Raw genomic sequence first — 54,632 nt, 5'->3', positions numbered from 1 at the left:
GGCTTCAACGACAAATCATTTAATCAGTCCCAAAAAACCAACTTCAACCATGTCTCAACCAAAACTAATTGAAAAGACGGTACCTCGTGCCCTTTATCATTGTCACCAGTCTCTTTGCCCTGTGGGGTTTTGCCAATGATATTACCAATCCCCTGGTCGCGGCCTTCCGCACCATCATGGAGATATCCAATGCCAAAGCCGCGCTGATACAAATGGCCTTTTACGGCGGATACGCCACCATGGCCATTCCGGCCGCTTTATTTGTGCGAAAATACAGCTATAAAAAAGCCATCATCCTGGGACTGGTACTCTATGCCACAGGGGCCCTCCTTTTTATCCCGGCGGCCCAGTTCGAAATGTTTGGCTTTTTTCTGGCATCGCTCTACATTTTAACCTTCGGACTGGCCTTTCTGGAAACCACGGCCAACCCCTACATTCTGTCGATGGGCGCGGAGGAGACCTCCACCCGAAGACTCAATCTGGCCCAGGCCTTCAATCCCCTGGGCTCCATATTTGGCATGTTTATAGCCTCCCAGGTCATTCTGGCCTCCTTACAATCCGACCTACGCAACAGTAGTGGTGATTTAATTTTCGAAACCCTGAGTCTGGCCGAAAAGTCGGTCATCCGCACCCACGACCTGGCCGTTATCCGCAACCCCTACGTCGTCCTGGGCCTTGTCGTTATCGGAATGATTGTTCTCTTTCTGGTAGCCAAAATGCCCAACACCCGCAGCGAAAACCCGCAATCGTCGGTAAAATCCTCCTTTCAGCGACTTTACAAAAATGTGGTTTACCGACAAGGCGTCATTGCTCAGATATTTTATGTGGGTGTGCAAATTATGTGCTGGACCTTCATCATTCACTATGCCGAGAACCTGGGGCTATCGAAAGCGGAAGCACAGCGTTACAATATGGTGGCCATGGGGCTTTTCATCCTGTTCCGTTTTGTCAGCACCTTTTTGATGCGCTTTTTCAACGCCCGAAAATTGTTGATGGCCTTTGCCATGGGGGGTATGATGACCATCGCCGGGACCATTTTTATCCAGGGGATGGGTGGCTTGTACGCTTTGGTCGCCACATCGGCCTTCATGTCGCTGATGTTCCCGACCATTTACGGCATTTCACTCGAAGGGATTGGCGAAGACACCACGCTTGGGGCAGCCGGTCTGGTAATGGCCATTGTGGGCGGAGCGCTTATGCCACCTCTGCAGGGTATGATCATTGATTTGGAATCGGTGTTGGGCTTACCAGCGGTGAATTTTTCATTCATCCTACCCTTCATCTGTTTTGTGGTCATTGCCCGTTTTGGTCTGGTGACGGCCCATTTACAAAAGCAATCATCCCGTTAGTATGAAAAATGAACAAAAGGCATCCGCTCTGGCGGAAAGCGTTCCCAAACGAAGGCTAAGCAATGGCCAACAGATACCAGCCATTGGTTTGGGGACTTTTGGCTCGGACAATTACGATGCGCAGGAAATTGCCGAAGCGGTGGATTTTGCCATCCGTCAGGGTTACCGGCACATCGACTGTGCTTCGGTTTATATGAATGAAGCAGAGATTGGTCGTGTCCTGGCCCAATTGATTAAAGAGGGTGTTGTGCGTCGCGACGAACTCTGGATAACCTCCAAAGTTTGGAATGATGCCCATGGCGCAGGCGAAGTGGTCGCTGCCTGTGAAAAATCCCTGAAGGATTTGCAGTTGGATTATCTGGATTTGTACCTGGTTCACTGGCCCTTTCCCAACTACCATGCCCCGGGCTGCGATGGCGATGCCCGCAATCCGGCTTCCCGCCCCTACAGGCACGAAGCCTACATGTCGGTATGGCGTCAAATGGAACAGTTGGTGGCCAGGGGCTGGGTGAAAGCCATTGGCACCTCCAATATGACCATCCCAAAAATGGAACTATTGCTTCAAGATGCCCATATAAAGCCGGTGGTCAATGAAATGGAATTGCATCCCCATTTCCAACAACCAGCGTTGTTGGATTACATGGTTGAGAATGACATTCAGCCGATCGGATATTCACCCATTGGTTCTCCCAAACGACCCGAACGCGACCGCAGCGAGAGTGACACCGTGGACATTGAAGATCCCGTCATCGTCAAAATAGCCAAAAGGTTAAACATCCATCCGGCTGAAGTCTGCATCAAGTGGGGCATTCAAAGAGGCCAGGTGGTGCTTCCTTTCTCGGTATCACCCGCCAAAATCACCAGCAATCTGAAAGCCACCACCGGCGCACCCATCACTTCGGAAGAAATGCAGCAAATCGCGGACATCGATAAAAACTGCCGACTCATTAAGGGACAGGTCTTTTTATGGGAGAGTGCCAAAGGCTGGAGGATTTGTGGGATTTAGATGGAACCATTACCCAATAAGTCCCCATCATCCCAGAATAAAACGAAAGAAACTGAAATAATGGAAACAAAAATGAAAGCCGCCTATTTACCGGGCAACAGCACTGTTGAATTCAGAGAAGTAGATGTTCCGCAGCCCGGTCCGGGTGAGGTTCTGATAAAAATGAAAGCCTCCACCATTTGTGGCAGCGATATTCGGGCCATTTACAGAGAGCATCTGGGAAAAGGCCCCGAAGCCTACCAGAATAAAATTGCCGGTCACGAGCCCTGCGGACAGATTGTCGCCTGCGGCGCCAACACCAAGCGCTTCAAAGAAGGCGACAGGGTGGTCATTTACCACATCTCAGGCTGCGGCGTTTGCAACGATTGTCGCAGAGGCTATATGATTTCATGTTCCAGTCCCACCCGCCAGGCCTATGGCTGGCAGCGGGATGGCGGCATGGCGCCCTACCTGGTGGCCGAAGAAAAAGACTGCGTATGGCTCCCGGACGAATTGACTTATACCGATGGCGCACAAATCGCCTGTGGCTTTGGAACAGTCTATGAAGGGTTGGAGAAAATTGGTATTTCCGGCAACGATGCGGTGCTGGTGGTGGGTCTTGGACCGGTTGGACTGGCCACGCTTATGCTTGCCAGAGCCTTGGGCGCCCAGCATCTGGTTGGGGTGGATACCATCCAGGAAAGATGTGATTTGGCTTTAGAATTAGGTCTGGCCAACCACACCTTCGTTTCGGGTACCGACACCCTGGAGCAGGTGATGGCCACCACCTACCAAAAAAAGGGCTTTGAAAAGACCGTGGATTGCTCAGGTCATACCCTGGGCCGTCAACTATGTATCAGAGCCACCCGAAAATGGGGCAAGATGGTCATGATTGGCGAAGGAGGTACCGTGGAATTCAATCCCAGTGCCGACATCATTCACGACCAAATCACCATCTATGGCTCCTGGGTGACCAATGTCTGGCGCATGGAAGAACTCGTAGAAAGACTCGTCAGATGGGGCATTCATCCAGAGGATCTGGTGACCCATCGCTTCTCTCTCGACGAAGCCGATAAAGCTACCAGCTAATGAATGAAGGCAAATGTGGCAAAGTAGCCATCGTGTTTGATGAAGAAGGCTAATAAAAACCATCCCATTCACCGTGATAATTTGATATACTTAATATAAAAAACCATTGACATGAAAGTATCCAAAACAATCCTGCTGTCCCTTATTTGTGTATTCTTGATTAAAAACATCTTACCTGCTCAGGTCGTTATTTCATCCGATGAAGTACCCGAGGTAAAAGTGGACACTTCCAGGGAACCCATGGCAGAAGGAGTCTTTGAACCCACTTGGGAGTCTTTAAGGCAATATAAAGTGCCCGAGTGGTATAAAAATGCCAAATTTGGGATATGGGCGCACTGGGGCCCTCAGAGTCAGCCCGAAGCGGGCGACTGGTACGCGCGACACATGTATTCTGAAGGGCACTGGCAATATAATTACCACTTAGAAAAGTACGGTCATCCCTCAGAATTTGGGTTTAAGGATGTGATCAACGACTGGAAAGCCGACCAGTGGGATCCTGAAAAATTGGTGGCCTTATACAAAAAGGCGGGTGCTCAGTACTTCTTTGCCATGGCCAATCACCATGATAACTTCGACTTATGGGACAGTAAATACCAGGCATGGAACGCCGTTAATCTGGGACCCAAAAAAGACTTAATAGCCGGTTGGGCAGCAGCGGCCCGAAAGTTTGATCTCCCTTTGGGCCTGAGCATACACTCGGCCCATGCCTGGACTTGGTATGAGCCCTCTCGCGGAGCCGACAGTAAGGGGGAAAAAGAAGGCATCCCCTACGACGGTCATTTAACACTCGAGGATGGTGTTGGCACCTGGTGGGAAGGGTATGACCCCCAGGAACTTTATGCCCAAAGCCATCCCCACAGTGAAGGATGGGAAGATCTGGGAACCATCCATAGTCAGTGGAACTGGTGGAAGGGAGCCAGTTTACCTGATCAGGCTTATAGTGATAATTTTTACAACCGAGCCATGGATATGATCAACAAGTATCAACCAGACCTGGTCTACTTTGACGATACTGCCTGCCCCTTTGGCCAGTCAGTGATGCCGGACTACAATTCACGGCCAACTTCTACAACCGAAATGCCATATGGCACGACGGGCAGCTGAACGCCGTTGTTTTTGGTAAAATCTTGTCAGAAGACCAACGCAAAGCCATTGTTTGGGACATAGAAAAAGGCATCCCCAACGAGATCCTGCCTTATACGTGGCAATGCTGCACCTGTCTGGGCGGCTGGCACTACGACCGGGGATTGTATAACCGGGATGGCTATAAAAAAAGTCAACTGGTTGTTCAATTGCTGATGGACATCGTGAGCAAAAACGGCAATCTATTATTAAGTGTTCCCTTGCGAGGAAACGGTTCCATCGATGACAAAGCCGAAAAAATCGTAGAGGAAATAGGTGAATGGATGTCCGTTAATAGTGAAAGTGTTTTTGACACCCGCCCCTGGAAAGTCTTTGGTGAAGGTCCGTCGGTTAAAGGTTCTGCCATGAAAGGCCAGGGATTTAACGAGCCCGGCAGTGGCCATTACACCAATGAGGACATCCGCTTCACCACCAAAGGCGACGTTTTGTATGCCATCGTAATGGATTCCAAGGGAACCACCACTGTAAACATCGCCTCCCTTGCAAAGGATTCTCCATTATTAAATGGACGGAAAATCAAACAAATCTCTCAATTGGGGGCTACCAAAACCCCGACCTGGAAACAAAAAAAGGAAGGTTTGTCTGTTGATTTTGAAGGAGAAGGCGTGGTTGTGTTAAAGATTGAAGGCGCGTTGTAAGGTCAATCGGAAAAATCGGGTTGTCAGGAAAATTATTTCTTGACAACCTTTTTCACCAGACGTGCTTCGTTACTAAGGATTTCAATAAAGTAAATGCCAGCGGGCAGCTCCCGCATATCAACAATAAGGTGTTGGGCTTCCTGCTTAACCTCCAAAACCCGGGTTGATCCACTTATATCCATAACATTGATCTCAACTTCAGCTGCTGGTCCATGGCCCAGCTCCAACATCAACTTATTTTTCACCGGATTTGGGAAAAACTTCCAATCCATCTCAACCATCTTTTCGGTTTTTGTGCCTACAAGTGCATGGTTCTTAACTGCCTCGACTTCACTCTGACTCAAAGCCCTGCTGTATATGCGAAGTTCATCAACAGCCCCTTTAAACATGGGATCGGGCCATTGCGATTTACCCAAATAATTCTGGTCCGTTAATCCCAAATCCGATGGAAAGAGCGTCATATTAGGGTTACGTCCGACTTCTTCACCATTAAGATACATCACCCCCACATTGCCTGTCCTGGTCACGGTTAAATGGCTCCATTTTCCCATCTCCAGCACATGAGAAGTGTTAATTTGCTCCTCAGCGCCTCCGGCCTTAATGGCAAAGCGAAAAGAATTATTATTCCCTTCAGCACTGGCCGTCAGAAACATATTGAAATCCGTCCCTCTTCCAAAATCCCACACACGGCTCCAGCTCTCCAGTGCATCGGGTTTCACCCAAATAGCAATGGTAAAATCATCTAAAGAACTGATAAATCCTGTGGGTAGCTGAATGTAAGAAGTGGAGTAGCCCATTAATGAAATACAGCTGTTGGCCATTCCATTGGTCCATCCTCCCAGGTTCATTAGAGCATCTTTACCGGCCCAGATATCATGAACAACGTTTCCCTCATCTTCATCCATGGGCCAATACCCATGGGCACCGGCAAATGGCAACACAAAAATCTGATAATCGACTGTATATACTTCTCCCTCGTAAGCATAACTAACCGAAATTTCCGAAGAAGCTTCCACGTTGTCCAATCCTTTCGTTGCGTCCTTACTCCCGTCGCTCCAGGTCCAGGTCCCACCTTCCACCCCGGGTTTTAACACGGGTATAAGTTCAAGGGATTGTCCGGCTAAAACAACCACTTGACTACCGTTTTGAATGGGCCCATTATTAACCGTATAACCTGGCCCAACGTTTCCGACCTTAATATGAAAGTTTATTTGGACCTCTACACCTGCCTGATTTGTTCCAACAACTGAAATAATCTGGTCTGTATTATCCACTTCCACAAAAATGGCAGGCGATGTTTCTCCTGTACTCCATTCATAAGTTGATTGCCGGGACGACGACTCCACCCGCAATTCAAATTGAGAAAACTGGGGAACGGTTATGGTGCTATCATTGACTATTTCACCGTCCACTTTTATAAAAGTAGTATAGGCATCTGGCCACGCGTCTCCATCCACAGCCACACTAAACAACTGAGTACTGGTTATCCCCCGGGAATTGGTATAGTAAACCCTGTAAAGGCCACTACTGTCAGCAGTGATTTCCAAATCTTTGCCGGTAACCCCTGTGTTCCATTCCCAAATTCCGGTATCGACTTCTCCATCAGGCAAAACAGGAATAAATTTCAAAGCACTTCCGGGAACTACATTCATCAATTCACCCCGCTCCACCGTTTCACCCTGATAATTGATGGTTGAATGTATGGTGGTGGGAGCCATGTCCGTAGTGACAGCCGGGCGGGTACTGGTGAGGGTGGAATAGCCCAGATGATCGTATCCCCCGCTTGTTCCACCACTGCCTCCGGCGTCAGCTACCACCAAATTACTCATATCTTCAGAAAAAGGCATGACAATACCCTTTATTCCAGAGTAGTGACCAATAACCCTGTCCCAATAAGGGCGAAACTGACCTCTGGCGTGTTCATTGTTCCAGGTTTGTATCCAAGCCAGGTGAGCCGCGGTTCCTACACTGCGGTACCTATACTCAGCCCATGGCAGCTCATCCACCCCAGAATTGTAGGCGGCGACATATTCCAATCCGGCCACGAGGCGATTGTCCATATGGGCAAACAGATCGTCCCCCTGGTTCCAGCCTGTTTGTGATATATCCACGGCCAGTCCCATGGACATGGTTGAATGTCCCTGATCGCGACCTGATTCCTGACATTGGCCCAAAAAGCCAAATGGTCCCCTTTCATCCGCATAAAGGATGGGTACCAGATTACCCAAAAACTCGTTCAAGCCATCATTTTCAACAGGCGATTCACGATTTTCAGTGAACGTTCCCACTTTATCGTATTTGTAAAAAGAGACGCCCTGGTTGTAAACAAATACATCGTCACACAAAACACCAATACTCATCACAGTCAATGCATTACACAAACCCCAATTGGCCCAGTAATGACCCGGGAATCCCCTCCCCCAAGTATCATGACGTCTTTTCAAAAAGTCAATGGCCGTGGGATAAAACACTCGCATCATAAATTCCTGAAACTTTTTAAAATCTGAACGCTCCCAACCTTCATAGTCGCGCATCAGCTCGGCCGCATTGGCAAATTCGTAACCGTATATCCCACTTGCCAATGACATATTGGTATTTCCATGAATCCCTGTACAGGTGGATGCCCAGGCATTTAAAATATATACAGCTCTGTCGGCATGGGCCTGTTCGCCACTTATTTTCCAGCGTAGAGCATTCTGGTAAGCTGCCGCTGCTCCCCGGGCGGCATTCATGTAATTTTCATCACCGGCAATACCCCGCTTTATTGTTTCGGTGGGCCAGGTGCCTACATTCGACTGCGACCATTCGTTGGCCTTAAGATTTTCGTAGCCTTGAACAACAGCCGGATGCCCCTCTGCCAATTGGGACTTTATTCGTTCAAAATCTTCTTCCTTATGCAACAATCCGGGGTGGATAAACCCTTGAGAATACAATTCAGGATTTATAAACAAATAGCATACCAGCAGGAATAGTAAAGACTTATTCATAATGTTTTCATTAATGCCCATAAAAAGCTGTAAGGCTTTATAACAATACTCTTACTTCACATTTTTGTTTCATTTTTATGCTTCAACAACTGCCTAATCGAAAATCAATAATTTCTTATTAAAGGGCATTTTAAAGCATTGAACCCATCCCAATCGATACATTTCTCATGAAAAACACCTTGCTCAGACACCCTTCCATTATTGGACAAAGCCCTTTCGATACCAGGCAGGTGGAATATTGGTTATTTGTTTGAATATCCGGGAAAAATGGAAGCGGTCGGCAAAACCACACTTCACGGCAATCTGGTCAATGGTAAAATCAGAGTGGTGCAAAAGGATGCAGGCCTCTTCGATGCGCTTCTTCTTGATGTATCTCTGGGGAGATAAACCCGTTTCGGCGGTAAAGAGACGAGTAAAGGCATTGGTGGCCATGCTGGTTGTTTGGGCCAGAACCTGGTTGTTTAAATCTCTGTTCAGATTTCTCTCTATGTGACTCAACACGTTGAGAATCCGGTGATCCTTTGAAATCAGATCCCACTTTGATTTGGGAATGTCCGCCAACAGTTCGGCAATGAGCGCTTGTACATCCAGAGAAGAATAAAAACTGAAACGCCGGAAATCCTTTTGTAAATGATCGACAATGGTCTTCACCCGCCGCTCTATCGATTGGTTTAATTCAGATACAAATACTCCGGGTGGAATATGGTCGTAGGGCATGCCCAGATTGAAATGGATAAACAGATGGGGAATGCTACCGTTTTCGATGATCTCCTGCTCGTTCATTCCATCGTCAATACGCCCACCCTCCAGCTCGTATTCCTTATCCGGAGCCAGCTTTCCTGTCAGACTGCTTTGAAAGGAGGTGTTCGGTGCAATCAGCACAATACTGTCCGGGTTCAGTTCGTAAACCCTGCCATTGTGCCTGATACTGGCACCGGCTATCTTATTGTAGTAAATGCGCCAATAGGGAAAAGCCAACTCTTTAAACTCCCATTTTTTGAGCCACCAATATCTACAACAGAGAATTTGCAGATTATACCGCGGAAAGAGTTGCAAGACATCCGAAGGATCACCTGCATCCGGCTTTTTATAGAAAACATGCTCCATCAACCTAAATGTTTAAAACAGATATAGAATAATCAAATTTAAACATTTTTTAGCACAATAATAAAACCCAGCTTTGCATGATACAAAAGTTTAAAAAATTAAAATCATATAGCTATGGCCAACAGGTTAATTGGTAGTTTACCCAAAATCGGAATCCGTCCCGTTATAGACGGTCGGGAACGCGGTGTGCGCGAATCTTTGGAGGAGCAGGTAATGGCTCTGGCCCATAAAGCAGCTAAGTTAATTGAAGACGAGGTCCGTTTTGCCAGTGGCGAACAAGTAGAGTGCGTCATTGCAGACACCACCATTGGCGGAGTGGCCGAAGCGGCCATGTGTTCCGAGAAGTTCAGAAAAGAAGGTGTCGGGGTTTCCTTGACCGTCACCTCCTGTTGGTGCTATGGTACCGAGGTAATGGATACGGATCCGCTCATTCCTAAAGCCGTATGGGGTTTCAATGGCACGGAGCGACCGGGTGCGGTATATCTGGCAGCTGCTTTGGCCGGATACACGCAGCGAGGCCTGCCAACCTTTGGCATTTATGGACGGGAAGTCCAGGATGCCGACGATCTAAGCATCCCCCTTGATGTACAGGAAAAGATTTTGCGCTTTGTAAAATCGGCCCTCGTCGTCGCACAAATACAAGGCAAATCCTATTTATCCATTGGATACAGCTCCATGGGTATTGCCGGATCTATGATCAACCCGCAATTTTTCAACGACTATCTGGGCATGCGGACAGAGTTTGTGGATTCCACCGAAATTCTTCGTCGGATAGATGAAGAAATCTATGACCAGGATGAGTTCATGAAGGCCTTGGAGTGGACCCGCCTGAATTGCAAGGAAGGAAAAGATTACAACAAGGCCCATAACCAGAGGGATGCTGACCGAAAGCAACATGAATGGGAAACCGTTATCAAAATGACCCTCATCATCCGGGACCTGATGATTGGCAATCAAAAGCTGATCGACAAAGGGCACCGGGAAGAAGGTCTGGGACGCAACGCGATTGTCTCTGGCTTTCAGGGACAGCGGCAGTGGACCGACTATCAGCCCAATGCGGACTTTTCGGAGGCCATTCTAAATTCTTCCTTCGACTGGAATGGCATTCGCCAGGCCTTTGTGGTAGCTACCGAAAACGATGGCCTCAACGGCGTTTCCATGCTTTTTGGGCACTTACTGACCAATACCTCACAAATATTTTCGGATGTGCGGACGTATTGGAGTCCCGATGCCGTCAAGCGGGTGACCGGAAAAACCTTAAGTGGAAAAGCCGCCAACGGCATTATTCACCTCATCAATTCAGGCTCAACCACGTTGGACGCCACGGCCCAACAAAGAAATGCAGAGGGAAAACCGGTCATGAAGCCCTACTGGGAGATCACCGAGGAGGAAATGAAACGCTGTCTGGAGCATACCTCCTGGCCCCAGGCCGACCGGGAATATTTCAGAGGGGGCGGTTATTCTTCTCAATTTAAGACCTCCGGAGAAATGCCGGTAACCATGAGCCGACTCAATCTGGTTGAAGGCCTGGGCCCGGTATTGCAGATTGCAGAAGGCTGGACAGTAGATGTGCCGGAAGATATCCATGCGGTATTGGACCAGCGCACCAATCCCACCTGGCCAACCACCTGGTTTGTGCCCAGAACCTCAGGTTCAGGCGCCTTTAAGGACGTCTATGAGGTCATGGCCAAATGGGGCGCCAATCATGGCGCCATCAGTTATGGACATATTGGTGCCGACTTGATCACCCTTGCTTCCATGCTAAGAATTCCGGTTTCCATGCACAATGTGGATACAGATAAGGTTTTCCGACCCAGCGCCTGGGCTTCTTTTGGAGAGGACAAGGAAGGATCGGATTACAGGGCTTGTGCCACTTATGGACCCTTGTACCGCTTTAAGTAGTCGTTAATACGGTCCCGAAAAATGGGGATAGACTGTCATTCTCAATTTTGAAACAGTCATTTACGAAAGCTATTCCGAAGCAGATAAGTGTTTGTCACCGGAATTTCACTTCGTTCTAATTCCTTGGATTCAAAATATTTGAAAGTCTTGTCGTAATAGCAGGACAGTTAGAATTCAGCATAAAATGAACAAAAAAGACAACATCGCCATTGTATTTGATTGCGGGGCCACCAACATCCGGGTCATCGCCATGGATGCCCATGGTCAAATACGCGCTTCGAAGTCGCTACCCAACGCTACCGAGGAGGATCCGAATCATACCGGAGGCAGAATATGGAATGTGGAAAATTTGTGGCAGAAATTTACTGAGGCCAGCAAACAAGTCGTGGCCCAAATAAATGATGAAGATATTGTAGGGGTTACGGTTACTACTTTTGGCGTGGATGGCACTTTTGTGGATGAAGCCGGGAAACAGCTTTATCCGGTCATATCCTGGCAATGTCCCCGTTTGGAATCCATAATGACCAACATCCACCGCTATATGGCGGTGGAGGAATTGTACAGAATCAGTGGCGTTTTTCCGTATGCTTTTAACACCATCGCAAAGATGGTCTGGTTTAAGGAAAACCATCCGGAAGTCATTGAAAAAGCCAGCCAGTTTTTGTTCATGCCATCCTTATTTTTAAAACAGCTGGGAGCAGAACCTACCAATGACAGCACCATGCTGGGCACTTCCATGATGGCCGATCTGAAAAACCGAGGTATTTCGGAGGATATTTTAAAGGCCTTTGACTTACCAAAAGCGCTTTTCGGGAATATCGGTGAACCGGGGGATTGTGTAGGTTCAGTAAGTGCCACAGGAGCTGAGGCAACAGGCATCCCGGAAGGCGTCCCTCTTTTTCTGACCGGCCACGACACCCAATTTGCCATTTTTGGCTCGGGTGCCGACTTAAATCAGCCGGTTTTGAGCTCAGGCACCTGGGAAATACTGATGGCCCGCAGTGCGCATTTCAGCTCCTCATCCGAAGAACTGAAGGCCGGCTTAACCACCGAGGCCGATGCCCGGCCCGGTCGCTACACCATCGGTCAAAACTGGCTGGGGTCGGGCGTATTGGAATGGTTTTCGCGCCACTTTTATCCCGGACTGAAAGGGGATGAATTGTACCAAACCATGATTGAAGAGGCGGAAGCGGTGCTGCCGCATCAACACGGCTTAATCATCGATCCCGGCTTCTTGACCGACGGCGGCCAATCAGGCGGCGTCATCAAAGGCTTAACCCTGCAAACCTCCCGTGCTGAAATATACCGGGCGCTGCTCGAAGGCTGGCATTCAGATTGCGGGAAAGTCTGGAAATACTCCAAAGCGCCGGTGGATTTAATACCGACCGGATCATCTGCGTAGGTGGTGGATCCAAAAACAGGATCTGGAACCAAATAAGAGCCGACGTCTGCCAGGTACCGGTCCAGTTAATTCAACAAAATGAAACCACTGTCTTAGGTGCTGCCCTCTTCGTCTTTTCAGGTGCCGGTGTTTTTAAAAATCCTGAAGCAGCCAGAACAAATATTGACTATTCGCCCATTTTAATTGAACCCAATAAGGATAGCGCCAGCTTCTACCAGGAACAATACAGGAAATTTTTGGAATTAAAGAAGCGAAATTAGAGGTAATAGTTCGTTAAACTTTTTTATTTGACCCCTCAGCACAAAGAAAGATAACCTATCCCCACCAGCCAAATCATTTCCATTTTCCGGTAATTAAAATGGGATTAACCTTAGTTTCTAAATTACTAACTGCGAATCTTCGATCGGTTTTTGGCAACCCGCTACAGCAAGGAATAGAATTAGAACAGCAATTATGGAGTATTTCATAGGATTAAGGTTTTATTTCGACAATGGGTACAAACAACTATCTATTTCACATCTATAATTTCAAATTTATAATTCTTGAAATTGGCCGACATCAGTCCATATAGTACGGATTGATTGGGAAGCGCTACCTTGGTAATATATGTATCGCCAACTTCAGCATTTTTAAACAGGGCATCTAATTACGTATATTGAACCAATAGGTCGATTATCCTAAATTTCATACGCAACATTTTACGATTTGTTGCCAAATCATTTCAATTTTCATGGTAACAGTTCAGAACCTTCAGTAGAATAAACGACCGTCTGATCAGTAAACGCTATCTGCCTCTTGATTATCCATCCTGTCTGATGTTTAATAGCACGCCCATAATTGGAATCAATCATGCTGGTGGGCCATGGCTAAGAAAGTCATGGCGCTAAATTTGCCAGAAATTATTCGCTCAATCGACAATCGAAACCCTCTCGGCTAACTGCAAAAAATAGTCTTTCGACCATATATCCAACTCTTTAGGAATTTTTACAAAACGAAGAACATCTTGTTTTACTTCCTTTATATTGGTTGTGTTAATTTTTTCTTTCAGAAACTCCCTAAATGTTTCTCTGGTGATAAAGTCCTTGGAAAATCCTTCACTTTGAACCGCGCGCTCTGTAAAATGCGCAAAATTTAAGGGGATGTTATTTCTAAGGTACCACTCAAAATCGTACCAGTCACGCCCTTTAATTCTGTTATTCCATTTTCTGAATAATAAAGCATGCATCTTTCCGGCAAACAGGTCTGGTAAGGTATAGCACCGAACCATAAAAGAGTAGGGTAGCATTAATAATTTATGTTCGGTAGAAAACAAACCTGGAGGTGTGGTATCTACCTCGAGCTTGATTTTAATAGATGGTTCCGTTTGAAATTTAAGATTTATAACATCAGTGTTGTCTTTTAAAAAAGCCGATTCTACATTGGTGAAGTTCCTTTTAGTTCTTTTTGAAATTTCCACTTCCCTTCCCAGTCCTTGAAATTCACGAACAATATCCTCAAAATAATCTTCCAATGACAAGGAACTTTTTTTATCGATCAGGGAAAAATCCAGATCTTCAGAAAAACGGTTCAAACCATGAAAAATCCTCAGGCAGGTGCCTCCGTAAAAAGCAGCCTTCTGAAAAAAGCCTCCACGACTAAGACCGGACAAACACACTTGTTGCATGATTTCTACCATGCATTATGCCTGTCCTGCAGGTTTGTAATCTGATTGTCGTATTTCGACAACATTTGATGAATAATATCAGCCATTTCTTAAAACGTTTTCAATAAACAACAGCTCTCTTCCTTTTCTTCCGAATTCTGCACATTGGCGGAATATTTCAGTATCCCAACTTGGCCTTTCGTCTAAGTCTATGCGCATATCCTCGACAAGATAATTGTATGCTGCCCGCCTTGATTGCAGCCGCAGCCCCGAAGTAGTTATTAACAGATCGCAGATGGCTTTTTCAGGGCTGGCAATTAAAAAGGCATAGCTGTTTTCGTGTATAAGTTGCTGTATGCCCACTGAAAAATATTTAGGCGGAACACTTTCATACTCAAATAACCCCAAACTATTTTGAAAGTTTCTGGCTCTTTTTGTAGTAGCCGAAACCATTACTGTCACCCTTTCCGGAATAAGGGCATGGAAGCGCAATGCACTTTGCATTGAAACGTAAGATGGTCCGTAAATTCTATTAGCAATAAGTTCGGATGAAAGCAATACACCTGAAACGTTCGGATCTACAACATACAGCCCCCTTTTTAGGCGAATGAGCTGCCCATCGCTCTCCAAGCGACTAATGCGGTCGTTGGGAGAACTGTACGCGGCCATTGCTTCTTGCAATACGGAAGATTCAATGGGGATATTGCCATATTTGCTCAAGTCATACATATCACAACCCAAATGTAGCTAATTACGCACAGAAAATCAAGTAAATTACGACTTAATGTGCAAATACAGCTATATCATATTATTTTTTCTACAACAAAATGCGTGAATGTTGTTTCATTAACTGAATACCTCCCCCACTATCGCGAAGAATTTATGGGCTCACCTGCCCCGGGAGGGGCCAGAAAAACATTAAAAATTCAGCTGTTGTCATTGAACATTAACCCCACCCGCCAAATCACTTCCATTTTCCGGGAATTATGATGGGATTATCAAAAAATAACTATCTTCGCATCGTTTTGGTGGATTTTTCCTTTTAGGAAAAACCTTAAAATGGGAATCCGGTGCTTCAGTAAAGTGAAAATTCCGGAGCTGTACCCGCAGCTGTAAGTCCTTTTTTCCGTGTAAACGGAAATGTTTTGAGAAAACTCTTGCCACTGTCCCTCAGTTAAGGGATGGGAAGGCCTCAAGACAGGACAAGCCAGAAGACCTGCCAAAAGGTAAATTATTAATTCAAACTTCGGGAGAAAAGTTCTGAATCACTGTAATGAAATGGCTCTTTTGAGTTTATTTCATCGGTTTATCCTATTTCTCAGAGGTGAAAAATCATTATTATGAAAGCATTTGCGTCCTGGAGTGGAGGTAAAGACTGCATGCTTGCAGTATATCGGTACCTTCAAACCATAGACCATGAGATGGCGTATCTGGTAAACATGTGCGATGCCGACGGTGAGCATTCTCGTTCACATGGTATAAACAAAAGCTTCATTCGAAGTCAGGCACAGGCCATGAACATTCCAATAGTACAGCAAGCTACTGATTTTACGGGATATGAAAGCTGTTTTAAAGCGGTAATAGCTGACCTAAAAAAAGAAGGTGTTACAGCCGGTGTATTTGGGGATATTTATCTTGTAGAACACCGAAAATGGATCGAGCGGGTTTGTAAAGAACTGGATATGGACCCCATTTTTCCGCTCTGGGAAAACGATACGAAAGCGCTTTTGAAGGAATTTATTGAGGAAGGATTTAAAGCCTTTACCGTAGCTATTAATACGCACAAGCTCGATAAAAACTGGATCGGCCGGGAATTAGACAGGTCCTTTTTTAATGACATAACGACCGTGGAAGACATCGACCTTGTGCCGAAAATGGAGAGTATCATACTTTTGTTTATGATGGTCCTCTTTTTTCCAATCCGGTAAAATATGAGAAGGGACAACCTTACGAGAAGGACCATCACATTTTCATACCATTAAATGAATAAATGATGTAAGACCAAAAATTCAGTATGTTGGTTGATACTGGCAAATTGAACAACTAAATTATAATATTGTGATGAATTTTGGTGTTCCGATCTTTTTCAAGATCGGAATGAAAAGGGAATCCGGTGGTTCAGTAAAATGAAAATTCCGGAGCTGTACCCGCAGCTGTAAGTCCATTTTCCTGTTCAAACGGGAATGTTTTGAGAAACTCTTGCCACTGTTCCGATGCCTCGGGATGGGAAGGCCTCAAAACAGGATAAGCCAGAAGACCTGCCAGATTCATTTTTATCATAGCTTTCGGGATAAAAGCGGTGTGATTTTTCTATAAAAAATAAATCACAATCCACTGTTCCATGTTGCGGCCCGGGATGTAACCCGGAACTACCGAAGGTTTATGGTTTTTTATTGTTAAACTATAAACTTTTAAAAAATGAAGAAACTATTTCTAATGGGCATGCTATGCCTTATAGTGAACCTTGTGTTTTCACAAGAACAGGATTCTGTCAGGCAGTACAATCTGGATGAGGTGGTGGTGTCTTCCACCCGCGCCAATACACAACTTAAAAACATACCCCAAAAGGTGGAAATCATAGATAAGGGCATGTTGCAGTCCCTGCCTTTAAGTAACATGGCCGATGTCCTTAAAACCTCAGCAAACCTTGATATCATCCAATATCCGGGATTGTCTTCAACCATTGGCATGAGGGGATTTTCGCCCAGTGCGCACGCCCGAAGTTACACGCTTTTGCTCTTGAATGGAAACCCATTGGGCACCACCAACATCAGCTGTTTGGATAAAGATCTTGTGGAAAGGGTTGAGATTATAAAGGGCCCCTATTCCACATTATACGGTTCTGATGCCATGGGAGGGGTAATCAACATCATTACCAAAAGTCCTGTTGCCAAAAATACCGGTAGCGCAGAAGTGGGCTTTGGTAGTTATGGGAACTTAAAATTGAGCGGCAGCGTTAACGGGATTTTGAGTACAAAATCGCTGTTTCGCATAGGATTTACCCGAAATGAACAAAGGCTCGATTATAGGATTGGGAACAGCAACATGTTGAAAATGTCAGAGAAGGGGAAGTCGATGCTAGACAAGGCCTCCTTTGGAGATGTAATGAAAAATTCCACCTGGCAGTACAACCAGGTGAATGGTCAATATGTGTTCAATATCAGCGACCGGTGGGCAACCGGTTTTGATTTGATCTATTTCAATGCCAACGACATAAAAACGCCCGGCAATTATTGGGGAAGCTATGGGCAAAGCAAAAAGGACATTGACAGAATTAACCTGTATGGAACTTTGAGGAGAAAGACCGATAACAGTAATTTCTATTTCAGTCCGTATTTTACCCAAGAAGCCAACGCCAACTACACAGACAATTCTGATTCAAGCTTTGTCTCCTTTAACAGCAACCTACGGGAGTACGGTTTTAAGATGCACGACAATTTTTCACTGGGCCATTTTAAAATTGTAGCAGGTGCAGATCTGGATGTTTACCGTTACGAGTCGGACCGGTTTAAAGGCAAGGCCACCCCAACAAATCCTTATTCCCCAAATCACCAAAACACCAAGGCTGCCATGTTTTCGCAAGTGACCTACAGCAATGGAGGTTTAGATGTGAATGGCGGACTGAGATACAACGACATCTCCTATAATATCGAGAAGAACGATTCTCTTCAGGGAACCGGTGGTTCTGAAACCTATCATAATTTAAATCCTTCGTTGGGCGTCCAATATAAACTTCCAGGTAACGTGAAACTGCACAGTAGTTATGGTACCGGTTTTTCTGTGCCCGATGCTTTTAGAGTCGCAGGCTTTTATGCCGTCTCAGAATACCTGGCTGCATGGGATTATTGGTGGGTCAAAAATTACATGGGGAATCCCGACTTAAAACCCGAATCCTCATCAACCATCGATTTAGGCGTAAGCTATTCAACGCCCAATAAATTCCTGTTTCTTGATTTAACCTATTTTGCCACCCAACACAGTGACAAGATTATTGAAACAACGCTTGACTCAGTCGTTGTGAATCAGAACAAGGTGGCTTATGATGTTACCTCCTATAAAAACGCCAACAATTCGGCCATGAATGGGATGGAACTGGTTTCTTCAACCAATCTGGGGGCTTTGTTCGGCAATGAATTTAAGTTGGAGATTTATGGGAATCTGACTTATATTTTTAATAATACGGTTGATGAAACCTTTGTTTCAAGTGGAGGGAAGGACAGTATAGTAACCCGCGACTTGCTGTATGCAAGAAAAAGCAATGCCAATTTCGGTGTGGTGTATGATAATTATAAAGGCCTTATAACGCGCTTGCACGCCAGATATATTGGTTCCAGATTAGAAAAAGACAACTTTTCAAAGTTACGTCCCGGCCTGACTGCCGAGCATTATTATACAAATGGGGGTTATACGGCAAAAGATAAAATTCTACAACACCCCGAATATTTGGTATTTGATTACTCAGTAGCCTATTCGGTTAACAATTATCGGTTTGGTATAACTGTTTCAAACATCTTTAACGAAAACTACACTGAAAAAGATGGCTACAATATGCCCGGGCGTATGTTAATGGCCTCTTACAGTTACTCTTTCTAAATTTTTAAATGCTGATACCATGAAAATTAAAACTATTATTCTCTTTCTTTTTCCCTTGCTCGCTTTTGTCGCTTTTAGCGCCCATGTGCCTTTTCTGAAGCCGAATCAATTTGTTGTTCTGCACAATCGATTTCAGGTTGAGTCCTCTTTCACCGAAGATCCTTTTCAGGCAGATTTTGCCATGCATGCTCCTGTTTATTACCTGATTGATCCCCATGGGGATCAATCAACAATTGCACCTGCTGCAAAAACCAGTGCGGCTGTTTATTTGGAACCCCTTATTGCCGATTCGGGAACCTACCGGATACATGCCGCACCCCGAAAGGGTCCCCAATACCGGGGGGTGGAAACCGAGGATGGGAAAAAATACTTCTCGGACGATACCTTAAGGGTGGCAGGAAAGAAGATAACCCTGCAGTATTTCAGCAGCGCCGACACCTATGTCTGTAAAGGTAAGCCCGACTATACGCCAACACCTTTGAACCATGGTGTGGAAATTATTCCTTTGTCCCCACCCAATGCCCTTAAAGTAGGTGAACCTGTTAACTTCAGGGTTTTGCGTGACGGACAAGCGGTTGCCCATGCGCGAATGGTGGTGGCCTACGACAATGAGCACTATGTCCTGGATAACCCCGTCGATTTATACGACGTGGAGAACCAAAGAAGAAATAATGTCTTCGCCGATGGTGACGGTCTCTGCACTTTTATTCCTGAAAAGCCGGGATTGGTTCTTTTGTTTGTTACCATACATGAAAACATCGGCAGCAACCGTTGGGAAAGTCATAACAACTCACTCACCCTGGAAATCAGGGGTCGTTAACCAGTTAAATAACAGCACTAAAAAGATAAGAAATATGAGAATCTACACACGTACCGGAGATAAGGGATTGACCAAAATTTTCGGAAATATGTCCTGCAAAAAGGACGACATAAGAATTGAAAGCAATGGCCAATTAGATGAAGCCAATTCCTTTATCGGCTTGCTGCGTTCTAAACTGGACGAAAATCATGCATGGCAGAAGGGTTTATTTAAAATTCAAACCGACATCATGGACATGATGTCGCACATTGCCACACACTCCTCCAAAAGGGAAGAAAACAAGGTTGCACGGCCAGTGGATGGAGAAGGGTTTTGCGAGCATTGGATCGATAAGATCTTGAATGAAATGCCTGAACCCCATGATTGGTTCATTCTTCCCGGAGGCAATGAAGTCTCGGCCCTATGCCATGTGGTGCGCACCACACTAAGGACGGCGGAGCGGAGATTGTTCACCTTGCACAGGGAGGATCCTGTGGAGGAGTTTATTCTGAAATACATCAATCGCTTATCCGACCTGTTCTTTGCCTTGTCACGCTATGAATTGCATACAGCCCAACTGACCGAGGAAAAGCTGCGGCCGTTCCGACGGGAAAGACGATAGGTTTTAAGGCCCAAAAGCCCCGGCTTTTGGGCCTTATGCTTTTATTTCCACAAGGCAAAAAATAGCAAATCAAATGCGATGCCATAGTCTTGATTGGCAATAATTGTTGCGCAATTGAAGAGTTAATCCTATTTTGCAGCTTGAATGTGAATCTCATGGAAAGGAAGTTTTCATATCACTTTGATGAAGAAAAATGCGTATTGTTTAAAACGTATTTTGGGCCAATTACCATTGAGTACATTAATTCGTCATTATGAGGAAGGTTATATGACGCCGGAACAAGTAAATTTGCTCCTTCGCTATTTACCGGTTGACATAACCTATGTGGATGAGAACGACCGGGTCATTTTTTACAACCGGGGTGAAGACCGCGTATTTCCAAGAAGCAAAGGGGTTATTGGTCGGGAAGTTAAATTTTGCCATCCACCCAAGAGTGTTCACATGGTATTGCGCATAGTTGAAGAATTTAAAGCGGGCACCAAGGATGTGGCAGAGTTCTGGATTAATTTTAAAGGGCGGATGATTCACATTCGCTATTTTGCCATCCGTGATAAAGAGAAAAACTACCGGGGTGTTATTGAAATGTCGCAGGACGTCACAGACATTCAAAAACTGGAAGGCCAAAAGCGCCTGCTCGACTGGGACTAACAAAGAAATCAAAGCGGATTGGGATGACAGAATTTAAACCAATGCTCCTCAGGCTTGTAAGCCCTCAAGGAGCATTGGTTTTTTTATATGCTTAAGAAGCCGAATAACTGCAACTTGTTGTTTGGAATTAATCTAAACTACCAAACCCATAGTTTTAATAGTGAAAAAATGTATTAAAGAGTCTATTATCTTTTTATTTTTGCTGGTAATAAAAGACTAAAACATCCTTTATTCCGTGAAAAACTCAGTCGTTCAATCCTTGCATCCCGCTTATTTTTCCATGGTTATGGCCACAGGTATAGTAGCCATTGCAGCATGGTTTTTGGAGTTTAAAGGCATCAGCCTAATACTTCATTACCTCAACATGGCCTTCTACCTGGCCTTACTGGCCATGCTTGTAGCGCGCATTTTTTTTCACGGCAAGGCCATAATAGCCGACCTTTTGGATTACCAACGGGGCCCGGGTTACTTTACTTTTATAGCGGGAACAGCTATAGTTGGCAACCAACTTGTCATTATTGAAAACGCCTTGTTTTATGCAAAAATCCTGCTTTGGGTAGCTTTGGCGGCATGGGTCCTGATAACCTATAGTTTTTTCGTCGTTATCACCATTAAAGAAAATAAGCCCACATTGGACAAAGGCATCAATGGAGCCTGGCTGGTCATCATCGTTTCCACACAGGCCGTTAGTACGCTTATGTCCACCCTTGCGCCCGACCAACCCTTTGGGGAGTTTTCCATATTTGTGGCCATGGCCTTTTATATGGTAGGCGCCATAATGTACATTTATATCATGTCGCTGATTATTTATCGCTTATCCTTTTTTTCACTGAAACCGGATGAATTGGGAGCTCCTTATTGGATTAACATGGGGGCTGCTGCAATAACCACACTGGCAGGCTCACGATTGATTTTAAATATTGATATCGACACACCAATGGGCGACTTCATTCCCTTTCTAAAAGGCTTTACCTTTTTTTACTGGTCGGCCAGCACATGGTGGATCCCCCTGATGCTGATTCTGGGCAGTTGGCGTCACCTTTTTAAAAAAGTACCGCTACCCATTTCCCCGCAGGTTATAACGTGGGATACTGGGGCATGGTCTTCCCCCTGGGAATGTACACGGTTTGTACTTTTTTACTTTCAGAAGCATTAAACCTGCCCTTTCTAAAAATAATACCCATCTATTTCATTTATATCCCTTTTGTCATTTGGATGGCAGTTATGACTGGTTTTACCCGTCATCAGATTCAAAAAATAAAAACCAAATAAGAAAAAAATCGGCCTATGTTAAAGCATCTCCATTCGCTCAACCGAAAAGCAGCTGTAAACGGACTGATAGCTACAGCTCTAACAATTGCTCTGGTCTTCATCGGGTCCCGCAATCTTCAAAACTTTGACCCTGCCTTAATAGGCTATCTGGCCGGAACCGTATTTGCCGTATTTGGGGTAACCTACCGCTATAGCGTATGGATTCAACGTCCGGCTACCCAACTCTACTGGAAGCGCAGTCTGCAATTTCTGTTCAGTAAAAGCTTTATTACTTACAGTCTTCTGGGCCTGAAACTGGTGTTCCAGAATCTGCTTATTCAGAAATTCATCTTTAAACGAGGTACCACTCGTTGGATAGGCCATATGCTTTTTGCCATGGGCTGTTTGCTGGGTTTTGCCATTACCTTGCCCCTGACCTTCGGCTGGATACATTTTGAATTTAAGCCGGGCGATACAATGAACTATTATGCGCATTTTTTCGGCTTTGAGATGGGCGGCTTTGAACTGGGCTCGTTAATGGCTTTCATGGCCTTTCACGGACTTGTTTTTGCCGCCATTATGGTGACGGCTGGTGTTGTTATGATCATTCGCAGGCGATTGACAGATGGCGGACTCATTGCCACCCAGACGTTTGAATTCGACTGGATTCCCCTATTCTTGCTTTTAGGCATAGCTTTAACCGGCATCGGCATAGCATTCGACTACACCTACCTTCAAGGTCGAACCTATCAATTCATGGCCATTTTTCATGCCATGACCGTTATCCTGTTCCTCCTCTACCTGCCCTATGGGAAATTCTTTCATATATTTCAGCGGCTGGCACAGCTGGGCGCCATTTTGTATCGGACCGAGGGACAAAAAAGAGGAATGGCCATCTGCCCACATACAAAGGAACCCTTTGCTTCCCAATTACACATCGACGACCTTAAACAGGTAAGCAGAGATATGGGTTTTGATTTCACCCTTGAAGACGGAAGCAACTACCTTGATTTGAGTCCGGAAGGTAAGCGTTCAACGCTTGCCAAAGCACACATGAAAGTGCGTGAAGAAGGTGGTGGCTTCTTCGGTTAGTCTGTTTGTTATTTAATCTGCAAAAACTTTTCAATCATGACAAAACTTCCGGTTTCTAAAGAAGATTTGATAAAAAAATATGGTCCTCACAAACAATACACGCCTAAAGAGGGCTTTTTTGGGGCACATGAACCCGACAAGCTGGTAAAAACCCATTGCTGCTTCTGTGGTATGCAATGTGGCATCCAACTCAAGGTTAAGAATAACTCCGTGGTAGGGTTTGAACCCTGGATGGAATTTCCGTTTAACGAGGGCCGTCTCTGCCCAAAAGGAGTGGAGCGCTACCTGCAAAACAACCACCCTGACCGCCTGCTTCAACCCTTACAGAGGCTGAAGGTAAAGGCTTTGAGCCGGTCGAATGGGACACAGCCATGGAGCGGACGGTTGCAGAAATTAAACGCATCCAGAAAGAATATGGCCATGATGCCATGGCCATGCTCTCAGGCGTTTCTCTAACCAATGAGAAGAGTTACATGGTGGGTAAGTTTGCTCGCCTGGCATTGAAAACGGCCAATCTTGATTACAACGGCAGACTTTGCATGGTGAGTGCCGGAGCAGGCAATAAAAAAGCCTTCGGACTCGATCGAAGTTCGAACAGCTGGGAAGATTTAAAGCATGCAGAGGTCATACTAATTGCTGGGGCCAATGTCAGTGAGACTTTCCCCACGCTTATTCATTATATTTGGGAAGCGCGTGACCACGGGGCCAAATTGATTGTGGTCGATCCCAGAGTAACCCCCATTGCCCGCACGGCAGATATCTTTTTACCGGTGCGGCCGGGAACCGACTCTGCCTTGTTTGGAGCAATGCTTAAGGTGCTGGCCGACAATGACTGGCTGGACCATGAATTCATCGAAAAACACACTTCGGGGTTTGAGGATACCTTGGATGCGGTTAAGGATTATACCCTTGAATGGGCTGAAGAAATTACCGGCGTACCGGCCCACCGCATTTTGGAAGCCGCCACCCTTTGGGGCAAGGCAGCCACGAGCTTTTTAATGCATGCCAGGGGCATTGAACACCATACCAAGGGAGTGGACAATGTACTGGGATGCATCAATCTGGTACTGGCCACTGGCCGAATTGGCAAACCCTATTGCGGTTACGGGACCATTACCGGGCAGGGTAACGGACAGGGCGGTCGTGAGCATGGTCATAAGTGCGACCAACTGCCTGGCAACCGCGATATTACCAACCCGGAACACCGGCAGTACATCGCTAAAGTCTGGGGCGTAGAAGAAAAAGAAATCCCGGGAAAGGGACTCTCGGCCTTTGAGATCATTGATGCCATCCACCGGGATGAAATTAAAGGATTGATATCCATCTGCTTTAACCCCCTCGTATCATTACCCAATAGCAATTACGTACGGGCGGCATTGGAAAAACTCGAATACTTTGTGGCCATCGATTTCTTTTTAAGCGAAACAGCTCACCATGCAGACATTGTAATGGCTGGATCACTGCACGAGGAGGAAGAGGGAACTGTTACTACCGCAGAAGGGCGTGTCGTTCGAATCCGGGCGGCGGTCACCCCTCCGGGAAAAGCACGAAAAGACAGTGATATCATTATGGAGTTGGCCAAACGACTCGGAGCTGAGGATAAATTCACCTACGCTGACAGCGAAGCGGTATTTAACGAATTACGCGTGGCATCCAAAGGCGGAACGGCCGACTATTATGGTATTACCTACAAAAAAATAGAGGACAATATGGGTATTTTCTGGCCCTGTCCCACCGAAGATCACCCAGGAACTCCCCGTTTATGGGAAGACTTCCAATTTAAAACGCCCGATGGGAAAGCCCATTTTAATCCGGTTCCTTACCGCGAATCAGCAGAAGTCCCTGACGAACAATTTCCTGTGCGGTTAACGACCGGCCGCGTAGTTTCACAATATCTAAGTGGCACACAAACCAGGCGCATTGGTAAGCTGGTCGATCAAAGTCCCTATCCCCAGCTCGAAATTCACCCCGAATTGGCGGCCAAATATGGTATTACTACCGGCGATCTAGTGAGGGTACATACCCGCAGGCCGAGGCTGAATTCCCGGCTTTGGTTGTGGAAACCATTCGTCCCGACACCGTATTCATACCCTATCACTGGGGCGGAAAAATGGCGGCTAACCAGCTCACCAACGGTGCGCTCGACCCCATTTCCAAAATTCCCGAATTTAAAGCCGCCACTTGTCAGCTGATTCCTACGGGTAAAAAGGCGACCGAAGAATACCTGCAAAAAGCATATCAGAGTTATTAACCGGAAACAAAAGTGATTATGCCAGATAATACAAGCGGAGAACCAATGGAGTTCTTCATAGACATGCAACGTTGCATCGGTTGCAATGCCTGTGAAATGGCGTGTGCAGAATGCGAGACCAACGGACAGGAGAGTATGATACACATTCATTATGTGGACAGGCCATTCTCGGTACAAACCACCGTGCAGGTTTGCATGCATTGCGAAGAACCGGCCTGTGCCAATGTCTGCCCCGCTGACGCCATTACTCTTGGCGCAGATGGCATCGTACATACGGCTAAAACTTCCCATTGCATCGGCTGTTCCAATTGCGTATTGGCCTGTCCCTTTGGCGTTCCTAAAAAAAGCGACACCAAGGAATTGATGATGAAGTGCAACATGTGCTATGACCGGACAAGTGTGGGTAAAAAGCCCATGTGTGCAACGGTATGCCCCAGTCAGGCGCTCTATTTTGGCACCCGCACAGAGATAGCAGAAAAACGTCCCAATAGCATTCCGGTTAACCATTTTGGTTTTGGCAATGAAAATGTCAAGACCAAGGTCAATATCATGATGCCAAAGGGATATTCATTCTTAAAAGTTAAGTAAGCAACCCATGAGCGATAACAAAGAGAACAAAACCCCTGCATGGAAGCGCGACTTCCCCCTGCGCCGCGAAGAGGCCACACACGTATCAAGACGTGAATTTGCCAAATTCCTAGGCCTCTTTTCCGGAGGTCTGGCCTTGGCCAGCACAGCCATTGTGATAAAATCTCTGGCTTTTCCGCACAAAGAACTCGAAGGTGAACACTTTGTTTGCAGAATTGATCAACTTCCTGAAACAGGCATGTTTCAATTTGAAATTGAAGGAAGTAAAACGGTTCCCTACATTCTGTTGCATCTGCCCGGAAACCAATACAGGGCTTATGAACAAAAGTGTACCCACCTGGCTTGTGCAGTAAGATATTTACCGGAGAAAAACATCATCGAATGTCCCTGTCACAAAGGGCATTTTGACCCTGACACCGGCCGTGTTTTGCAAGGCCCGCCACCGCGGCCATTGCCTAAGCTGGAGGTGATTCGTAAAAACGACGGCCTTTATGTGCGTGCCTTTAAAAACGTTTAAATCCTTTCATTATGGCCAATTTTAGATACTCACAGGACAATGCCCATCGCAGCAAATCCAACTTGCTGCTTTCGGCCATTATTGTTTTATTAATTCTTAACATCACCTTTCAATTGTGGTTTTTATTCGGAGCCTTGAACAATGCCTTGCAGGAGAACCTTGAGTTTGCTATATATACAGCGATAGGCTCCATTGTTATGGCGGTATTTTCGTTCTGGATTCTGAATTATCTACCCGACCCGCAAAAAAGCGAGTCCAAAAAATAAACGCATGCTTAAAGACCAGTTTGGAAGAATTCATAATTACCTGCGTATTTCATTGACGGATGATTGCAATTTCCGTTGCCTGTATTGCATGCCCAATGAGAAAATAAGCTGCCTGCCGGGGAGCCAGATTATGCAACCCCATGAGATTCTCAAACTGGCTGAAACATTTGTGAATCTGGGCGTCAACAAAATCAGGCTGACAGGCGGAGAACCTTTGGTACGTAACGGCTTTGGCCAGATTTTGGATGAACTCGCTCAGCTACCCGTTGAGCTAACCATCACCACCAACGGCTTTCTTCTTAAACGCTATTTGCCAAATTTGCTGGATGCCGGGGTAAAAAGCATTAATGTGAGTCTGGATGCCCTTGATCCCAAGCGCTTTGCTGCAGTCACCCAACGCAATCATTTTCAAATGGTATGGGACAATATCATGCTATTGTTGCAAAACAATATCCGGGTAAAAATCAATACGGTAGCCATGGCTGGATTAATTGAACACGAATTATTCGATTTTATTGAACTGACGCGTGACTTACCCCTGCATGTACGCTTTATCGAATTTATGCCCTTCAATTTGAACGACTGGAAAAGCAGCAAAGTGATCACGGCTGATCATTTGCTTCAGCAGACGCAAAGTCGCTACAAAATTGTAAAATTGAAAGATGAGCCCCATGCCACTGCCAAAAAATACAAAATACCCGACCACAAAGGAACCATTGCCTTTATCACAACCATGAGTGATCATTTTTGTGAAGAATGCAACCGCATTCGATTGACGGCTGACGGCAAACTAAAAAATTGTATCTTTAGTAGTGAGGAAACCGATTTGCTAACGGCGCTTCGAAAAGGCCAGGCCATTGAACCGCTCATTCATAAAGGACTGTATTCCAAACACCGGGCACTGGGGGGCCAGTTCGACCAAAATTACAAGCTATTAAATCCGGAGGCCCTTAAAAACCGTAGCATGATCAGCATCGGAGGTTAAACAAAACAAGACACATCAATGATTTCAGTTGACGAAGCAAGGCAGATTCTGGAAGCCAACACCCCGGAAGGGAGAAGTTACAGCCTTCCGCTTACCGAGGCCAATGGCTTGATACTGGCGGAGGATATCTTTACCGGTATCAGTGTGCCACCCTTTGACAATTCTGCCATGGATGGTTATGCCATGAATTATGTGGCGGGACAAACCCAGTGGACCATCCGGGGCGAAATCCCGGCAGGTTCCGGTGTAGCCCTGACTGTGAAAAAAGGGGAAGCCGTACGGATTTTCACAGGTTCTCCCATGCCCGCTGATACCAACACCGTCATTCCACAGGAAGACGTTACCATAGAGGGCGACCAATTGATCTGCACCAAACAGGGCATTCAAAAAGGAGCCAATGTACGTACCACAGGAAGTCAAATCCGTCAAGGACAATTGTTAATGGTTGCCGGCAGCACCATAACACCCGGGGCCATAGGACTTCTGGCATCCACTGGAAAAAGTCAGGTTCCCATCTACACACCACCTCTGGTAGGTATTATTGTAACCGGCAATGAACTTATCCCTCCAGGAAAGGCCTTAAAGCCAGGGAAAATTTACAATAGCAATGCGCCCATGCTTGAAGCATCGCTGCAGCAACTTGGTGTATGTCGCATTTCAACTGCTCAGGTAAGCGACCATTACGCTGCCACCCGGCAAATGATTGCCGATTTCATTGACCATCATGACCTGGTCATCATCAGCGGCGGCATTTCCGTGGGCGACTACGACTTTGTAAAGAGTGCCCTTGACAGTCTTGGCGCCAAAACCCTCATCTACAAACTTAAACAACGGCCCGGAAAACCCTTTTATGCGGGCCTCTGCCAAAACAAAATGGTTTTTGCCTTACCCGGAAATCCAGCCTCTGTTTTGAGTTGTTTCAATCACTACGTTAAACCGGTCATTAAAAAGATGATGGGGAAACAACGGGTCTGGCAACCAGACAACTTAGCGACGCTCACTACCGCTGTAGAAAAGAAAAAGGGCTTCACTTTCTTTTTAAAAGGAAAATACCAAAATGGCCAGGTGGAGGTGCTTCAGGGCCAACAATCCTTTAACCTCATCGCCTTTTCAGAGGCCAATTGTTTTATAGAACTGCCCGAAGAGGTGGAACGACTGAATGCCGGAACGCAAGTGGCTACCCATTTTTTATATCTATGACGCTGGACTACCATATTGCTTTACTTCTGATACTGGCATTGCCTTTGGCAGCTTTTTTCTATGCCTCAGTGGGACATGGCGGGGCCAGCAGTTACCTAATGCTGATGACCTTGCTAAGCTTCCCCATTAATGAAATAAGACCAACTGCTCTTGTGCTTAACATTGTTATTTCGGGGCTGGCGTTTATTACTTTTCGAAAAACAGCACCTTTAAACAAACCGCTATTCTTATCCCTCATCCTTTTTAGCATGCCGGCCGCGTGGCTGGGCGGATTAATGGAAGCAGATCCGCTATGGTACAAGCGTATTTTAGGCTTTCTGCTTATTTTTCCGGCACTGCGGTTTTTTAACCTATTGCCAGCCGGCAATAAAGCTCCCATCATACGAACCTGGTGGATGGCCCCATTGGCCGGTTTGAGCATCGGTTTCTTGTCGGGCATCATTGGCATTGGCGGTGGAATACTGCTTTCGCCTTTATTACTTTTGGCAGGATGGGCGGAAGCCAGACAAACGGCGACCATCAGTGCCCTGTTTATTTTGCTCAATTCGGTGGCAGGTTTGGCCGGCGTAGCCAGTGAAGGACTGGCAGTTAGTCGCGAACTGTGGTATTTACTTCCCTTGGCCATAGCAGGCGGTATCTTGGGGGCATGGTATGGCGCCTTCCGGACCCGGCCTCAAAAACTAAAATACTTGCTGGCCACTGTTTTACTTATTGCAGCCGTAAAATTAATTGGCTTATGACACCCATATTGAAAACCGAAGCCTTTATTCTGGCCGGTGGCAAGAGCTCCCGGATGGGGCGTGATAAAGGCCTGATTGAAATCGATGGACGTCCCATGACGGCGCACCTGATTGACACCCTGAAGAATCTGGGAATGACTCCAGGTATTATCAGCAACAATCCAGCCTATGAGCAGTTTGGACTTCCGGTAATACCGGATATTATTAAAGATCAAGGACCTCTGGGGGGACTATATACGACTATGAGATGGACAAGGGCGGCCAATGTATTGCTTGTGAGTTGTGATATGCCCTTTGTTAGTGAAGAGGCCCTTAAAAGCCTCCTGGATGCTATTCAGCCTGGCCGAATTGTGGCTGCAAAAGTAAACGACCGGCTGAATCCAATGCCAGCCATCTATCCAATTAGGCTGAAAGAAAAGATCAAGTCTCTTATTTTAGCACAAAAACTAAAGATGTCCCAGTGGCTATCTGAACAAAACCCTGTGGTGGTAACTTTAGGAATGAAGCCATACCGGATCAGAGCCACCGACTCTGACGAATTGGGAGATCAATTCATTAATATCAATACCCCCGACGATCTTCGTCATTTAGGTCACAAACAGCATAAACTGAAGGAAAACCCTGATAAAACAAAGGATATAATATGAAAACGCAAAAATTGAAAATCCTGTTTTTTGGAATGACTGCTGAGGCTTCAGGCTGTCGGGAGTTGCAGACCGACTGTCTGCCCACCACCGGGGATTTACAAAAAACACTATTAGAAAAATTCCCTCTGCTCAAAACTCAAAACTTTACACTGGCCGTCAATGAGCAAGTGGTCAACCATGGCCTCCATCCACTGGAAGCGGGTGATGAGATTGCCCTGCTACCACCTTTTTCGGGAGGATGACTAAAAAAAAAAGAAATGAACCGATTTGAGCGTCAGCAAATACTACCCGAAATGGGTCAGGAAGGACAAGACCGATTGCATCAATCCAGTATTTTAATCATTGGAGCGGGCGGTCTGGGGTGTCCGGCTATCAGCTACCTGGCAGCAGCCGGAGTGGGGCGCCTGGGCATTGTGGATGGCGACAAGGTGAGTGTCTCCAACCTGAACCGCCAAACACTTTTTGGCCAGGCCAATCTGGGCCAAAATAAAGCCATGGCGGCTGCAGAGCATATTCGTCACCAATACCCGGACCTGTTAGTGAAAGCACATCCCCTGTTTCTGGACAACCACAATGCCGCTCAACTGCTGGGAGACTACGATTTAATCATCGATGGTTCAGACAACATCGGTACCCGGTACCTGTTGAGTGATGCCTGCTTTTTACTTGGTCGCCCACTGGTTTACGGCGCCATTTACCAATATGAAGGCCAACTAACAGTTTTTGAAAACAAACCCGACTCCATCACCTACCGGGATATGTATCCGATGATGCCGTCACCCGATGAAATCCCCTCCTGCGCCAGTGCAGGCGTTTTAGGGGTTCTGCCGGGCATTATTGGCAGCATGCAGGCAGCCGAAGCCATTAAATTTATCTGCAAAATCGGAACTCCCTTAATCGGACAATTGCTTTACTACAATCTAAAAGACCATTCAACCCGCCTCCTGAAACTAAGCCATCATCCCAAAGCAGAACAAAACAGGCCCACTAATGTAACTGAAATGCAAAATCAAAATTACCAACTCAACTGTCAAAATAATTTGGAAATAGACTGGACATCTGCCTTTAAACTGGCTGATGCCTTCCCCAGTTTATTCATCGATCTGCGCCATCCACAACCCGATCAACCGGAAATACCTGAGGCTTATGCATGTGTTACTGTCAGTGATTTAAACGGGCATCTGGACAAGCTCAACCAATATCGATATCTTTTCGTTTTTTGCTATCACGGTATTAGCAGTCGGCCAGTCGCCCAAAGCCTGCGTCAGAATTACAACCATCTAAACAGTTTCTCCATCTCCGGGGGACACGAAACGCTTTTAAACACCAGAAAATAAGAACCCTATGTCACAAGCAAAAAACATATTTGTCCAAGGACCCATTTCACCGGAAACCATTGCTGCTTCAATTGCTTCACACAGCAGCAAGACGGAAATTGGTGCCCATAGTATTTTTCTGGGACAAATACGCCAGGACGAACAGCCACAAGGTAGCGTTACTGCCATTGAATACACCACCTACGAAACCATGGCATTGGATGCGGCTGCCCTAATTCGTGAAGACTTGTTTTCGAAATATCCTATAAAATGCCTGCATATTTATCACAGCCTGGGCTTGATTAAGACCGGAGAAATCTGTTTGTTTGTATTTGTTTCTGCCGCACACCGACAGGCAGCCACAGCTGCTTGTCATGAAGCCGTGGAACGAATCAAATCCGAACTGCCTGTTTGGGGCAAAGAAATTCTTGAAAACAACACGTCTATTTGGAAGACCAACACCTAACACCCCATAATCACACACCATGACCATAGATCAACTTTTTATCGGCAAGATTCAATCACTGGCCGGCACTTCTCATAAAAGTGCCATCCATAAAACCTCGATAACTGGTCCAATTACCCTTACTTTCAAAGGTTTGTCCGGTGACAGCCAGGCCGACCAAATTCACCATGGCGGCATTGATAAAAGCTCCATCATTACTGTGCAGACCACTACGCTTTCTGGATCAGATGGCTGGATGAGACTTACAGAAAGAAATTTGTTCCGGGTGGTTTTGGAGAAAACATTTCTTGCAGCCAAATGAATGAAACCAATGTATGCCTGGGCGATCGCTACCAAATGGGAACCGCCATTGTGGAAGTCAGTCAGGCCCGCCAACCATGTTGGAAGCTCAACCTTCGTTTTGGTCACCCCCAAATTTCGAAGCTGACTCAGGATCACAAGAAAACAGGTTGGTATTATCGTGTGCTGCAGGAAGGACAAGTAACCACGGGCGATTCCATTATCTTACTCGAACGTCCTTTACCGGACTGGCCACTGGATCGCTTGCTGCATGTTTTATACCACGAGCCTTTAAATTTCTCTTTACTTGAAGAAATGACCCAGTTGGAACCGTTAGCACAAAGCTGGAAACAAACCATTATGACCAGATTGGAAACAGGCCAGGTGGAAAACTGGGATAAAAGATTATACAACAATTATAGCTCTGAACAATGATAAATATTACTCATAAGAATTACACCCTGCGCACGGCCATCGCCTGCGCCACTGTAAAAGCAGGCAGTCAAACAACAATTGATGCGGTAAAGGAAGGTCGTGTGCCCAAAGGGGATGTACTGGCAGCTGCCAGAACGGCTGCCCTTTTTGCCGCCAAGCGAACCTCTGATATGATACCAGATTGCCACCCCCTGCCCATTGAATACACCGATGTGCGCTTTGAGTTGCAAAATGAACAGATTGACATTGAAGTGGAAGTCCACACCATATACAAAACCGGCGTGGAAGTTGAAGCCATGCATGCCGCTTCAGTCGCGGCATTGACCATTTACGACATGCTGAAACCCATTGACAAAAACCTGAGCATCGAAAAAATAGCCCTTAAGGAGAAAAAAGGCGGCAAGAGTCAGTTCAACAAAAAGAATGGATCAGAAACCATGCATGCAGCGGTCATAGTCTGCTCTGACACCATCAGCGCCGGCCAAAAGGAAGACCGCTCGGGAAAAGCCATCGTAGAAAAACTGGAGGCCTGCGAGGTAATCGTCGATGATTATCTGATCATACCCGACGAGGCAGAAATCATTCGTCAGCGCGTTTTAAGCTACCAAAAGGCGGGCATCCAACTGGTCATCATAACAGGTGGAACGGGACTCTCCAACCGGGATGTGACGCCCGAGGCCCTGGAACCAATTATTGAACGCCGTATTCCGGGCATTGAAGAGGCCATCCGTGCCTACGGGCAACAGCGCACCCCTTATTCCATGTTGTCAAGGTCGGTAGCCGGCCTCATTGGCAACACCCTTGTGCTGGCACTGCCCGGCTCCACCAAAGGCGCTTCTGAATCCATGGATGCCGTATTCCCGCCAGTCCTTCACCTGTTTAAAATGATGCGTGGCGGCGAACACCATTAGGCCATAAACTCTATAGATCAAGCTGCTACCTCTACTCAAACAGCTCAAATTAAATGGTTATAAAAAAAATAAAGAACGGAATAAAATTCACCCGTGTCGTCATCTACAGGGAAACACTTGTAGATTACAAAGAAAAGGGATGGTCCTTCCTGGGGGCTTTCATTGGTTTAGGCATCATTAGCCTTCTTCAAAAACAGTCGTTTAATTCAACTGAAAACCTTTTTCTTATAGGTTCCTTCGGCGCCTCATGCGTCTTGGTTTACGGAGCCATTCACAGTCCACTGGCCCAACCTCGCTGCCTTGTTGGAGGACATTTAGTTTCGGCTCTTATCGGAGTAACTATTGCCAAACTGACCCCTGATGGTTGCTGGTTTGCCCCTCCCTTGGCTGTAGCTTTCTCCATTATTGGAATGCAGTTCACTCGGACACTACATCCTCCAGGCGGAGCAACTTCCATGATTGCCACCATTGGTTCAGAAAAAGTAAAGTCCCTGGCTATTGGTACGCCTTAAGTCCGGTTCTCTCCGGCGCAATTATTTTACTTTTGGTAGCATTGGTCTTCAATAACATTACTGCGCATCGAAAATACCCTACACACAGCAGACTTACCAGTCCCCTTGTCATGGTTTGGCGCCGAATATTAAAACATGATAATTAACCGGCCTTTAATCCCATTTCATACAACAGGGGCAGATAATAATCTGGGGTGGGCATCGCCAGCTCAAAAAACTCACAGGGATAACTGTATTTGATTTACCTCTTTCTGGAGTTTGAGTTATACATGCGGAAGTGAATAGAACGATTCCGTCTTTATAAAAAGACAGTTATGTCTTTTTATGGTTTTTTCCATATCTTTGCCATATACGAAGTCGATCCTTAAAAACCAACATCGATGAAAAATGACCGACCATGCCAAACTATTATGAAAACCAATTTGAGCTAAGATATTTTGAGATGAACAAATTCGGAGCAGCATCTCCAACTACTATCTTAACTCTTCTTGAGGAAACCGCTGCAGATCATTGTTACTCGATCAACCACAGCTTGTACGATCTGGAAAAACAAAATGTTGGATGGGTATTACTTTCCGGTGTAATTGAAATGGATCGCTATCCTGTTTACAAAGAAAAAATAACCATCAGAACATGGTTGTCAAGCTACTCCTGAATAAGGGGAATCAGGGAAAATCTCATCTATGATGCAAAAGGCTGCATCATTGGAAAAGCCAAAGGACTATGGGTATTCTTTGACATTAAAAGGAAAAGGCCTGTTCAAATATTCGATGACATTATTGAAAAATGGGGCACTTTTGAGGAAGAATGCATTAACCACGATATTTCGACGAAAATTGAGACCATTGATTCAGGAGCATACGCCAAAGAATTTCAAATAAATCGATTCGATGTTGATACGAATCTGCATGTCAACAATATTAGGTATTTGCAATGGATGATAGAGTCTATGCCAAAGGATATCACTGATAATTATGATTTAAGTTATATCGATGGGCGCTTTATCGCAGAAGCTCTTTATGGTGACACAATTTTATCGTATTCAGAGATGGATGTCAATGACCATTCCTTTGCTCATACAATTAAGACGAAAGGGAATAATAAGGATTGTGCCACAGCCAGGACAAAATGGAGAGAAAGAAAAACAAAAAGCAACTCCCAATAATCAAAAGCATTTTCTTCGAGAACCACCCTTCAAATTTAACACAAGTGCCGCAGGAATATCTTATACAGCGAATTACCAAAAGCCAATCACTTATGGAGCAATAGATTTATTCGGGAATAATTCAATTATAGACGAGCTGTCAAAATAAATATAAAGAGCTTATGTTTGTCGCAAAAGTTTGCTATATTTGCGACAACATAAATTCTTAATAATGCATTTAACTATTGAAGATAAGGTTATTAAAAAAATTAAAAAAGCCGGAAGGGGGACGCTTTTTTTTACAAATGATTTTATTGCAATCGGTAACTCAAAAGCAGTAAGTAAGGCTTTGGAAAGGCTGGTTGACAAGGGTGAAATAAAAAGGGTATCAAGAGGGATTTATGCCAGACCAAAAACAAGTAAGCTTATTGGTGAGGTGATACCGTCTAAAGAAGAAGTTGCAAAAGCTATTGCTAAAAGGGATAAAGCCAGAATAATACCTACCGGAAGTTATGCTTTAAATATGCTGGGGTTATCAACCCAAGTACCTTTGAACGCAGTGTTTCTAACTGATGGAGCAGCACGTAAGATAAAACTCAATACCGGTATGATTACTTTTAAGAGAACTACCCCAAAGAATTTGGCAACAATAGGCAAAATAAGTGGCTTGGCCATACAAGCCTTAAAAGAGATAGAAAAAGGCAAGGTTGAATTATGGGAAGAGAAGAAAATCATCCAATTACTTAAAAAGGAAGATCAATCAAAACTAAAACATGACCTAAAAATGGCTCCGGAATGGATAAGGGTCATAATGAGAAAAGCATTGTAATATGGCAGCGAAAGATTTTTATCAGTTATCATCGGAAGAAAAACAAACCATTTTTGTACAAGTTGGTATCAAGCTTAATGTTCATCCGGCAGCGGTTGAAAAGGATTGGTGGGTAGTGCAAATACTTAGCCTGTTACAAAGTATGGAAGTCGCCCCTTATACCGTTTTTAAGGGAGGCACTTCCCTTAGTAAAGCATGGAACATAATTGAACGGTTCTCGGAGGATATTGACCTTGCTATCGACAAGAAATTCCTTGGCGTTGATGAATGCAAAACAGTAAAACAAGTCAAAAAATTACGTTCTGTTACCCGGAAGTACATATATCAAACATTTATTCCTCAGTTGCAGGAGAAGCTTAATAATGCAGGATATACTGATGTAAAAGTTGAACTTAACGAAGAGGAAGGAAAAAACCTTGAGCCCGTACAAATATCGGTTTTTTATAAAAGTTTTGCTAAAGAGTCGAATTACACAAATCCAAGTGTGAAAATTGAAATAGGAAGCCGTTCATTGCGTGAACCATTCACAAACCGGGAGTTTTCTTCATTGGTAGGCGAACACTACCCCGATAAACTGTTTGCCGATGCTCCTGTAACCGTACCAAGTGTTAACCCGGAAAAAACACTGCTGGAAAAACTCTTTTTACTACATGAGGAATTTCAGAAACCTGCCGAAGATATAAGAATAAACAGATTAAGCCGCCATTTGTACGATGTAGAAAAATTAATGCACACCGAATTCTTAGATTTAGCTCTTGGCAATCAGTCGTTGTACAATGAAATAATCAACCATCGAAATATTTACACAAAAATTGCTGCTGTCAATTACAAACTGCACCAGCCTAAAACCCTGAATCCAATTCCACCCAAAAAGATATTGGGAGATTGGGAAAAGGACTATAAAGCCATGCAGGAAGCAATGATTTTCGGAGAATCATTACCATTTGAACAACTCATCGAAAGAATTAAAGAATTAAAACAAAGAATTAACGGCATTAATTGGGATCAGGCTAATAATTAAGGGCCATTCATATTCTATGCAGTTCCAATTAAATTTGAGAACCACCTATCGTATTTGATTTGGCTCTCAGCTTCGCCCACAACACAAAAGCCTGCAAATCTTAAGATTTGCAGGCTTTTGATTGGGGTTGCTTCCCCTTTTGTCGGGGTACCAGGATTCGTCACCCAGGCTGCATATCGTTAAAAACCAGTCACATGTGCGTCGCTAAAAAATAGAGGTCACGGTTTGGTTCTCATTTATTTTGAAATCAATCGTGTAAGTTTGATAAACATCGGAACGTATTACGATAAAGCAAATCTATAAAGTTTTGAAATCAAATACAATCAAACAATTACAAAACGTATGAAAAAAATCCGAACTAATGACTATCGTTTGTAGCCAAATGGATTATATCAACTAATCCTTAATATACTGGCTCACATCCGCCAGGGCGATTCCGGTATAATCGGCAAACTCCTCCATGGTAACAAATTGATGAGGTTTCTTGCCCAATTTCTTGCGAATGGCTCCCAACATTCGATATCCAGTCTTTTCACTTTTACCCGTAATCCGTTGGATATCCTTAGCATAAATGCAAATGCGTTTTGTTTTCATTTGAATCTGTGAATATTATTCTACCTAAAGATAACCTTATTTGCCGAAAATGGTACATAGTTGGTTTTCAAGTGTATTACGAGGCATTTTTTCAAGGGACTGGGAAATAACTGTTTCAGTTTCTTTATTGACTTTCAATTACCATCTGCAAATTAAGTTGGATCTTCGATTTCAGGGAAGATGCGACAGACTAGGCAAAGGTTTAGCATTCTTCAACAAGAATAACTCAGGTAATCAAACTTTCGTCAAATTTTATTTCAAAGTTGAAAAAACAAGGAAACCTAACGCTCCATTCCTCGTACATAAAAGCAATAAAATAACCACAAAAAGAAAGAATATGCCTGTTACATGGACGGCCGACTTGTCGGTGAAGAACGAAGCATTGGATGCAGAACACCAAAAATGGATTGAAATCCTGAACAATTTCTATCAAGGGTTGATTGAAAAAAAGCCGAAAGAAAAACTAATTGAACTGGTAACTGCCATGCTGGACTATACCAAATATCACTTTGCCAGTGAGGAAAAATTCATGAAATCAATTAACTATCCCAAATTGTCCGAGCATCAGGAAAAACATCGCGCCTATGAAGCTAAGATTACTGAGTTTTACCAGCGTATTAGAGAAGACAAAATGATTCTTTCTTTAGAAGTCACCAATTTTTTAAAGACCTGGCTGGTGAACCACATTAAAGGTGAAGATCAGCAATATGCTCAATTCAATGATTAATTGTGAACTACTAAACTAACCGGCGATGATTCAATGGACCTCAGGTTTCAGCGTTAACCATGCACAACTTGATCAGGAGCACCAAGCCCTTTTCCACGCTCTCAACCAGTTTTATCTTGGAATTCAGAATAGTGAACCCAAAGAGAGAATGTTTAAATTGATTGAAGACCTTATAAAATATGCCAAAACACACTTTGACAACGAGGAAAAGCATATGGAAGCAATAAAATTTCCGGGTATAGAAAAGCACAAACAAGAACATCGAGCATTTGAATTAAAAACCAGTGATTTTTATTCGAAGTACAAAAGTGGAAAGTTACTGATGAGTGTAGAGATAACCAATTTTATCAAAGACTGGATAACTCACCACATTAAGACACAGGATTATCAATATGCCCGCTTTGGGGCCGCAATGCCTCTTTGATCGCCTTGTTACCGCTGTTAAAAAAAAACAAAAAATGAAGGGGTGAAAAGAACCGTGGAATAAGGAAGCTTTATAAAAAAAGGTGGGCCGTCAGCATTCTGACGACCCGTTTAACCTTAACCCTAACCCAGTGCTAAAGATATGAAAATTTGGCATTACTGCCAAAAAAATACTCTACCGGAAGGCTTTAAAAATGAAATCAGATTAACTATTATCTACCATTTTCTCACTGCTTTCTGAGTACCGATGACCAATAATATCAATTTTATCAATTGCATTCTGTATTTCAATTATATCCTCAGGAGTTAATTTTACGTTAATTGAGCCAGCATTTTCTGTAAACGATGAGTTTTGGTTGTTCCAGGAATAGGTACAATCCAGGGCTTTTGTTCAAAGATCCATGCTAATGCTATTTGTGCAGGGGTTGCATTTTTTTGTTGAGCGATCTGTTTAACCAATCCAACCAAAGCTAAATTAGCTTTTCTATTTTCTTCATTAAAACGCGGAATACTCCTACGAAAGTCATTCTTTGAAAACTCCGTATTTACATCAATCTTACCTGTTAAGAAGCCTTTACCCAATGGACTGAAAGGTACAAATCCAATTTCTAATTCCGCCAGTGTTTTAAATGATTTAATCTCTGGTTCACGCCACCATAAGGAGTATTCGCTTTGTAGTGCAGACACCGGCTGAACAGCATGAGCCTTGCGAATATTAGAGGCTCCAGCTTCTGATAGGCCAAAGTATTTGACTTTACCTTCACGAATTAAATCTTTAACTGTACCAGCTACCTCTTCAATAGGAACATTGGGGTCTATACGGTGTTGATAAAGCAAATCAATCGTTTCTACATTAAGCCGTTTCAAAGAGCCTTCAACTCTCTGTCGAATGTACTCCGGTCTACTGTTTAAACCAGCAGGTTGCCCATCAACATAGTTAAATCCAAATTTCGTAGCAATTACTACTTCATTTCGAAATGGGTCTATTGCCTCACCAACAACTTCCTCGTTAAGAAAGGGGCCGTATATTTCAGCAGTATCAAAAAAAGTGATTCCTAGTTCGTAGGCCTTTCTGAGTAATTCTATTGCTTCTTTTTTATTTGTAGGCTTCCCATAACCATAACTTAAGCCCATACAGCCTAATCCCATTTGAGAGACTTCTAAACCTTGACTTCCTAACTTTCTCTTGTTCATTATTATGAATGCATTTTACTTTGTTGCTTCATTGTATTCTTCTTCAAGCACAGTACTTAACCAGACTGCCCCACCTAAATCAGTGTTAAGGCTAACAGCAATATGTGCAAATTCGATATCGGGAGCAGCTCCATGCCAATGAACTATATTGGGTTGGATTTCCACAAAATCGCCCTTTTGCAACAATTGGGAGGGTTGCCCTTTTGCCTGATAATAGCCCTTTCCTTTGGTGATAAAAAGGACTTGACCTCCCGGATGTGAATGCCAGTTAGTTCTTGCTCCCGGCTCAAAAGTTACATTACCATAACTGGCATGTAAAGTAGTGTCTTTGGCTCCCATCATGTTTAACCATACTGTGCCGGAAAAATTAGGACTGTTTAATAATTCACCCTTGGGAAAACAAAGTTCGTTTAGCGCAAGGGATTCATTGGTGCTTTTTTTCATATTGCACGATGCAACAAGAATTACCAAAAAAAATAAGCTGTATTTAAAAATATTCTTCATTATCAAATAGGTTTATTAGTTATCTGGAGCTAAGAATTTCATTTAAAACAAGGTGAGCCGACTTTGCCTCTTTTTTACCCACAGTTGATTTTATAATACTAACAAATTCAATCAATTGTTGTGGGCTTAAACCTAAATTAAGGCAAATGGCCAAATGACTTTTAAGCATTGGTTCGGCACCGCCAATTGCGCTTATGACCGAGATGGTTACTAGTTCCCGTTCGGTAAAGGACAAAACATCGCGGTCAAAAATAGCGGCAAACAAATGCTCTTTGAGAAAAACTTCAATTATCGGAGCAAAGGCGGCATAACCGGTTTGTGGCTCGTTTAACTGCCTACCGACTAGTTCCTCCAAATTTGCTTTCCCTCGGTCATATTTACTTCGTTCATCATTTATTGGAGAGGCATCCGCCCCCAATTCATCTTCAATTCCTTTTGCCTTTCGCTCATCAAGTACTTCCATTAATGTCTGCAAACCACGAATACTGCGAGGAAATCCGCAATAGGCATACAGATGCACCATTATTTCCTTTATTTCATTGATGGTCAAGCCAGCCTGCAAACCAGCGTTTAATGCAGGTTTTAAAGTTTGCAGTTCGCCTTGGGCTGTGAGTGCTGCAATGGCAACAATGTTTTGCTGTTTCAATGTGAGCTGCCGACTAGTAGTCATATCATTTTGAGCATTGAGTTGAAAGCTTAGAAAGCATAATGCAACACCAATTTTTAGAAAATTACATAAGTTCATATCATTATTTTTTATATTCCACCACGATTTTGTATCCGGTCTCTAAACTTGAAGGCCTTTTCTATAACATCCAATCTTTCTTTCCGGGGTTCAGGTTTCGCTATTGCATTACCTTCCAATTCAACGTCCAGAATTTCTTCTTTTTGAGTATCATAAAGTGGCCAATCCGGAAGGCCTTCTCCATTTGGATTTCCTGTTTTGGCAAAGTTCACCCAATACGCATTCATTGTTTTGGCCAGCTCTAGGTCTTTGTTGGCCACTGGCGATCCATCGCGATTTGTCAGGTTGTTGAATACAAACCCAATCTCGGCTCCATGTCCGGCACCATAACGCATCCAATTCTTCATAGACTCTGGGACGTACCCGAATTGGTAAACGTAAACCGGTTTTTGGTTACCAACAAAAGCCCTTGCAGTAAACCGGGCAGGTTCAGCCCATACCCAATCTGTATTGAACTTTGTAACAACCTCAGCGAATTCTTTGTTACCGTCAGGGTCATAGACAGACTTTGCTTCCTCTTGTAATTCACCAAACGAAGAAAACAGAGCCTCCTTTGTATCATTCAAATTAACAAATGCACTACCAACTTCACCACTACAACTTCCTATTATAAGAGGAACTTTCGCTTGTCTTCCAGCGTTATATGCGCTCTCCGCAGTTTCTGTCACCAACTTGCCATCGAGAATCGGGCCTGAATAAATTCTTAGTCCACCCTCACCATCATTTTCCTGACCTCCAGCTACAATTTGCTCGACACTTAGGGCACGCAGTTTGGCCAGAGCCGCTTCGTCTGTACCTTCAATACCATGTTTACGGGCAAAATTCACCCCGATTGCTTCCGCTGACACAGGATAAAGAGCATCACCATTGACTTTTCTTATTGGCCTGCCTGTAAGCACACCATCTCGTCCACCTCCTGATTGACTGATTGCTTTATGAAAAAGTCCACGAGCATCAGGTATTGTCAACAACGAGTGAACAGCTACCCCACCAGCAGATTGACCAAAAATGGTAACATTACCCGGATCGCCACCAAAAGCTGCGATATTATCATGAACCCATTGCAGAGCAGCAATCATATCCATAAAAGCGTAGCTCCCTTTGTGTTCGTCAGGATGCTCCTTAGTTAATGCAGGAAATGCAAAATGCCCCAAACGCCCAAGCCTGTAATTAAAGGTCATTAAGATAACGCCTTGTTTGGCAAACGCTTCTCCGGAAGTAACCGGCCCAGCACCGCTGCCTCCAACAAATGCACCGCCATGTATCCACACCATCACCGGCAGTTTTGCATCAGGTCTGATATTGACAGGCCGCCATAAATTGAGATATAGGCAATCTTCCGATGAACCATCCTGAATGGTTCCGGCAGCAGCTCCCCATCCTCCTTGTGCGCAATTTGAAGCATACTTGTTTGCTTCGAAAATTCCGTCCCAAGGCTTAACAGGCTGTGGTGGACGCCAACGAAATTCGCCTATGGGTGGGGCAGCATAAGGAATTCCTTTGAAAATTTCCACCTCTCCTTCAATTAGACCCCGAACGGTTCCAGCTTGAGTTTTAATAATTGGAAATTCATCCTTTGGGTTGTTTGCCAGAATTGTATTTATAATACTACCAAGCATAATGATGGCCAAAGTTTTTAATAATCGTTCCATTTCAACTATGTATTTGTTAAATTTCCAAACGTTTTATAATCAACCCACCCTTCCATTTTGCCCGATAATACATTTTATTTCAGAGCTTAATTTTTCTAAATGGTTGAAGTTTTAAAAAAGTTAAAGAGCGCCACAGCCATTCCAAAGGGCCATACAAATAGTATTTTAGCCAGTATTTGCTCAAGAAACCTTGTATGGCATAAATTAAGATGCCCAACAGAAACAATGCTGTAGGTCCCCAATTGCTGAAAACTGGCCCAAATGCCCACAATGAAAAAATCAGACTCCCCAAAACTCCCTGCATAATGTAATTGGTCAATCCAGTTCGTCCGTAGGGTGATAATACTTCAAGATGTTTTCCAAATTTTGCGGACTGGTATATTAGTATAAATCCAACAGTTAAGGCACTTGAAAATAAAACAAGGCTAATATCATCCAATGCTTTTACCAGTAATACAGAAAAAGGTATATATTGGCCATCTGGTCTAAACAGCAATCGGGTTTGAACCGAGGGGAATAAGTTTTGGAGCCAGGTAACCAGGATGGTTGCCAATACAAAACCAATAAAAAGATAAATATTACGTTTTCTCTGCGTTACAATCTTCTCAAAGAACCGAATACGCCCAATTATCAAACCAAGAAGAAATAGCGCAAATGTAACATATCCCCGCCCCATTAATCCAAACTGATAATTCAACTTTCCTTGCAATCTTTCTTCATAGTTATGCCTGGCAGAGTTTAGGAAAGAAGGATTTGCCAAATGTTCAGGTAAAACACGAGGAGCTTCCCTGCTAGTTATTTGTCCCTGCTCAGCGGGTTGAATTGATGTTAAGGTACTGTTATGATTTATTGAATGTATAATACGCGGGCCACCTATCAAAAGGAAAGCAACCATTGTCAATAGAATCCAATTCTTAACTCGATACAGTAGAATCAATATCAATCCAAAAAAGCCATACACAGAAATGACTTCAACATTATAAAATGAGTGACTTAATAAACCCATAGCAATTAATAGAATCATCCTCCAAACAAACCTCTTGCGAAAGTCAATGCCTTTTTTCGCCGCCCTGTCCATTTGAATGAAAAAGCTTAAGCCGAATAGAAAGGCAAAAACATTAATGAACCTCCCCATTATGATATTATTGCCAATCCATTGAAAAGCAGCATCAAGCTCCGGGAATTGAAGCATTCCAGACTGGGAGGGTAATGATGCTATCCCGAAATGCTGGAGCATGTGCATTAGAATTACACCCAATAAGGCAAAGCCCCTAAGAGAATCTAATACCGAAATTCGTTGAAGTGGAGATGATAATGATTTATTTTCCCCCATAATTAATAGTTTTCTGCTTAATGAGTCGTATTGTTTTGCGATAACTAGCCTTCAACTTATGTTAATTGCAGCAAAAAATCAACTCTGCATCATTAAAATTTTGAAAGGTTGTGAGCCAAAACTCCTGAGGGCATCACGATATTCGTCTTCCATTTATCTGTCAGCCCAGCTATCAAGCTGCTCTAAGGTCACATTGAAAAATCGTTTATCCTTATTTAGTGAACGCATGGTTGTCATTTCTTCATCACTCAGCTCAAAATCAAAAATACTGATGTTCTCCTTGATGTGAACAGGGTTTGTTGCTCCGGGTATTACGGAAAACCCCTCCTGAGTATGCCAACGGAGAATAATTTGAGCAATGCTTTTTCCATGTGCATCGGCAATTGTTTTAATTGCGGGGTCAGACAACAAACCGGCATCCCCATGTCCAAGTGGATACCAACATTCTATAACAATATCGTAAGGTTTTACCCACTCCCGTATGTCATTGCGCTGCGCATAGGGATGACATTCTATTTGCAATGCAACAGGTTTAATTTTCATGTGATCAACAATAGCATGGAAGCGTTCCTTACTGGCATCAAAATTACTGATGCCTAACGCACGAACTTTTCCTGACGCAACCGCCTTTTCCATCTCTTTCCAGGCATTGACATAGTCGCCAATTGGTTGATGGATGTAAAGCAGGTCAATATAATCGGTCTGGAAGCGCTTCAAAATTGTGTCTATTGATGCGAGGGTTTTGCCATCTGCATAATCAGAAACCCATAATTTGCTGGTTATAAAAAATTCTTCACGAGGGATACCACTTTCCTTCATAGCTTCTCCAACAGCTCCCTCCACACGGTAGGCGGTGGCGCAATCCACATGCCGAAACCCTTTACTAAATGCCTCAAGACAGGCCTCTTTGGCCTGTTCGTATGAAATGGCAAAAGTGCCTATGCCCAATTGTGGCATCTCCAAACCGTTGTTCAGTTTTAACAATGGCACATATTCTTTTCCCTGTGCGTTAGTATTATTGATACTAACGAAAAACAGGACTGCTACCAGCAGAAAATAATTTTTAACTGTTTTCATATTCTTTCCTAATTTATTTTTGAGTTTGTAATCATTGCCTTCTTGGTTCGATAATGCGAATTGTTATTGTTGTGCAATAACTATATTTAATGCCCAGAAGGCGTCATCAATCGTGTAAATGATAATGAGCCTAATTTCCATTTTCCATCCTGTTTTATATAAACCTCGCTTACTTCAAATGGGTTGGTCACTTCATTTCCTCCAACTTCAGCCAACAAGGTAATACGGTTTAAAAGTATGGCAGTGTTATCAATAATATTCACTGATACTTCATGGATTTCAGCCTTTTTATACCAGATACCCCCACCTTTGATGATATTGAGTTCTTGTTCGGTACCCCATGCTCCCCCCATATGCACGAACATGGCTTTTTCGTGAAAGAGATCGGCCAAAGCATCCACATTTTTGTCGGCCATCCACTGCCACTTTTCTTTGGAAAGGTTTATTATTTCCTGTTCATTAGCAGGGCTTTGTGAAACGGACAATTGCGTAGAGAAAAACACAAGTATCAATCCGGCTATAATTGTTTTCATAGAGCTAAACATTAATAGGTTAGTGATATTTACAAATACTTCCCAAAGAAATCATTGAGTTTGTCCATTGCCTGTTCAACATATTCAGGAACATGATAGGTTTGAATGTGTGTAGCTCCCGGAATAAGAAACAGTTCCTTTTCGTCAGTGCCTGTAGCAAGGCTGAATGCCCTGTCGGTCATGTAAAAAGAGTCTGCTTTGCTACCGGCCATCATCAGTAAGGGCTGGTTAATCAAATACATGTTGGTTGCAGCATCGAATGCCATCAAATCGATTAAACTACTCGTGGTGTACCTAAAAGTAGAATTGGGATGGGCATGCGTTCTGTGGTAATAATAATGTCCTTCACGATATAAGTCAAAAGGCATTTTGTCAGCCATCTCATCGGTTATCAGAGTATTGGCTGTATACAGCACTTCACCTCCTGCTGCTTCCTGTGCACGGGCCTCAGAAGCCTGCATTAAGCGTTCCTGAACCGTTTCAACTTGCGAACTCATAAAACCATTACGCCGAACTACGCCTGAATTAAACATGCTCAAGGTGGCCACGACTTTAAAACGTTTGTCGGTTTGGGCTGCGGCCAATGAATAGCCACCGCCTCCGCAAATGCCCAATAAACCCAGACGGCCAACATCTACGCCGTCATATTGAGTAATAAAATCTGCCATTCCCCGTATGTCTTCTATCCGAAAGGCAGGCTTGTCCACATTACGTGGTTCTCCGCCGCTAGCACCCTGAAAAGCTGCATCGGCTGCGATGGTGATGAACCCCGTTTCCGCCAAACGCTGTGCATACAATCCGGCTACCTGCTCTTTAATGCCACCGTTGGGATGCGCAACCACAACAGCCGGGTAACTTTTTGAAGGGTCGTAATTGGCCGGAGTATAAATATTGGCAGCAATTTCAATCCCATTCAGATTATATTTTACGGGGTGAATATTTATTTTTCCCGGTACATTTTCGGTTATTGCATCGCGATAAACCAGTCCGTATGGATTGGAAAGTTTAGTTTGAGCAGATGCAAGTATACTGGTTGCCAAAAGCATAACTGTCACTATTTTATTTCTTATTTTCATCTGAGTAAGTTTTTCATTAAACAGGACTATAGGTCAGCTTTACTGTTTCCCAACCATTTTACCATTTCAGGGTCACGGTGATCGAAAAAGCTTGTAGCATTCATATCTAAAGAAGCTATTGCCTCCATATCCTCTAATGTCAACTCAAAATCAAGGCAGTTGAAGTTTTGCACAATTCTCTCTTTGTGAACTGATTTAGGAATGGCAACAATACCCCGCTGAGTTAACCACCGAAGGACAACCTGTGCCACTGACTTGTTATATTTCTTGCCAATTTCGGCCAGCAAATCATTTGAAAAAAGGTTGTTTTTACCTTCAGCAAACGGGCCCCATGATTGAAGCTGAACACCATTGTCAGCAAGGAATTTTTGCGTTTCCGTTTGTTGGTAAAAAGGGTGCGTTTCAATTTGGTTGACCGTTGGAACAATTTCGTTGTGAACAATCATATCCATCACCCTATCGGGGTGGAAATTACTTAGGCCAATGGCTCGTATTTTCCCCTCTTTATACAATTCTTCCATTGCACGCCACGAACCATGCACATCGCCATAAGGCTGATGAATCAAATACAAATCAAGATAATCGAGTTGTAATTTGTTTAATGATTTTTCGAAAGCCATTTTTGTTTTCTCGTATCCTGCATCCTGTACCCAAACTTTGGTCGTAATAAAGAGGTCTTCCCTGGCAACACTACTGCTTTTGATAGCATTTCCAACAGCTGTCTCATTCAAATAAATTGCAGCTGTATCAATTAACCTGTAACCAGTCTCAATAGCTGTTAGCACACTATTTTCGCATTCCTTTAAGTCTGCCATTTGAAACACCCCAAAACCGAGGATGGGCATTTCTATTCCGTTGTTTAATTTTACTGTTTTCATACTTTCCTTTAGTTATCTAATCCTTTATCTCTTAGCCATTCTGACATTAAATCGGCGATTTCGACATTGTTTAAATCTGAAAACGGGAAATGGGTATTGCCCTTAACTCCTAATTCCGGCAGATGCACCACGGTAACATCGCCCCCATATTTATTTACACAATCGCGCCAGAGTCTCGCCATTTCCATACGCACACGCCAACCATCCTGTCCGGGATTTGAATTTAGTTCTTCTGGGATGAAATCGCCATAGTAAATAACAATTGGAATTTGTGTTAATTTCATAAAGTCCTGCATGGGAATATCAAAAGCTTCAAGAGTTCCTCCGGCGCTTGACATTGGTGCAGGCACTTCCCCTTCGGGAAATAAAAAACCACTTCCAGGTTCATAAGAAACAATGGCGGAAATATTTTGATTCTTAATGGCCGTTAACCAGCCCATACCACCCGAGTGCGAATGTGTAATCAAAATACCCTGACCAATTTTATCGAATAGTTCTGATACGGCTTCGGCATTGACATTAACATCAATTGCACCTATATCAGGGGTCATGCTACGGAAATATTGCTCCAAGGTTTGTTTGTCACGTGCAAATTGGACACCTTCAAAATAGTCCGGCCATATACCGATACGAAATGTTCCAAACCACTGCTGTTCATCAGGAATTGGGTTAATTGATGCGGAAACTGTACTTCGTCCTGCATCACCTCTTCTTGGCTGGTCAATTAAATAAACAGGAAATCGCTTACGCAAAAAAATGTTCTGATAACCTTCACGTCCATCAGGAGTGGTTTCCCACGTTTTTGAAAACTGTCCGAAACCGTGCCACATGACCAGCGGATATTTGCGGGCATCCGTAGGGATTTGATAGAAAACATAGGCATGGTCGCCATGTAAAGATTGCCCCTCTGGAGTTGGATTATATGGATTAAATGTTCCGGGGTTTGTAATTACAGAACCTCCAACTGTAAAACTTCCTTGTTCATGAATAATTATAGAATTATCCTTGGTGGTACATTGGGTAAAAACTATAATTGAAATTGCGAGCAATATCAACTTAGTTAATTGTAATTTTTTTGGATTTGTATTCATAGTCAAAAACGGTTTTAATTTGCCTAATTTCTTACAAAACAAAGGTATGGCTAAAAGGAAAGAAGGTCAGTATATGAATTACTGTATTTATAACCATTATTACTGATATCGCCATTATGCTATTCTTTCCAATGAATTATTACGTAGATTTGTATGAATAATTTATTTGAAATCAATAGGATATGATAACATTTGAAACCATAAGTGATTATAATGATTTTAACAATCACGAAACACTTCATCCTTTAGTAAGTGTAATTGATTTTTCGAAAGCTGACGTGCGAACAGGAAAAAAAATGTACTTCGGTCTGTATTGTATTTTTCTTAAAGATGTAAAATGTGGCGATTTAATTTACGGACGAAATTACTACGATTATCAAAAAGGAACATTGGTTTTTGTTTCACCCGGTCAGGTTGTTGATGTTGCCAATAAAACTGAACCCTATCAGCCAATGGGTCATGGATTAGTATTTCATCCGGATTTATTACATGGCACAACACTAGGAAAAACCATTAAATCCTATCATTTTTTTAATTATAGCACCAATGAAGCAGTGCACCTGTCAGATAAAGAACGATTATTGGTTTTGGATATGTTTTCTAAAATGAATTCTGAGTTGGAGCTTGGTGTCGACAAGCACAGTAAAAAGTTGATTGCTACTAATATTGAATTATTCTTAAGCTATTGTGAGCGTTTTTACGACAGGCAATTTATTACACGTGAAGACGTTAACAAAGGAATTTTAGAAAAATTCGAAGTCCTTTTGAATGACTATTTCCGGGGCGACCTTGCTCAGCTTATTGGTTTGCCCACAGTGGCTTATTGTGCAGAAAACTTGAATTTGTCGGCAAACTATTTTGGTGACCTTATCAAAAAACAAACAGGCAAATCGGCTCAGGAGTTCATTCAAAACAAAGTTATTGAAGTTGCTAAGGAGCGCGTATTTGACACCAATAAATCCATTAGTGAGGTAGCCTATGAATTAGGCTTTAAATACCCGCAGCATTTTAATCGATTATTTAAGCAGAAAGTTGGATTCACACCAAATGAGTACAGGAATATAAGTTAATCAATCTCTGGGGTCTACATTTCTACCGGCATGCAATTCAACCGAGAGTCATCGCTGGGTTCCCAATTCCCGGGACAAGCCGTGCCGACCTCTCAGACTCCTATATATTATTGTCAAGAGCTTTTTTCTCTGTTGTTTAATCACATGTTTACTTTAAATTATTTCTTGAAATACTTTTGTATTAATGTCAATAATTCATCTATGTTGATGGGTTTTGCAATATAATCGTTGCAACCTGCTTCAATTGCCTTCTCTCTGTCGCCAGATAGTCCAAAGGCTGTCTGAGCTATAATGACAATTTCCTTGTTAAATTGACGGATTTGACGAGTCGCCTCAAATCCATTCATATCAGACATTCTAATATCCATCAGAACAAGGTCAAGGTCAGGATTATTTCTACACGTTTCAATGGCTTCAAGTCCGGTCACTGAATGTAAAACGCGATGGCTTATCTTTTCCAACATATTTAAAATGAGCAAATCAGAAATTTCATCGTCTTCTACAATTAAAATTTTCAACCCCGAAACTTCGGGATAATTTTGATGCTTTTCTTCATCATCTTCTACATATGACCTACCTCCAAAAGGCTTTTAACCTCATTTACAACTCGATAAAAAAAGGGTAAACAAGGTTTTACAACCGAGAATTGGTAGCTCTCTTACTTGAGCTAACTAAACATTACACCATCCATACGTATTATATACACAAACCATACAAGGTCATCGAAGTTGCAGCGAGGATAACTCTTGTTTACCAATCGGAACTATAAATTAAAGAAGTACCTGCCAACTTATCCCTTCTTTCTCACCTTGGTACATTTCACCCATCGTCATTTGATTTACCTGCAACAAACGATTAGTTTGGCTCAGAATTAAGTCACTAAACCTAGTATTATGGCAAGGCAAGTAAGTTTTATCAAGTTGAAAGGGCGGGTTGGTGATCTGTCCTTTTACAAAAGTGGTGGCGAGTATCTCGCCAGAACCAAAGGTGGGGTGGATGGCGAACGCATCAGAACCGATCCTAGGTTTGAGCGCACCAGGGAAAACGGTCGCGAATTTCAACGTTCTGTGAAAGCCGGCAAATTGCTGCGAGATGCTTTCAGCGAGCACATCTTTTTAACTGCAGACCGAGGCATGAGCGGACGGCTGACTTCCGCACTTTCCAAGGTGTTAAAGAGCGACCCTGAGTCTGTCCGGGGCGAACGCAATGTGATGGGTGGCGAGCTGGGAATTTTAGCCGGCTTTGAATTCAACAGTGGATCCAACCTGGATGGAATTTTCCTGGGCCGTTATACCACCCAGGTTGCTGAGGGGATTGCCAATGCAGAACTGGAAGCTTTCAGTCCATCCACCAGCATCCGCAAACCAGAGTCCGCCACCCATGCCCAGCTGGTCATGGTAGCCGGAAACTTCAACTTCAACGACCTGCCCTCATCTGTGGCCAGCGCCCAAAGTGACACTTTCGACCTATCCGAAATTGAGCATGAGGGTATTACCCTGAACGTAGAAGTGCCGGTAGTGGAAGGTGGTACCGGATTGGTCATGTTGGGATTGACCTTCTGGCAGGAAGTCAATGGTCAGCTGTATAAGCTGAACAACGGCGCCAGAAATGCTCTGCGGATTGTAGCAGTAGAGTAATGCTCCCACTGTACCACATCGAGCGCAGCCAGCAAGCCGGATTTTTGGGAGGAACATTGACCAGTGTTGTGGTGAATATTTCGGTAGCGGATCTGATGGTAACAGTTATCCTGTCGATAGTCGGTACACTGGTGAGCTTTCTGATATCCATGCTGCTCAAAAGGTGTTTAGCAAAAACACCTCATCGCGAAACGCCACTAAAGAAAAATCACCAATGGGTGATGGTTTTGATGTTTGAGAGAAAGGCTCCTTGGGAAACCAAGGGGCCTTTTATCGGTTAGGGCGTGCCAGGGCTTCCCTCCTCCTTGCCCAAAGAAGAACCAAAGTAAAAACTAAAGACCTGGGTAACGATGGCACTCAACACACCCAGGATGTAAATGATGATGTCCTGACCTCCTTCCTGCAGCTGCTCCGGAAAAAACAGAATTACAAAAAACAAGGCAAAAGAAAGAGCCGTAGTAATCAGCGCCAGGTAAGCAGACACATTCTTATTGAGCCGACTGGCCTTATCACTCATCTGCACCTGCCGGTGCATCTTCCGGGCAGAATCCTTATCCTGAAGAATCAAACCTCTCTCCTCATTCTCCAACCTACGGGCCTCGTTGATGTAACCCCATTCCGCCTTCCTGAGCTCCAAATCCAACTGCATCTTCTCCCCCTTCGTGGTAGTAAGACTGTCAACAATAGTTCCAGTGGAAGATACCAGTCCCCCATCCTTTGTACCAGCAAAAATCTTTGAAATCAAATTCATGTCTTAAATTTTTAAATTCAACAACCATTAAATATCCCCCATTGCCCTGCGCACCCATCCGTAGAAAAACCGGCTGTTAGCCGGCCGTTTCTTCACCAGGTGAATGTATCTGGCAATCTTCCCTAATGTAAAAGCAGCCAGGAAAAAGTCCCCATCAATGGCATTCAAGCGTCCCAGGGTAACCGGTCCCACTACCCCATCGGTAGATACTTCCAAAACACCTTGGGCAATAGCCACTCCAGTCCTTACACCAGCATTCACACAAAAATCAAATAAGGATTCTGCCATCTGCTGATTGCAAATCTGATCCCCCCGAATAGGATCCCAGAAATTATGCCGGTAGAAATCCTCCACCTTTAGGTCCAGGTCCTTCCCGCTGACAATGTTTCCGGGAAAACCCGGTAAGCGTTTAAAATCGTCTATATCCACCCATCCTGCCCAATGGGGATGGATGTTCCGGGCAATGCCTTATAGGTTTCCCCTCCCAAGTCAACCAGGTCGTGTACATAACCTCCTTCATGACGGAGGACCTTTTCAATAGCAAGTTTAAAATTCGCCATAACTTCTTTAGTTTAAATTTAATAACCATCGGAAAGGTATCAGTGAAAAAGAGCTTCTTCAAACCAACTGGGTTCAGATGAGAAAATTGACTAAAGATTTCGCTATCAGAAGTCCATTTGCTAAGCAGCATGCCACACCAATCATTACGCAACAAGCTATTTTAACCGCGTAGGCAACCCCAAAATCCAGCGAGGGAGGGCAAGGTTTTTAAAGGAAAAACTTTACACAACCTACCAAACAAGAAGGAAAGCCCTGTTTTTCCTTTAAAATTCATATAACCTTGCGTGTGGTGGGACGGTGGGATTAACTTGCCCGAAGCGGTTAATGTAGGTGTTTACCTCAGAAACGAAAACTTCTGCTTTTTTCTTCGAAGTAAGCAATCTGCAGATAGAAGAAACTGCGGGTAAGGAAAAACAGCCTTGAGCAAGCGGTGGGGCGAAAGGTGCAATGAGTGAGGAACGAACGGGTTGCACCGAAGCGAAGGAACGAAGTGCGAGCCGACTGCGAGTGGAGCCCCCGGTGCCAGACAGAAAGCCCGAAGGGCGATGGATGGCAACTGCCGGCAGCCGAAGGCCTGGCGCGCTTTTTGCCTGCGGGCGGCTAAAGCAAGGGTGCCGCTTGAGGTCATCGTAACGACCAGTCGGCCAAGAAATGGAGCCGCATCGGGAGCAATGAAGGTTCCGCACAGCAATATAGTAACAGCTGCAACGAAATGTAACTGCTGGCAATATGGACCTGGCTAAAAACGCGAAATTGCGGAACCTCATGCTTCCGGAAGGCGGAATGCCTGTGCGCGAGGTGGAGTGGAGAGGACCGAAACAGGCACGCTTGCGTGCGGTACCGAAGTGGTTGAAGACCGGGAGCAACCAATGAGTGAGGAACGAACGAAGCGAGCTCCCGGGATTTAACGACTGCAGGTACAGGGCTTTTGCAAAAAGCGTGACAGGCCTGAAGCCGGGGGCGACCCGCAGGCGAGCCCAACACAGGCTGCGGTTGGATGCGTGGCGGCTTGGAACATAACGAAGAGAGGCACGAACGGAGTTATGGAACAAGTGGCCAAAGCAGACAAAGGAGCAGCCGTGAGGAAGAATGATGAGCGCGATTTTTGTGACAGCCTGCGAAGCACCCAAAGGGCGTACGGCTTTGTTTTTTGCAATAGAAATTTACAGTAAAAAAAACAATGCCGTACGGGCTGGCGCTAAAATTGCCGAAGAATGATGACGAACACCGCTTTTCCTGGCCTTGTGCGCGGGGACTGGAGAGAATCAACGAGATCAGAAAATCCATGCTAAAAACGCACTAAATGGCAAAAAATAGTTTGCAAGTAATTAATAACTTTTCCGAAGGATAGCAAATACTTTGTGAAGACTCCCGTAACCGCTGTCGGTTGCGGGAACGTAAAAAATCGAGTAGGAGAAACGGGATTAATT

Annotated in this window: 58 protein-coding genes, 4 pseudogenes and 2 riboswitches; of the genes and pseudogenes, 43 read left to right on the top strand and 19 right to left on the bottom strand. The window is 44.2% G+C overall.

Annotated features, from left to right (window positions below; translation table 11 throughout):
* Positions 1–68 precede the first annotated feature (68 nt).
* The 5 genes from fucP to JCM15548_RS25590 all read left to right on the top strand — a co-directional run bounded on the left by fucP (position 69) and on the right by JCM15548_RS25590 (position 5,204).
* Positions 69–1,349 carry an L-fucose:H+ symporter permease gene (gene fucP, locus JCM15548_RS12765; protein ID WP_062125988.1) on the top strand — a complete coding sequence of 427 codons (1,281 nt, stop codon included), beginning with the start codon at positions 69–71 and terminating at the stop codon, positions 1,347–1,349.
* 1 nt (position 1,350) lies between these two features.
* Entirely contained in the window at positions 1,351–2,355 is a 1,005-nt protein-coding gene (locus JCM15548_RS12760) for an aldo/keto reductase (RefSeq protein WP_157482744.1), read from the top strand.
* Positions 2,356–2,415: 60 nt separating this feature from the next.
* Positions 2,416–3,423: a zinc-dependent alcohol dehydrogenase family protein gene (locus tag JCM15548_RS12755; protein WP_227625781.1), complete on the top strand. Its 1,008-nt coding sequence runs from the start codon at positions 2,416–2,418 to the stop codon at positions 3,421–3,423.
* 111 nt (positions 3,424–3,534) lie between these two features.
* Positions 3,535–4,527 (top strand): alpha-L-fucosidase, encoded by a 993-nt coding sequence (locus JCM15548_RS25595; RefSeq protein WP_262487047.1) that lies wholly within the window; start codon positions 3,535–3,537, stop codon positions 4,525–4,527.
* A 23-nt stretch (positions 4,528–4,550) separates the two neighbouring features.
* The gene (locus JCM15548_RS25590) at positions 4,551–5,204 is read left to right on the top strand and encodes an alpha-L-fucosidase (RefSeq protein WP_262487046.1); all 654 of its coding nucleotides are present in this window, start codon (positions 4,551–4,553) and stop codon (positions 5,202–5,204) included.
* A gap of 32 nt (positions 5,205–5,236) precedes the next feature.
* Here JCM15548_RS25590 and JCM15548_RS12745 read toward each other — a convergent pair whose 3' ends face one another.
* Positions 5,237–8,191 (bottom strand): LamG-like jellyroll fold domain-containing protein, encoded by a 2,955-nt coding sequence (locus tag JCM15548_RS12745; protein ID WP_162198235.1) that lies wholly within the window; start codon positions 8,189–8,191, stop codon positions 5,237–5,239.
* Positions 8,192–8,389: 198 nt separating this feature from the next.
* Positions 8,390–9,298, bottom strand: a complete 909-nt coding sequence (locus JCM15548_RS12740) for a helix-turn-helix domain-containing protein (protein WP_062125982.1) — start codon at positions 9,296–9,298, stop codon at positions 8,390–8,392.
* A gap of 114 nt (positions 9,299–9,412) precedes the next feature.
* Between JCM15548_RS12740 and JCM15548_RS12735 the strand changes: the two genes are divergently transcribed.
* From JCM15548_RS12735 to JCM15548_RS12725, 3 genes are all read left to right on the top strand, one after another.
* Entirely contained in the window at positions 9,413–11,200 is a 1,788-nt protein-coding gene (locus JCM15548_RS12735) for an L-fucose isomerase (protein ID WP_062125979.1), read from the top strand.
* Between the two features lie 184 nt (positions 11,201–11,384).
* A complete protein-coding gene (locus JCM15548_RS12730) occupies positions 11,385–12,602 on the top strand; it encodes an FGGY family carbohydrate kinase (RefSeq protein ID WP_062125976.1) in 1,218 nt (405 codons plus the stop codon).
* Entirely contained in the window at positions 12,536–12,862 is a 327-nt protein-coding gene (locus tag JCM15548_RS12725; protein ID WP_062125973.1) for an FGGY-family carbohydrate kinase, read from the top strand. The genes JCM15548_RS12730 and JCM15548_RS12725 overlap by 67 nt, the downstream gene beginning before the upstream one ends.
* Before the next feature lie 647 nt (positions 12,863–13,509).
* Here the strand turns inward: JCM15548_RS12725 and JCM15548_RS12720 are convergent.
* Together JCM15548_RS12720 and JCM15548_RS12715 are read right to left on the bottom strand one after the other, a co-directional pair.
* On the bottom strand, positions 13,510–14,265 hold the full coding sequence (locus tag JCM15548_RS12720) for a nucleotidyl transferase AbiEii/AbiGii toxin family protein (protein ID WP_227625780.1): 756 nt from the start codon (positions 14,263–14,265) through the stop codon (positions 13,510–13,512).
* Between the two features lie 78 nt (positions 14,266–14,343).
* Entirely contained in the window at positions 14,344–14,964 is a 621-nt protein-coding gene (locus JCM15548_RS12715) for a type IV toxin-antitoxin system AbiEi family antitoxin domain-containing protein (RefSeq protein WP_157482742.1), read from the bottom strand.
* Between the two features lie 289 nt (positions 14,965–15,253).
* Positions 15,254–15,482, top strand: a riboswitch (cobalamin riboswitch).
* A gap of 102 nt (positions 15,483–15,584) precedes the next feature.
* Between JCM15548_RS12715 and JCM15548_RS12710 the strand changes: the two genes are divergently transcribed.
* From JCM15548_RS12710 to JCM15548_RS12590, 29 genes and pseudogenes are all read left to right on the top strand, one after another.
* On the top strand, positions 15,585–16,172 hold the full coding sequence (locus JCM15548_RS12710) for a Dph6-related ATP pyrophosphatase (RefSeq protein ID WP_062125967.1): 588 nt from the start codon (positions 15,585–15,587) through the stop codon (positions 16,170–16,172).
* Positions 16,139–16,234: pseudogene (locus tag JCM15548_RS26735) on the top strand (hypothetical protein); the annotation flags it as partial. The gene JCM15548_RS12710 and the pseudogene JCM15548_RS26735, both read left to right, overlap by 34 nt.
* Before the next feature lie 62 nt (positions 16,235–16,296).
* Positions 16,297–16,524: riboswitch (cobalamin riboswitch) on the top strand.
* A 138-nt stretch (positions 16,525–16,662) separates the two neighbouring features.
* Positions 16,663–18,837: a TonB-dependent receptor gene (locus JCM15548_RS12705; protein WP_083985129.1), complete on the top strand. Its 2,175-nt coding sequence runs from the start codon at positions 16,663–16,665 to the stop codon at positions 18,835–18,837.
* 19 nt (positions 18,838–18,856) lie between these two features.
* Positions 18,857–19,657, top strand: a complete 801-nt coding sequence (locus JCM15548_RS12700) for a DUF4198 domain-containing protein (RefSeq protein ID WP_173427661.1) — start codon at positions 18,857–18,859, stop codon at positions 19,655–19,657.
* Between the two features lie 34 nt (positions 19,658–19,691).
* A complete protein-coding gene (locus tag JCM15548_RS12695) occupies positions 19,692–20,258 on the top strand; it encodes a cob(I)yrinic acid a,c-diamide adenosyltransferase (protein ID WP_062125961.1) in 567 nt (188 codons plus the stop codon).
* A 231-nt stretch (positions 20,259–20,489) separates the two neighbouring features.
* Positions 20,490–20,906: a PAS domain-containing protein gene (locus tag JCM15548_RS12690; RefSeq protein WP_227625779.1), complete on the top strand. Its 417-nt coding sequence runs from the start codon at positions 20,490–20,492 to the stop codon at positions 20,904–20,906.
* A 235-nt stretch (positions 20,907–21,141) separates the two neighbouring features.
* Positions 21,142–22,062, top strand: a complete 921-nt coding sequence (locus JCM15548_RS12685; protein ID WP_157482740.1) for a tellurite resistance/C4-dicarboxylate transporter family protein — start codon at positions 21,142–21,144, stop codon at positions 22,060–22,062.
* Complete coding sequence (locus JCM15548_RS26370) at positions 22,005–22,178, top strand: hypothetical protein (protein WP_083985128.1); 174 nt, start codon at positions 22,005–22,007, stop codon at positions 22,176–22,178. The genes JCM15548_RS12685 and JCM15548_RS26370 overlap by 58 nt, the downstream gene beginning before the upstream one ends.
* Positions 22,179–22,193: 15 nt before the next feature.
* Positions 22,194–23,249, top strand: coding sequence for a hypothetical protein (locus JCM15548_RS12680; protein ID WP_062125956.1), 1,056 nt, complete (start codon positions 22,194–22,196; stop codon positions 23,247–23,249).
* 36 nt (positions 23,250–23,285) lie between these two features.
* Positions 23,286–23,705, top strand: coding sequence for a hypothetical protein (locus tag JCM15548_RS24070; protein WP_227625778.1), 420 nt, complete (start codon positions 23,286–23,288; stop codon positions 23,703–23,705).
* A pseudogene (locus JCM15548_RS12675) lies at positions 23,621–25,500 on the top strand (molybdopterin oxidoreductase family protein). Before JCM15548_RS24070 ends, JCM15548_RS12675 begins: the two are co-directional and overlap by 85 nt.
* A gap of 18 nt (positions 25,501–25,518) precedes the next feature.
* Positions 25,519–26,088 (top strand): 4Fe-4S dicluster domain-containing protein, encoded by a 570-nt coding sequence (locus JCM15548_RS12670; RefSeq protein ID WP_062125953.1) that lies wholly within the window; start codon positions 25,519–25,521, stop codon positions 26,086–26,088.
* Positions 26,089–26,095: 7 nt separating this feature from the next.
* A complete protein-coding gene (locus tag JCM15548_RS12665) occupies positions 26,096–26,605 on the top strand; it encodes a QcrA and Rieske domain-containing protein (RefSeq protein WP_062125950.1) in 510 nt (169 codons plus the stop codon).
* A gap of 11 nt (positions 26,606–26,616) precedes the next feature.
* Positions 26,617–26,871: a DUF6755 family protein gene (locus tag JCM15548_RS12660; RefSeq protein ID WP_062125947.1), complete on the top strand. Its 255-nt coding sequence runs from the start codon at positions 26,617–26,619 to the stop codon at positions 26,869–26,871.
* 4 nt (positions 26,872–26,875) lie between these two features.
* Positions 26,876–27,856, top strand: a complete 981-nt coding sequence (gene moaA, locus JCM15548_RS12655) for a GTP 3',8-cyclase MoaA (protein ID WP_062125944.1) — start codon at positions 26,876–26,878, stop codon at positions 27,854–27,856.
* A gap of 18 nt (positions 27,857–27,874) precedes the next feature.
* Positions 27,875–29,056, top strand: a complete 1,182-nt coding sequence (locus JCM15548_RS12650) for a molybdopterin molybdotransferase MoeA (RefSeq protein WP_062125941.1) — start codon at positions 27,875–27,877, stop codon at positions 29,054–29,056.
* Positions 29,053–29,796 (top strand): sulfite exporter TauE/SafE family protein, encoded by a 744-nt coding sequence (locus tag JCM15548_RS12645; protein WP_062125938.1) that lies wholly within the window; start codon positions 29,053–29,055, stop codon positions 29,794–29,796. Before JCM15548_RS12650 ends, JCM15548_RS12645 begins: the two co-directional genes overlap by 4 nt.
* A complete protein-coding gene (mobA, locus tag JCM15548_RS12640; RefSeq protein WP_062125935.1) occupies positions 29,793–30,443 on the top strand; it encodes a molybdenum cofactor guanylyltransferase in 651 nt (216 codons plus the stop codon). Before JCM15548_RS12645 ends, mobA begins: the two co-directional genes overlap by 4 nt.
* On the top strand, positions 30,440–30,685 hold the full coding sequence (locus JCM15548_RS12635) for a MoaD/ThiS family protein (protein WP_062125932.1): 246 nt from the start codon (positions 30,440–30,442) through the stop codon (positions 30,683–30,685). Before mobA ends, JCM15548_RS12635 begins: the two co-directional genes overlap by 4 nt.
* A 15-nt stretch (positions 30,686–30,700) precedes the next feature.
* Positions 30,701–31,780 carry a HesA/MoeB/ThiF family protein gene (locus JCM15548_RS12630; protein ID WP_062125929.1) on the top strand — a complete coding sequence of 360 codons (1,080 nt, stop codon included), beginning with the start codon at positions 30,701–30,703 and terminating at the stop codon, positions 31,778–31,780.
* Positions 31,781–31,787: 7 nt separating this feature from the next.
* On the top strand, positions 31,788–32,225 hold the full coding sequence (locus tag JCM15548_RS12625) for a molybdenum cofactor biosynthesis protein MoaE (RefSeq protein ID WP_062125927.1): 438 nt from the start codon (positions 31,788–31,790) through the stop codon (positions 32,223–32,225).
* A gap of 19 nt (positions 32,226–32,244) precedes the next feature.
* Positions 32,245–32,526: an MOSC domain-containing protein gene (locus JCM15548_RS12620; protein WP_062125923.1), complete on the top strand. Its 282-nt coding sequence runs from the start codon at positions 32,245–32,247 to the stop codon at positions 32,524–32,526.
* Positions 32,448–32,939, top strand: a complete 492-nt coding sequence (locus JCM15548_RS12615; RefSeq protein ID WP_227625783.1) for an MOSC domain-containing protein — start codon at positions 32,448–32,450, stop codon at positions 32,937–32,939. The genes JCM15548_RS12620 and JCM15548_RS12615 overlap by 79 nt, the downstream gene beginning before the upstream one ends.
* Positions 32,936–33,850 (top strand): bifunctional molybdenum cofactor biosynthesis protein MoaC/MoaB, encoded by a 915-nt coding sequence (gene moaCB / locus JCM15548_RS12610; RefSeq protein WP_062125918.1) that lies wholly within the window; start codon positions 32,936–32,938, stop codon positions 33,848–33,850. Before JCM15548_RS12615 ends, moaCB begins: the two co-directional genes overlap by 4 nt.
* A 53-nt stretch (positions 33,851–33,903) precedes the next feature.
* Positions 33,904–34,508: pseudogene (locus JCM15548_RS12605) on the top strand (HPP family protein).
* Between the two features lie 251 nt (positions 34,509–34,759).
* Positions 34,760–35,017 carry an acyl-ACP thioesterase domain-containing protein gene (locus JCM15548_RS26365; RefSeq protein WP_369403701.1) on the top strand — a complete coding sequence of 86 codons (258 nt, stop codon included), beginning with the start codon at positions 34,760–34,762 and terminating at the stop codon, positions 35,015–35,017.
* Complete coding sequence (locus JCM15548_RS12600) at positions 35,018–35,527, top strand: acyl-[acyl-carrier-protein] thioesterase (RefSeq protein ID WP_369403702.1); 510 nt, start codon at positions 35,018–35,020, stop codon at positions 35,525–35,527. It begins immediately after the preceding gene.
* 211 nt (positions 35,528–35,738) lie between these two features.
* Positions 35,739–36,335 (top strand): DUF6088 family protein, encoded by a 597-nt coding sequence (locus tag JCM15548_RS12595; RefSeq protein WP_062125915.1) that lies wholly within the window; start codon positions 35,739–35,741, stop codon positions 36,333–36,335.
* A 1-nt stretch (position 36,336) separates the two neighbouring features.
* The gene (locus JCM15548_RS12590) at positions 36,337–37,356 is read left to right on the top strand and encodes a nucleotidyl transferase AbiEii/AbiGii toxin family protein (RefSeq protein ID WP_062125912.1); all 1,020 of its coding nucleotides are present in this window, start codon (positions 36,337–36,339) and stop codon (positions 37,354–37,356) included.
* A 396-nt stretch (positions 37,357–37,752) separates the two neighbouring features.
* Here the strand turns inward: JCM15548_RS12590 and JCM15548_RS12585 are convergent, their stop codons facing one another.
* On the bottom strand, positions 37,753–37,950 hold the full coding sequence (locus JCM15548_RS12585) for a hypothetical protein (protein WP_062125910.1): 198 nt from the start codon (positions 37,948–37,950) through the stop codon (positions 37,753–37,755).
* 337 nt (positions 37,951–38,287) lie between these two features.
* Between JCM15548_RS12585 and JCM15548_RS12580 the strand changes: the two genes are divergently transcribed.
* Both JCM15548_RS12580 and JCM15548_RS12575 read left to right on the top strand, forming a co-directional pair.
* Complete coding sequence (locus tag JCM15548_RS12580) at positions 38,288–38,677, top strand: bacteriohemerythrin (RefSeq protein ID WP_062125907.1); 390 nt, start codon at positions 38,288–38,290, stop codon at positions 38,675–38,677.
* 25 nt (positions 38,678–38,702) lie between these two features.
* Positions 38,703–39,101 (top strand): bacteriohemerythrin, encoded by a 399-nt coding sequence (locus tag JCM15548_RS12575; protein ID WP_062125904.1) that lies wholly within the window; start codon positions 38,703–38,705, stop codon positions 39,099–39,101.
* 311 nt (positions 39,102–39,412) lie between these two features.
* Here JCM15548_RS12575 and JCM15548_RS12570 read toward each other — a convergent pair whose 3' ends face one another.
* The 10 genes from JCM15548_RS12570 to JCM15548_RS12525 form a co-directional block, all read right to left on the bottom strand.
* Entirely contained in the window at positions 39,413–40,294 is an 882-nt protein-coding gene (locus tag JCM15548_RS12570) for an aldo/keto reductase (protein WP_227625776.1), read from the bottom strand.
* A 15-nt stretch (positions 40,295–40,309) separates the two neighbouring features.
* Complete coding sequence (locus tag JCM15548_RS12565) at positions 40,310–40,798, bottom strand: cupin domain-containing protein (protein WP_227625775.1); 489 nt, start codon at positions 40,796–40,798, stop codon at positions 40,310–40,312.
* Positions 40,799–40,817: 19 nt separating this feature from the next.
* A complete protein-coding gene (locus JCM15548_RS12560) occupies positions 40,818–41,543 on the bottom strand; it encodes a carboxymuconolactone decarboxylase family protein (RefSeq protein ID WP_062125901.1) in 726 nt (241 codons plus the stop codon).
* Between the two features lie 11 nt (positions 41,544–41,554).
* Complete coding sequence (locus tag JCM15548_RS12555) at positions 41,555–43,195, bottom strand: carboxylesterase/lipase family protein (protein ID WP_062125898.1); 1,641 nt, start codon at positions 43,193–43,195, stop codon at positions 41,555–41,557.
* A 79-nt stretch (positions 43,196–43,274) separates the two neighbouring features.
* Positions 43,275–44,528, bottom strand: a complete 1,254-nt coding sequence (locus tag JCM15548_RS12550; RefSeq protein WP_062125894.1) for a DUF418 domain-containing protein — start codon at positions 44,526–44,528, stop codon at positions 43,275–43,277.
* A gap of 153 nt (positions 44,529–44,681) precedes the next feature.
* The gene (locus JCM15548_RS12545) at positions 44,682–45,605 is read right to left on the bottom strand and encodes an aldo/keto reductase (RefSeq protein WP_083985126.1); all 924 of its coding nucleotides are present in this window, start codon (positions 45,603–45,605) and stop codon (positions 44,682–44,684) included.
* An 86-nt stretch (positions 45,606–45,691) separates the two neighbouring features.
* The gene (locus tag JCM15548_RS12540; RefSeq protein WP_062125891.1) at positions 45,692–46,138 is read right to left on the bottom strand and encodes a nuclear transport factor 2 family protein; all 447 of its coding nucleotides are present in this window, start codon (positions 46,136–46,138) and stop codon (positions 45,692–45,694) included.
* Between the two features lie 29 nt (positions 46,139–46,167).
* Positions 46,168–47,214, bottom strand: a complete 1,047-nt coding sequence (locus JCM15548_RS12535) for an alpha/beta hydrolase (RefSeq protein WP_062125888.1) — start codon at positions 47,212–47,214, stop codon at positions 46,168–46,170.
* 26 nt (positions 47,215–47,240) lie between these two features.
* Positions 47,241–48,092: an aldo/keto reductase gene (locus tag JCM15548_RS12530; RefSeq protein WP_062125885.1), complete on the bottom strand. Its 852-nt coding sequence runs from the start codon at positions 48,090–48,092 to the stop codon at positions 47,241–47,243.
* A gap of 8 nt (positions 48,093–48,100) precedes the next feature.
* On the bottom strand, positions 48,101–49,183 hold the full coding sequence (locus tag JCM15548_RS12525; RefSeq protein WP_062125882.1) for an alpha/beta hydrolase: 1,083 nt from the start codon (positions 49,181–49,183) through the stop codon (positions 48,101–48,103).
* A gap of 182 nt (positions 49,184–49,365) precedes the next feature.
* Between JCM15548_RS12525 and JCM15548_RS12520 the strand changes: the two genes are divergently transcribed.
* Entirely contained in the window at positions 49,366–50,253 is an 888-nt protein-coding gene (locus JCM15548_RS12520) for a helix-turn-helix domain-containing protein (protein WP_062125880.1), read from the top strand.
* A gap of 158 nt (positions 50,254–50,411) precedes the next feature.
* On the opposite strand, the gene JCM15548_RS12515 is transcribed toward JCM15548_RS12520, so the two are convergent.
* On the bottom strand, positions 50,412–50,771 hold the full coding sequence (locus tag JCM15548_RS12515; protein ID WP_062125878.1) for a response regulator: 360 nt from the start codon (positions 50,769–50,771) through the stop codon (positions 50,412–50,414).
* Positions 50,772–51,146: 375 nt separating this feature from the next.
* Here JCM15548_RS12515 and JCM15548_RS12510 point away from each other — a divergent pair, with 375 nt between their 5' ends.
* Positions 51,147–51,890, top strand: a complete 744-nt coding sequence (locus JCM15548_RS12510; protein ID WP_062125873.1) for a hypothetical protein — start codon at positions 51,147–51,149, stop codon at positions 51,888–51,890.
* Entirely contained in the window at positions 51,890–52,171 is a 282-nt protein-coding gene (locus tag JCM15548_RS12505) for a hypothetical protein (RefSeq protein ID WP_062125870.1), read from the top strand. The genes JCM15548_RS12510 and JCM15548_RS12505 overlap by 1 nt, the downstream gene beginning before the upstream one ends.
* On the opposite strand, the gene JCM15548_RS12500 is transcribed toward JCM15548_RS12505, so the two are convergent.
* From JCM15548_RS12500 to JCM15548_RS25995, 3 genes and pseudogenes are all read right to left on the bottom strand, one after another.
* The gene (locus JCM15548_RS12500; RefSeq protein WP_062125867.1) at positions 52,168–52,641 is read right to left on the bottom strand and encodes a hypothetical protein; all 474 of its coding nucleotides are present in this window, start codon (positions 52,639–52,641) and stop codon (positions 52,168–52,170) included. The two genes, JCM15548_RS12505 and JCM15548_RS12500, sit on opposite strands and share 4 nt — an antisense overlap.
* 27 nt (positions 52,642–52,668) lie before the next feature.
* Positions 52,669–52,929 (bottom strand): putative peptidoglycan-binding domain-containing protein, encoded by a 261-nt coding sequence (locus JCM15548_RS26000; protein ID WP_305047391.1) that lies wholly within the window; start codon positions 52,927–52,929, stop codon positions 52,669–52,671.
* A 21-nt stretch (positions 52,930–52,950) separates the two neighbouring features.
* Positions 52,951–53,201, bottom strand: a pseudogene (locus tag JCM15548_RS25995) (glycosyl hydrolase 108 family protein); the annotation flags it as partial.
* 468 nt (positions 53,202–53,669) lie between these two features.
* Between JCM15548_RS25995 and JCM15548_RS21705 the strand changes: the two are divergent.
* On the top strand, positions 53,670–53,945 hold the full coding sequence (locus tag JCM15548_RS21705) for a hypothetical protein (RefSeq protein WP_157482736.1): 276 nt from the start codon (positions 53,670–53,672) through the stop codon (positions 53,943–53,945).
* The last annotated feature ends 687 nt before the right edge of the window (positions 53,946–54,632 follow it).

The sequence above is a fragment of the Geofilum rubicundum JCM 15548 genome (assembly GCF_000974365.1).
GTDB lineage: Bacteria > Bacteroidota > Bacteroidia > Bacteroidales > Marinilabiliaceae > Geofilum > Geofilum rubicundum.
The sequence above is the reverse complement of the archived record's forward strand: the minus strand, read 5'-3'. Positions and strand labels throughout refer to the sequence as shown.

What these genes read in the sequence shown, in the direction of transcription:
- JCM15548_RS12760 (WP_157482744.1), top strand. Translation starts at nt 1,351, where the DNA reads ATGAAAAATGAACAAAAGGCATCCGCTCTGGCGGAAAGCGTTCCCAAA.
- JCM15548_RS12755 (WP_227625781.1), top strand. Translation starts at nt 2,416, where the DNA reads ATGGAAACAAAAATGAAAGCCGCCTATTTACCGGGCAACAGCACTGTT.
- JCM15548_RS25595 (WP_262487047.1), top strand. Translation starts at nt 3,535, where the DNA reads ATGAAAGTATCCAAAACAATCCTGCTGTCCCTTATTTGTGTATTCTTG.
- JCM15548_RS12745 (WP_162198235.1), bottom strand. Translation starts at nt 8,191, where the DNA reads ATGAATAAGTCTTTACTATTCCTGCTGGTATGCTATTTGTTTATAAAT.
- JCM15548_RS12740 (WP_062125982.1), bottom strand. Translation starts at nt 9,298, where the DNA reads ATGGAGCATGTTTTCTATAAAAAGCCGGATGCAGGTGATCCTTCGGAT.
- JCM15548_RS12735 (WP_062125979.1), top strand. Translation starts at nt 9,413, where the DNA reads ATGGCCAACAGGTTAATTGGTAGTTTACCCAAAATCGGAATCCGTCCC.
- JCM15548_RS12730 (WP_062125976.1), top strand. Translation starts at nt 11,385, where the DNA reads ATGAACAAAAAAGACAACATCGCCATTGTATTTGATTGCGGGGCCACC.
- JCM15548_RS12720 (WP_227625780.1), bottom strand. Translation starts at nt 14,265, where the DNA reads ATGCAACAAGTGTGTTTGTCCGGTCTTAGTCGTGGAGGCTTTTTTCAG.
- JCM15548_RS12710 (WP_062125967.1), top strand. Translation starts at nt 15,585, where the DNA reads ATGAAAGCATTTGCGTCCTGGAGTGGAGGTAAAGACTGCATGCTTGCA.
- JCM15548_RS12705 (WP_083985129.1), top strand. Translation starts at nt 16,663, where the DNA reads ATGAAGAAACTATTTCTAATGGGCATGCTATGCCTTATAGTGAACCTT.
- JCM15548_RS12700 (WP_173427661.1), top strand. Translation starts at nt 18,857, where the DNA reads ATGAAAATTAAAACTATTATTCTCTTTCTTTTTCCCTTGCTCGCTTTT.
- JCM15548_RS12695 (WP_062125961.1), top strand. Translation starts at nt 19,692, where the DNA reads ATGAGAATCTACACACGTACCGGAGATAAGGGATTGACCAAAATTTTC.
- JCM15548_RS26370 (WP_083985128.1), top strand. Translation starts at nt 22,005, where the DNA reads ATGGTCTTCCCCCTGGGAATGTACACGGTTTGTACTTTTTTACTTTCA.
- JCM15548_RS12680 (WP_062125956.1), top strand. Translation starts at nt 22,194, where the DNA reads ATGTTAAAGCATCTCCATTCGCTCAACCGAAAAGCAGCTGTAAACGGA.
- JCM15548_RS24070 (WP_227625778.1), top strand. Translation starts at nt 23,286, where the DNA reads ATGACAAAACTTCCGGTTTCTAAAGAAGATTTGATAAAAAAATATGGT.
- JCM15548_RS12670 (WP_062125953.1), top strand. Translation starts at nt 25,519, where the DNA reads ATGCCAGATAATACAAGCGGAGAACCAATGGAGTTCTTCATAGACATG.
- JCM15548_RS12665 (WP_062125950.1), top strand. Translation starts at nt 26,096, where the DNA reads ATGAGCGATAACAAAGAGAACAAAACCCCTGCATGGAAGCGCGACTTC.
- JCM15548_RS12660 (WP_062125947.1), top strand. Translation starts at nt 26,617, where the DNA reads ATGGCCAATTTTAGATACTCACAGGACAATGCCCATCGCAGCAAATCC.
- moaA (WP_062125944.1), top strand. Translation starts at nt 26,876, where the DNA reads ATGCTTAAAGACCAGTTTGGAAGAATTCATAATTACCTGCGTATTTCA.
- JCM15548_RS12650 (WP_062125941.1), top strand. Translation starts at nt 27,875, where the DNA reads ATGATTTCAGTTGACGAAGCAAGGCAGATTCTGGAAGCCAACACCCCG.
- JCM15548_RS12645 (WP_062125938.1), top strand. Translation starts at nt 29,053, where the DNA reads ATGACGCTGGACTACCATATTGCTTTACTTCTGATACTGGCATTGCCT.
- mobA (WP_062125935.1), top strand. Translation starts at nt 29,793, where the DNA reads ATGACACCCATATTGAAAACCGAAGCCTTTATTCTGGCCGGTGGCAAG.
- JCM15548_RS12635 (WP_062125932.1), top strand. Translation starts at nt 30,440, where the DNA reads ATGAAAACGCAAAAATTGAAAATCCTGTTTTTTGGAATGACTGCTGAG.
- JCM15548_RS12630 (WP_062125929.1), top strand. Translation starts at nt 30,701, where the DNA reads ATGAACCGATTTGAGCGTCAGCAAATACTACCCGAAATGGGTCAGGAA.
- JCM15548_RS12625 (WP_062125927.1), top strand. Translation starts at nt 31,788, where the DNA reads ATGTCACAAGCAAAAAACATATTTGTCCAAGGACCCATTTCACCGGAA.
- JCM15548_RS12620 (WP_062125923.1), top strand. Translation starts at nt 32,245, where the DNA reads ATGACCATAGATCAACTTTTTATCGGCAAGATTCAATCACTGGCCGGC.
- moaCB (WP_062125918.1), top strand. Translation starts at nt 32,936, where the DNA reads ATGATAAATATTACTCATAAGAATTACACCCTGCGCACGGCCATCGCC.
- JCM15548_RS26365 (WP_369403701.1), top strand. Translation starts at nt 34,760, where the DNA reads ATGCCAAACTATTATGAAAACCAATTTGAGCTAAGATATTTTGAGATG.
- JCM15548_RS12595 (WP_062125915.1), top strand. Translation starts at nt 35,739, where the DNA reads ATGCATTTAACTATTGAAGATAAGGTTATTAAAAAAATTAAAAAAGCC.
- JCM15548_RS12590 (WP_062125912.1), top strand. Translation starts at nt 36,337, where the DNA reads ATGGCAGCGAAAGATTTTTATCAGTTATCATCGGAAGAAAAACAAACC.
- JCM15548_RS12585 (WP_062125910.1), bottom strand. Translation starts at nt 37,950, where the DNA reads ATGAAAACAAAACGCATTTGCATTTATGCTAAGGATATCCAACGGATT.
- JCM15548_RS12580 (WP_062125907.1), top strand. Translation starts at nt 38,288, where the DNA reads ATGCCTGTTACATGGACGGCCGACTTGTCGGTGAAGAACGAAGCATTG.
- JCM15548_RS12575 (WP_062125904.1), top strand. Translation starts at nt 38,703, where the DNA reads ATGATTCAATGGACCTCAGGTTTCAGCGTTAACCATGCACAACTTGAT.
- JCM15548_RS12570 (WP_227625776.1), bottom strand. Translation starts at nt 40,294, where the DNA reads ATGAACAAGAGAAAGTTAGGAAGTCAAGGTTTAGAAGTCTCTCAAATG.
- JCM15548_RS12565 (WP_227625775.1), bottom strand. Translation starts at nt 40,798, where the DNA reads ATGAAGAATATTTTTAAATACAGCTTATTTTTTTTGGTAATTCTTGTT.
- JCM15548_RS12560 (WP_062125901.1), bottom strand. Translation starts at nt 41,543, where the DNA reads ATGAACTTATGTAATTTTCTAAAAATTGGTGTTGCATTATGCTTTCTA.
- JCM15548_RS12555 (WP_062125898.1), bottom strand. Translation starts at nt 43,195, where the DNA reads ATGGAACGATTATTAAAAACTTTGGCCATCATTATGCTTGGTAGTATT.
- JCM15548_RS12550 (WP_062125894.1), bottom strand. Translation starts at nt 44,528, where the DNA reads ATGGGGGAAAATAAATCATTATCATCTCCACTTCAACGAATTTCGGTA.
- JCM15548_RS12545 (WP_083985126.1), bottom strand. Translation starts at nt 45,605, where the DNA reads ATGAAAACAGTTAAAAATTATTTTCTGCTGGTAGCAGTCCTGTTTTTC.
- JCM15548_RS12540 (WP_062125891.1), bottom strand. Translation starts at nt 46,138, where the DNA reads ATGAAAACAATTATAGCCGGATTGATACTTGTGTTTTTCTCTACGCAA.
- JCM15548_RS12535 (WP_062125888.1), bottom strand. Translation starts at nt 47,214, where the DNA reads ATGAAAATAAGAAATAAAATAGTGACAGTTATGCTTTTGGCAACCAGT.
- JCM15548_RS12530 (WP_062125885.1), bottom strand. Translation starts at nt 48,092, where the DNA reads ATGAAAACAGTAAAATTAAACAACGGAATAGAAATGCCCATCCTCGGT.
- JCM15548_RS12525 (WP_062125882.1), bottom strand. Translation starts at nt 49,183, where the DNA reads ATGAATACAAATCCAAAAAAATTACAATTAACTAAGTTGATATTGCTC.
- JCM15548_RS12520 (WP_062125880.1), top strand. Translation starts at nt 49,366, where the DNA reads ATGATAACATTTGAAACCATAAGTGATTATAATGATTTTAACAATCAC.
- JCM15548_RS12510 (WP_062125873.1), top strand. Translation starts at nt 51,147, where the DNA reads ATGGCAAGGCAAGTAAGTTTTATCAAGTTGAAAGGGCGGGTTGGTGAT.
- JCM15548_RS12505 (WP_062125870.1), top strand. Translation starts at nt 51,890, where the DNA reads ATGCTCCCACTGTACCACATCGAGCGCAGCCAGCAAGCCGGATTTTTG.
- JCM15548_RS12500 (WP_062125867.1), bottom strand. Translation starts at nt 52,641, where the DNA reads ATGAATTTGATTTCAAAGATTTTTGCTGGTACAAAGGATGGGGGACTG.
- JCM15548_RS26000 (WP_305047391.1), bottom strand. Translation starts at nt 52,929, where the DNA reads ATGGCAGAATCCTTATTTGATTTTTGTGTGAATGCTGGTGTAAGGACT.